At 57.3% G+C, this 57,671-nt stretch carries 46 protein-coding genes and 1 riboswitch (2 of these 47 running past the window's edge); of the genes, 14 read left to right on the top strand and 32 right to left on the bottom strand.

Going from position 1 to position 57,671, the window contains the following annotated elements; all coding sequences use genetic code 11:
• The 8 genes from ACZRJQ_RS02940 to ACZRJQ_RS02905 form a co-directional block, all read right to left on the bottom strand.
• Positions 1-50 carry the start of a thiolase family protein gene (locus ACZRJQ_RS02940; RefSeq protein WP_463976900.1) on the bottom strand. 1,162 nt of this gene lie to the left of the window's left edge, so 50 of the gene's 1,212 nt are visible here — the first part of the coding sequence; it begins with the start codon at positions 48-50; its stop codon lies beyond the left edge, outside the window.
• Positions 51-120: 70 nt separating this feature from the next.
• Positions 121-1,806, bottom strand: coding sequence for a DUF1302 domain-containing protein (locus ACZRJQ_RS02935; RefSeq protein WP_463976899.1), 1,686 nt, complete (start codon positions 1,804-1,806; stop codon positions 121-123).
• A gap of 80 nt (positions 1,807-1,886) precedes the next feature.
• Entirely contained in the window at positions 1,887-2,972 is a 1,086-nt protein-coding gene (locus ACZRJQ_RS02930) for an MBL fold metallo-hydrolase (RefSeq protein ID WP_463976898.1), read from the bottom strand.
• The gene (locus ACZRJQ_RS02925) at positions 2,965-4,827 is read right to left on the bottom strand and encodes a long-chain-acyl-CoA synthetase (RefSeq protein ID WP_463976897.1); all 1,863 of its coding nucleotides are present in this window, start codon (positions 4,825-4,827) and stop codon (positions 2,965-2,967) included. The genes ACZRJQ_RS02930 and ACZRJQ_RS02925 overlap by 8 nt, the downstream gene beginning before the upstream one ends.
• Positions 4,824-5,897 carry an alkene reductase gene (locus ACZRJQ_RS02920; RefSeq protein WP_463976896.1) on the bottom strand — a complete coding sequence of 358 codons (1,074 nt, stop codon included), beginning with the start codon at positions 5,895-5,897 and terminating at the stop codon, positions 4,824-4,826. The genes ACZRJQ_RS02925 and ACZRJQ_RS02920 overlap by 4 nt, the downstream gene beginning before the upstream one ends.
• 9 nt (positions 5,898-5,906) lie before the next feature.
• Complete coding sequence (locus ACZRJQ_RS02915; protein ID WP_463976895.1) at positions 5,907-6,536, bottom strand: nuclear transport factor 2 family protein; 630 nt, start codon at positions 6,534-6,536, stop codon at positions 5,907-5,909.
• Positions 6,537-6,613: 77 nt separating this feature from the next.
• Complete coding sequence (locus tag ACZRJQ_RS02910; RefSeq protein ID WP_463976894.1) at positions 6,614-7,387, bottom strand: SDR family NAD(P)-dependent oxidoreductase; 774 nt, start codon at positions 7,385-7,387, stop codon at positions 6,614-6,616.
• A 30-nt stretch (positions 7,388-7,417) separates the two neighbouring features.
• Positions 7,418-8,152, bottom strand: a complete 735-nt coding sequence (locus ACZRJQ_RS02905; RefSeq protein WP_463976992.1) for an SDR family NAD(P)-dependent oxidoreductase — start codon at positions 8,150-8,152, stop codon at positions 7,418-7,420.
• Between the two features lie 270 nt (positions 8,153-8,422).
• Here ACZRJQ_RS02905 and ACZRJQ_RS02900 point away from each other — a divergent pair, with 270 nt between their 5' ends.
• From ACZRJQ_RS02900 to ACZRJQ_RS02890, 3 genes are all read left to right on the top strand, one after another.
• On the top strand, positions 8,423-9,754 hold the full coding sequence (locus tag ACZRJQ_RS02900) for a spinster family MFS transporter (RefSeq protein WP_463976893.1): 1,332 nt from the start codon (positions 8,423-8,425) through the stop codon (positions 9,752-9,754).
• A gap of 17 nt (positions 9,755-9,771) precedes the next feature.
• A complete protein-coding gene (locus ACZRJQ_RS02895) occupies positions 9,772-10,602 on the top strand; it encodes an alpha/beta fold hydrolase (RefSeq protein WP_463976892.1) in 831 nt (276 codons plus the stop codon).
• Positions 10,603-10,686: 84 nt separating this feature from the next.
• On the top strand, positions 10,687-12,816 hold the full coding sequence (locus tag ACZRJQ_RS02890; protein WP_463976891.1) for an oxidoreductase: 2,130 nt from the start codon (positions 10,687-10,689) through the stop codon (positions 12,814-12,816).
• A 195-nt stretch (positions 12,817-13,011) separates the two neighbouring features.
• Here the strand turns inward: ACZRJQ_RS02890 and ACZRJQ_RS02885 are convergent, their stop codons facing one another.
• The 10 genes from ACZRJQ_RS02885 to ACZRJQ_RS02840 all read right to left on the bottom strand — a co-directional run bounded on the left by ACZRJQ_RS02885 (position 13,012) and on the right by ACZRJQ_RS02840 (position 24,533).
• Entirely contained in the window at positions 13,012-14,394 is a 1,383-nt protein-coding gene (locus ACZRJQ_RS02885) for a DUF1329 domain-containing protein (protein ID WP_463976890.1), read from the bottom strand.
• A gap of 210 nt (positions 14,395-14,604) precedes the next feature.
• A complete protein-coding gene (locus ACZRJQ_RS02880; protein ID WP_463976991.1) occupies positions 14,605-16,290 on the bottom strand; it encodes a class I adenylate-forming enzyme family protein in 1,686 nt (561 codons plus the stop codon).
• 37 nt (positions 16,291-16,327) lie between these two features.
• The gene (locus ACZRJQ_RS02875) at positions 16,328-17,482 is read right to left on the bottom strand and encodes an acyl-CoA dehydrogenase family protein (RefSeq protein WP_463976889.1); all 1,155 of its coding nucleotides are present in this window, start codon (positions 17,480-17,482) and stop codon (positions 16,328-16,330) included.
• Between the two features lie 11 nt (positions 17,483-17,493).
• A complete protein-coding gene (locus ACZRJQ_RS02870) occupies positions 17,494-18,684 on the bottom strand; it encodes an acyl-CoA dehydrogenase family protein (protein WP_463976888.1) in 1,191 nt (396 codons plus the stop codon).
• A 130-nt stretch (positions 18,685-18,814) separates the two neighbouring features.
• The gene (locus ACZRJQ_RS02865; protein ID WP_463976887.1) at positions 18,815-19,984 is read right to left on the bottom strand and encodes an acyl-CoA dehydrogenase family protein; all 1,170 of its coding nucleotides are present in this window, start codon (positions 19,982-19,984) and stop codon (positions 18,815-18,817) included.
• 9 nt (positions 19,985-19,993) lie between these two features.
• Positions 19,994-21,172, bottom strand: a complete 1,179-nt coding sequence (locus ACZRJQ_RS02860; protein WP_463976886.1) for a lipid-transfer protein — start codon at positions 21,170-21,172, stop codon at positions 19,994-19,996.
• Positions 21,173-21,190: 18 nt separating this feature from the next.
• Positions 21,191-21,610 (bottom strand): MaoC family dehydratase, encoded by a 420-nt coding sequence (locus tag ACZRJQ_RS02855; protein WP_463976885.1) that lies wholly within the window; start codon positions 21,608-21,610, stop codon positions 21,191-21,193.
• A complete protein-coding gene (locus tag ACZRJQ_RS02850) occupies positions 21,582-22,715 on the bottom strand; it encodes an acyl-CoA dehydrogenase family protein (RefSeq protein ID WP_463976884.1) in 1,134 nt (377 codons plus the stop codon). The genes ACZRJQ_RS02855 and ACZRJQ_RS02850 overlap by 29 nt, the downstream gene beginning before the upstream one ends.
• Before the next feature lie 9 nt (positions 22,716-22,724).
• Complete coding sequence (locus tag ACZRJQ_RS02845; protein WP_463976883.1) at positions 22,725-23,693, bottom strand: bifunctional MaoC family dehydratase N-terminal/OB-fold nucleic acid binding domain-containing protein; 969 nt, start codon at positions 23,691-23,693, stop codon at positions 22,725-22,727.
• Positions 23,694-23,747: 54 nt separating this feature from the next.
• Positions 23,748-24,533, bottom strand: a complete 786-nt coding sequence (locus tag ACZRJQ_RS02840; RefSeq protein WP_463976882.1) for an SDR family oxidoreductase — start codon at positions 24,531-24,533, stop codon at positions 23,748-23,750.
• Between the two features lie 142 nt (positions 24,534-24,675).
• Between ACZRJQ_RS02840 and ACZRJQ_RS02835 the strand changes: the two genes are divergently transcribed.
• Positions 24,676-25,461 (top strand): enoyl-CoA hydratase, encoded by a 786-nt coding sequence (locus tag ACZRJQ_RS02835; RefSeq protein WP_463976881.1) that lies wholly within the window; start codon positions 24,676-24,678, stop codon positions 25,459-25,461.
• Positions 25,462-26,222: 761 nt separating this feature from the next.
• Here the strand turns inward: ACZRJQ_RS02835 and ACZRJQ_RS02830 are convergent.
• From ACZRJQ_RS02830 to ACZRJQ_RS02795, 8 genes are all read right to left on the bottom strand, one after another.
• Positions 26,223-27,818 carry a FadD3 family acyl-CoA ligase gene (locus ACZRJQ_RS02830; protein WP_463976880.1) on the bottom strand — a complete coding sequence of 532 codons (1,596 nt, stop codon included), beginning with the start codon at positions 27,816-27,818 and terminating at the stop codon, positions 26,223-26,225.
• A 19-nt stretch (positions 27,819-27,837) separates the two neighbouring features.
• A complete protein-coding gene (locus ACZRJQ_RS02825) occupies positions 27,838-28,869 on the bottom strand; it encodes a 2Fe-2S iron-sulfur cluster-binding protein (protein ID WP_463976879.1) in 1,032 nt (343 codons plus the stop codon).
• 1 nt (position 28,870) lies between these two features.
• Positions 28,871-29,632 (bottom strand): SDR family oxidoreductase, encoded by a 762-nt coding sequence (locus ACZRJQ_RS02820; RefSeq protein ID WP_463976878.1) that lies wholly within the window; start codon positions 29,630-29,632, stop codon positions 28,871-28,873.
• Positions 29,633-29,643: 11 nt separating this feature from the next.
• Complete coding sequence (locus ACZRJQ_RS02815) at positions 29,644-31,338, bottom strand: FAD-binding protein (protein WP_463976877.1); 1,695 nt, start codon at positions 31,336-31,338, stop codon at positions 29,644-29,646.
• Positions 31,335-33,080, bottom strand: coding sequence for an FAD-binding protein (locus ACZRJQ_RS02810; RefSeq protein ID WP_463976876.1), 1,746 nt, complete (start codon positions 33,078-33,080; stop codon positions 31,335-31,337). Before ACZRJQ_RS02810 ends, ACZRJQ_RS02815 begins: the two co-directional genes overlap by 4 nt.
• A 103-nt stretch (positions 33,081-33,183) precedes the next feature.
• Positions 33,184-34,371: an acyl-CoA dehydrogenase family protein gene (locus tag ACZRJQ_RS02805; protein ID WP_463976875.1), complete on the bottom strand. Its 1,188-nt coding sequence runs from the start codon at positions 34,369-34,371 to the stop codon at positions 33,184-33,186.
• Between the two features lie 160 nt (positions 34,372-34,531).
• Positions 34,532-36,112 (bottom strand): amidase, encoded by a 1,581-nt coding sequence (locus ACZRJQ_RS02800; RefSeq protein ID WP_463976990.1) that lies wholly within the window; start codon positions 36,110-36,112, stop codon positions 34,532-34,534.
• Between the two features lie 78 nt (positions 36,113-36,190).
• Positions 36,191-37,627: a coniferyl aldehyde dehydrogenase gene (locus tag ACZRJQ_RS02795; RefSeq protein ID WP_463976874.1), complete on the bottom strand. Its 1,437-nt coding sequence runs from the start codon at positions 37,625-37,627 to the stop codon at positions 36,191-36,193.
• 190 nt (positions 37,628-37,817) lie between these two features.
• On the opposite strand from ACZRJQ_RS02795, the gene ACZRJQ_RS02790 reads away from it, so the two are divergent.
• The 6 genes from ACZRJQ_RS02790 (at position 37,818) to ACZRJQ_RS02765 (ending at position 43,826) form a co-directional block, all read left to right on the top strand.
• On the top strand, positions 37,818-38,798 hold the full coding sequence (locus tag ACZRJQ_RS02790) for a flavin reductase (protein WP_463976873.1): 981 nt from the start codon (positions 37,818-37,820) through the stop codon (positions 38,796-38,798).
• A 48-nt stretch (positions 38,799-38,846) separates the two neighbouring features.
• The gene (locus ACZRJQ_RS02785) at positions 38,847-39,620 is read left to right on the top strand and encodes a glucose 1-dehydrogenase (protein ID WP_463976872.1); all 774 of its coding nucleotides are present in this window, start codon (positions 38,847-38,849) and stop codon (positions 39,618-39,620) included.
• A gap of 25 nt (positions 39,621-39,645) precedes the next feature.
• The gene (locus ACZRJQ_RS02780; RefSeq protein ID WP_463976871.1) at positions 39,646-40,437 is read left to right on the top strand and encodes a fumarylacetoacetate hydrolase family protein; all 792 of its coding nucleotides are present in this window, start codon (positions 39,646-39,648) and stop codon (positions 40,435-40,437) included.
• Positions 40,438-40,473: 36 nt separating this feature from the next.
• Positions 40,474-41,403 (top strand): acetaldehyde dehydrogenase (acetylating), encoded by a 930-nt coding sequence (locus tag ACZRJQ_RS02775; RefSeq protein ID WP_463976870.1) that lies wholly within the window; start codon positions 40,474-40,476, stop codon positions 41,401-41,403.
• A gap of 10 nt (positions 41,404-41,413) precedes the next feature.
• Positions 41,414-42,436 carry a 4-hydroxy-2-oxovalerate aldolase gene (gene dmpG, locus ACZRJQ_RS02770; RefSeq protein WP_463976869.1) on the top strand — a complete coding sequence of 341 codons (1,023 nt, stop codon included), beginning with the start codon at positions 41,414-41,416 and terminating at the stop codon, positions 42,434-42,436.
• 76 nt (positions 42,437-42,512) lie between these two features.
• The gene (locus tag ACZRJQ_RS02765; protein WP_463976868.1) at positions 42,513-43,826 is read left to right on the top strand and encodes a spinster family MFS transporter; all 1,314 of its coding nucleotides are present in this window, start codon (positions 42,513-42,515) and stop codon (positions 43,824-43,826) included.
• A gap of 10 nt (positions 43,827-43,836) precedes the next feature.
• Here ACZRJQ_RS02765 and ACZRJQ_RS02760 read toward each other — a convergent pair whose 3' ends face one another.
• Positions 43,837-44,925 (bottom strand): NAD(P)H-dependent flavin oxidoreductase, encoded by a 1,089-nt coding sequence (locus tag ACZRJQ_RS02760; protein WP_463976867.1) that lies wholly within the window; start codon positions 44,923-44,925, stop codon positions 43,837-43,839.
• Between the two features lie 91 nt (positions 44,926-45,016).
• The gene (locus ACZRJQ_RS02755; protein WP_463976866.1) at positions 45,017-46,576 is read right to left on the bottom strand and encodes a L,D-transpeptidase family protein; all 1,560 of its coding nucleotides are present in this window, start codon (positions 46,574-46,576) and stop codon (positions 45,017-45,019) included.
• 144 nt (positions 46,577-46,720) lie between these two features.
• Here ACZRJQ_RS02755 and ACZRJQ_RS02750 point away from each other — a divergent pair, with 144 nt between their 5' ends.
• A complete protein-coding gene (locus ACZRJQ_RS02750) occupies positions 46,721-47,434 on the top strand; it encodes a murein L,D-transpeptidase catalytic domain family protein (protein ID WP_463976865.1) in 714 nt (237 codons plus the stop codon).
• A 122-nt stretch (positions 47,435-47,556) separates the two neighbouring features.
• Here the strand turns inward: ACZRJQ_RS02750 and ACZRJQ_RS02745 are convergent, their stop codons facing one another.
• Positions 47,557-53,046 (bottom strand): NEL-type E3 ubiquitin ligase domain-containing protein, encoded by a 5,490-nt coding sequence (locus tag ACZRJQ_RS02745; protein ID WP_463976989.1) that lies wholly within the window; start codon positions 53,044-53,046, stop codon positions 47,557-47,559.
• A gap of 261 nt (positions 53,047-53,307) precedes the next feature.
• Positions 53,308-53,476: riboswitch (yybP-ykoY riboswitch) on the top strand.
• Positions 53,477-53,480: 4 nt separating this feature from the next.
• Between ACZRJQ_RS02745 and mntP the strand changes: the two genes are divergently transcribed.
• Positions 53,481-54,047 carry a manganese efflux pump MntP gene (gene mntP, locus ACZRJQ_RS02740; RefSeq protein WP_463976864.1) on the top strand — a complete coding sequence of 189 codons (567 nt, stop codon included), beginning with the start codon at positions 53,481-53,483 and terminating at the stop codon, positions 54,045-54,047.
• Here the strand turns inward: mntP and ACZRJQ_RS02735 are convergent.
• Positions 54,036-54,518: an N-acetyltransferase family protein gene (locus tag ACZRJQ_RS02735; protein WP_463976863.1), complete on the bottom strand. Its 483-nt coding sequence runs from the start codon at positions 54,516-54,518 to the stop codon at positions 54,036-54,038. The genes mntP and ACZRJQ_RS02735 overlap by 12 nt on opposite strands.
• A 146-nt stretch (positions 54,519-54,664) precedes the next feature.
• Between ACZRJQ_RS02735 and ACZRJQ_RS02730 the strand changes: the two genes are divergently transcribed.
• Complete coding sequence (locus tag ACZRJQ_RS02730) at positions 54,665-54,826, top strand: DUF2986 domain-containing protein (RefSeq protein ID WP_463976862.1); 162 nt, start codon at positions 54,665-54,667, stop codon at positions 54,824-54,826.
• A gap of 377 nt (positions 54,827-55,203) precedes the next feature.
• Complete coding sequence (gene dusA / locus ACZRJQ_RS02725; protein WP_463976861.1) at positions 55,204-56,214, top strand: tRNA dihydrouridine(20/20a) synthase DusA; 1,011 nt, start codon at positions 55,204-55,206, stop codon at positions 56,212-56,214.
• Between the two features lie 61 nt (positions 56,215-56,275).
• On the opposite strand, the gene rssC is transcribed toward dusA, so the two are convergent.
• Positions 56,276-56,758 (bottom strand): anti-sigma factor antagonist RssC, encoded by a 483-nt coding sequence (rssC, locus tag ACZRJQ_RS02720; RefSeq protein WP_463976860.1) that lies wholly within the window; start codon positions 56,756-56,758, stop codon positions 56,276-56,278.
• Positions 56,755-57,671, bottom strand: the 3' portion of a protein-coding gene (gene rssB / locus ACZRJQ_RS02715) for a two-component system response regulator RssB (protein WP_463976859.1). It continues 268 nt past the right edge of the window; the window shows 917 of its 1,185 coding nt (coding positions 269-1,185); the start codon falls outside the window, past its right edge; its stop codon occupies positions 56,755-56,757. Before rssB ends, rssC begins: the two co-directional genes overlap by 4 nt.

The raw sequence follows: 57,671 nt of genomic DNA, 5'->3' as shown, positions 1-57,671 counted from the left end.
GGTTTGTATTGTGCGCTGCCCACAATGGCCGCATGACCTTTAAGACCCATAGGTTTCTCTCTTTTGCGGTTCAACACGCCCTGCAGGCACACGCTGGCGCCTGCAGGTGTTGGGGTGGATTTAGAACGAGTACTTCATTGAGAACGTGGCGTAATCACGATCGGCCAGTGGACGGTAGATCGGGTCAGGCTCGCCCAGATAAGCGATGTACTTGAAGGACATTTCCAGGTTGCTCAGGTATTTGAAGGTCGTGCCCGCACTCAAACGTCGATCTCCGGCAACACCGGCGATGCTCCCGGACATGGGCGCTGCACCGCTGAACACGTTGGAGAAGGTAAACGGCACTTCAAGGTCCCAGCCAGTGAACACGCCGGGATAGCTGAACGAAGCCCCCAGTGTGTAAGCGCTGGACGAACGCGTCCGCCACGCTGATGCGGTTTTATAGGCGTAATCATTTGAAGGTTTAACCGAAGGCGCCATCGGTGCAATCAGGTTGACGTCTGTCAGGTTGGGCGCCCCCGACACATCGTCCACATCGTCTACGCGCACGGTGATGATTTCACCCGTCAGCGTGGTCTGGCTGGCCCACGGTTGGTCACCCAGAATGCGCATGGCCGACAGTTGTAATTGCTGCCCTTTGCCGCGGGTGGGCACAGGGCCCAGGCCGGTGTTAACCATCACGGGCGCGCCATCACGGTACGACCATTCAGCCCCGACCTGAACCTCACCCAGCTTGGTGGTGGCGCTCACGCCGGTCAGCTTGATGTCATCAAAGTACTTGACCCGATAACCATTGGTTTTGTACATGAACTGACCATTGCCCAGCGCCACCGCGTCGTAACCGACTAAGCCTGTGGCCGGGTTTTTGTCGTGGTACACCACATGAAACAGCGACATTTCAAGGGACGAAATTGGGCGGAAGCGGACTTGTGCACCCCACTGCCCACTGTCGCGTGGTTCATCGGTGCCGCGATAAGGGATCATCCCGCTTGGCGTAACCGCACTGACCGGACTGTAGATAAAATCGCGCCCCGGCCCAATCACATCAGACGTCGACAGGTAGCTGCCTACAGGCGGCAATTCGGTGCCTTTCCATTCGTACTGCACGTAAGCGCCGAGTGTCACTTCTGGATTGATCCGGTAAGAGGCCGACACTTGTCCGACCGGCAGCAGCACTTCCTTTACCTCAACACCCGGTTGCGCGGCCTTGACCGCATCAGACGGGTTTTGCACACCGTTTACACCGGGGTAGTAAAGGCTCTCGCCCCACGACTCAATATGGCGCCCTGCCTTGACGTCGAGCATGGTGTCGTTTTCAAAACTCCAGCCACCAAACACATACGCATCGAGCAATCGCGTGCGCCCGCCGCTGTAATAGCGGGTGTCGCTGGTGAACTCGTCATTGCTCCCAAATTTGTTGACTGTCTTGGGTGAGTCGTTGTCATTGGAGCGGTGGTAAACATCGTCATAGAAGGTACTGGCCCGCACCACTGCGCCGTAGTTGTCTTTGCGCAAAATCATCTCGCCCAGCGCCCCCACTCGGTTAGTGGTGAGGCTATGGCGGTCGAAGTTGCGGTTGGCATCATCAACGTTCACCCCCATCAGCCGGTCACTGGCGTTACCCAAACGCATGCCAATCCCGTAACTGGTAGTCACTGACCAATCGATGGTTGCGCCGTTATCAAACTCGATGGTTTCCCCGGCCCATAGCGGGCTGGACACCAGCGCGACAGCGACGGCCAGGCCGGTGACCTGAACGCCATGCGGGCGCGACACAAGACATTTATTGTTATTTTTATTAATCACACTGCCTCTCCTGATTAGCGACTCGGTGGCCGCATCGATGGGTTCAAGCGTCATTGCGTTTTTCGGCGCTAGCGCCCCGCTCACAACAGCACGAGCGGGTCGAACTTCGAGACTCCTGTCGGTGCTCGTCGATAACGATGCAACCCTCCTTGCTCCTCGCGAACGAGTGTTCCCTCGGCCATCAGGTAGTTGGCGTGAGCCAAGGTCTCCCCAAGGGCCATCATTTCGTCAAAACGGCCTGAAAGCTTTTTGAACAACACCGCCATCAGTTCCAACGCCGTGCGGGGTTGATCGCATGCCTGCAACAGCAGCTGTAAATGGCCGTGATGGTGATCGCGCAACTGATCCAGTCGCTGATGCAAATTGAAAAACGGCCGCTCATGGGCCGGTAGCACCAGCACGTTGTCGGGGATTACCCGCAGCCGTTCAATGGAGTCCAGCCAGTCACGTAACGGATTGGCCTCAGGTTCGGTGACATGCACGCTGATGGTTGAGGTAATGCGCGGCAGTACCTGATCGCCAGAAATCAGCAAGCCGTCAGCCGCCGAATATAAACAGGCGTGTTCAGGCGAATGGCCGTTGCCCACCACCACCTGCCAGCGGCGATGACCCATCGTGATTTCGCTGCCGTGGCTTAGCCTGCGAAAGCCGGCCACTGTTTGCGGGCGAAAATGCGAACTCTGGATCATGGGCAAGACCGAGGCGGTTTGCTCCTGACTGAAACCGGCCTTTTGGTAAAAATCGATAAATGCCCAATCAGGCTCTGCTGCAACCGGTGGCCCGTGATGCAACGCATCAAATTCACCAAGGGTCATTAATACGGGGCAGCGGAAACGCTCAGACAACCACCCCACCACCCCGGTGTGGTCGCTGTGAAAATGGGTGCAAATCACTGCTTTAAGTGGCAAGCCCTGCAGCACCTCGACAAACACCTGCTCCCACACTGCGCGGCACTGCTCGCTGTTAAGGCCGGTATCAACCGCCACCCAACCGTCGCTATGGCGCAGTAAATACAGGTTGATGTGATCCAACCCAAACGGCAGCGGCATGCGCAGCCATAGCACCCCATCAGCAACAACCTGCACCTGCCCATTGGCAGGCGGTTTCGGCCACGGATACCGCAAGCCGTCACGCCACTCGTGACCCTGGGCGTCGAGTTCAGTCATGATCCGACACCACAAACGGTGGCAAACCCGCGCGGGCCAGCACCTGCAACGAATATGGCTGATAGGTGCGCGTACTTTCGTCACGTACATACAGCGGGTCGCTGAACAACTCAGCCCCATAGCCCTGGCGCTGCAAGTCGACCTTGCGCAGTTTGAAGGTACTGGTCAGATCGGCCGCTGCTGATACCCGCACAAAGATCGGCGCGGCGTAACGCGGCAAGCGTGCTTCGGTTAGTTCATACAGCGCCTGAGGGTCAAACGCGTGGCCGCTTTGCATCAATACCGCCGCCATTCCGGCCCGGCCTTCGTGCTCCGGCACCTGCACGCCATAGACATTGATCAACTCAAGGCCGGGCAAATCGCTCAGGGTGTCGGCCACTTCCAGAGTCGATACGTTTTCGCTTTTCCAGCGAAAGGTATCGCCAATCCGGTCAACGAAATAGAAGTAGCCATCCTCGTCGTATCGCAGCAAATCGCCGGAACTCCAATACGCATCGCCCGCTTCAAAAACGTTGCGGCGAATCTTGCTTTCTGTGGCTTCGAGGTTGGTGTAACCCTCAAATCGCCCGCCGCCAACCTCAGGGTGATTGACGATAAACCCCATCGCCTCGCCCACTTCGCCAGGCTGACAAAGCTGGTAAAAACCGTGCTCGTCACGGGGATGGCAGTCGCTTTCAACGTCGTAACGCACGAGCCGCAAGTTGGTGCGGCTCCAGTCCGGCACGCGACCGCACGAGCCCACATAGTTATCAACATTGATCAGGTTGGCATTGGCCTCGGTGGCGCCCCACCCTTCAAACACCTGAATCGGGCCGAAGCGCTCGATCCAGCGCTGCCAGGACTCCGGCGTCAACCCCGCCCCCAGCATGTAACGCAAACTGTGCTCGCGCTCACCCGCCACCACAGGTTGGTTGAGCAGGTAACGGCAAATTTCGCCGATGTATTGAAACACGCTGATGTTATTGCGTTGCACGTCCTGCCAGAACTCGCGCACGCTGAATTTACGCCGCACCACAATGCTCGCACCCACTCGCAAAGCCGTAGACGTCACAGAGGTGGCCGCAGCGCCGTGGTACAGCGGCAAGCAGCAGTAGAAAACATCTTCGCAAGTGGCGCCCAAAGTGACTTCCATCACATCGCCCGAAGACATCCAACGCATATGGCTGTAGCGGGCGGCTTTGGGCAAACCCGTGGTGCCCGAGGTAAAAATCAGCAGCGTAGTACTTTCGGCCGTGATCCCGGCCCTTGATTCGCGGGGGAACGCCGTGAGTGGCGCACGCGCTATTTGCTCGCTAACCGTTGAATCGACACAGGCCGGCAACACGCCCTGATAAGGCGTTTGCGGGTCTTCTATCAACCACCACGGCACATCGGGCAAGTCTTCGGTGGCCAACAAATTGGCTAAGCATTCCTCCCCCACTACCACCGCTTTAGCGCCTGTGGATTCCAGTGCATGCACCAGTGGCTTGCCGTTGACCTGAGTGTTGATAAACGCCACCACGGCGCCAAGTTTGACCAGCCCAAACCAACTGAAGAAAAATGCCGGGCGATTTTCCATCGCAATCGCGCACACATCGCCAGGGCGCAGGCCGTTGTCGTAAAACACGTGTGCCATGCGATTGGCTTGCGCATCGACCTGGGCATAGCTCAAACGCTGGTCGCCGTAGATCAACAAGGGGCGCTCACCAAAACGCTGCGCTTGAGCCTCCAGCCGATCAGCCAAGGTATAGAGGTCTTGCGGTTTGATCTGCGCGCTGGCCGCAGAACGCAAGTCCAGCAACGCTTGAGTCTGCTCCCGTGGTACAGGTTGCTGTTTAAGGGGCGTGGCGGCGCTGATGCGAGTCATATCGTTCATGGCGCCACCGAGTCGCACGGTGGGTAATCGCTGTAGCCTTCAGGCCCGGGCGAATACAGGGTTTTTCGGTCAAAGCGCGCCAATGGCAGGCCCTGGCGCAAACGCTCGACTAAATCCGGGTTGGCAATAAAGTGGCGGGCAAACGACACCGCCTCCCCCTGCCCGGCTTGCAGCGCTGCCTCTGCTGATGGCCCGTCAAAACCGTCGTTGAGAATCAGCCCACTGCTGCAGTAACGCTGAGCCAAGGCAAAGGCGTCCAGTTCAGCCAACGGCGAACGCATGATATGCACGTACGCCAACCCCAACGGCTCGGCCGCTTCGCACAAGGCTTGCGCGGTGGCCAGCGGGTCGTCGTCGCTGATGTCGTTGAACGGATTACCGGGGCACAAGCGCACCCCAACCCGGCCCGCACCAATGGCCGAAGCCATAGCGGCTAATACCTGTGCGGGAAAGCGCATACGGTTTTCAACACTGCCGCCGTAGGCGTCTTGGCGTAGATTGCTGCCCGATGCCATAAATTGCATCGGCAAATAGCCGCTGGTGCAATGCAACTCAACGCCGTCAAAACCGGCGTGGCGCGCATTCAACGCCGCTTGCCGATAGTCCTCAATTACGAGGCTGATGTCTTGTAGCGACAACGCCTGCGGCTCGTCTGTGTCCACCAACCCCATTTGGTCAGTGAACAACTGAGTGCGTGCACGCAGTGCCGAGGGCGCCACGGTCGCGGCTCCAGCAGGTTTGTTGTGCGAGCAAGCGGCGCGCCCTACGTGCATCAATTGCAGAACAATCAGCCCGCCTTCAGCATGTACGGCATCGGTCACAGCCTTCCAGGCGGCCATTTGCTCGGCGTTATAAATCGCAGGCGTGCGGCAATAGCCCAGCCCGTCGGCCGAAGGCGCTGTACCTTCGGCAACAATCAACCCGGCCGAGGCGCGCTGACGATAGTACTCAACCATCTCAGGGGTCGGGACGCCGTGCTCATCCGCGCGGCTGCGGGTCATGGGGGCCATCACGATGCGATTGGCCAACTGCAAATCGCCCAGACGCACGGGCTCAAACAAAATGCTCATAGAGGTTCCTCAACGCACGCGAATCTTGGGCGCGCCCGCACCGCGGCGCAGGGTGGCAAGAAAGTGCTCAACCGGCGCCGCAGCAGCCACTTGAGGGAGCTGGTCTTTATCAGGACGCGCAGCCCAAAATTCGGTCCAGGACGGAAACAAGTCGTGAAAGGTTCCCGCATAGGGTTCACGCCCCGGCCAACGCATCTTTTGCGTACCAATTGGCGGTTTATTCAGGTCACTGGCGTACCAGTAACAGGGCAAGCGTCGACGAAAATACCAACGCCCCTGCATGCGTTCGTAGTCATCCCAATAGAGCATTTGCATGGTCACCCACTCGGGGCCAGTCTCATGCTCGTTCTTGGAATACACCACGCCCACGGCATGGTCAGGGTCTGTGAACTCAATCAAGTGCTGACCCAAATGATGAGATGTGCCGTGGAACTGATCGCGCAGGGTGTCGTCAACCCAGGCTTTGAGGTGCGCACGCCCTACTTTCTCGCGCCCGACCCGAATGTCTTCGGCAAATAAATTGACGTGGGCATCGAGGTCACGCATGTCCAGCGACAATGAATATTTACCCGCCAACTGGCGAATTTCCTCAATCGACTCCAACCGATCGAGACGGGCAAGCAAGGCGTTCTGTTCCATAAGCGGTGTCCTTAAAACGATCTTTAACAGCCTGTTACCGAGCGGCCAACGCCTGCCCGGACGACGCCAAATCCGGCCTATTCCAAAACCGTGTACAACTCGCTGCTGCGCCCACCATCAACCGGCAAGCTGGCGCCAGTGATATAGGAGGCTTCGTCGCTGGCCAAAAATAGAATGGCGTTGGCCACCTCAACGGGCTGGCCCACACGCTTGAGCGGGATCAGTTTTTCGGTGTTGATGCGGGTTTTGTCATCGGCCAGCATGCCGCCGGTGGCAGGGGTTTCGACCACGCCGGGAATCACCACATTGCAGCGAATGTTATGGCTCGCCCCTTCACTGGCAGCAGCGCGGCTGAAGTTGATCACGGCTGCCTTGGCCGCTGAATAACCCGCCATCCAAGGCGTGCCGAACAAGCCGCAAATCGACGCAATATTGATGATCGATCCGCTGCCCTGAGCACGCATCAGCCCCATAGCCGTACGGGTGCCCCAGAACGTGCCATCCACTGTGGTTGCGAAGTTCGAGTGCCAGTCTGCGGTTGATGTGCTGTCAATCGCACCCCAGCTGTAAGCCATCGCGTTGTTGACCAAAATATCCAGCCTGCCATTGCGCTCAGCGGCGGCGGTAATGGCTGCAACATAAGCGGCTTCAACACTGACATCGGCCACTGCACATTCGGCGCGACCACCGACGTCGCGGATTTTCGAGGCCACGGCCTCCAGTGGTTCAATGCGTCGACCGCACAACACTACCAAGGCCCCTTCTTCGGCAAAACGCAGCGCGGTGGCTGCACCAATGCCAGAGCCTGCACCCGTGATAAAAGCTACTTTGCCCTGCAAACGTGTACCCATGACTTGCTCCCCCACTTCAATGCCCATCGCTTAGATAAACGCCATGCCGCCGTTGACGGCGAGGTTTTGGCCGGTGATAAAGCTGGCGTCATCACTGGCCAAAAAGGCGGCGACACGAGCGATCTCATCGGTTTTACCCATACGGCCCAGTGGGATGGCCTGGAGCATGGCCTGCATCCAGTCTTCTGGAATGTCGGCCATCATCGGGGTGTTGGTGGGGCCAGGAACGATGGTGTTGACGCGGATACCTTGACTCGCCAGCTCGCGGGCCATGCTGCGGGTCAGCCCCATAACACCGGCCTTGGCTGCGCAATAATGGCTCGGGCCTTCGCCCGTCATCGCAGCTGTACTGGAAATATTGATCACCACGCCGGGCGTGGCTTTCTCAAGCATCAACTTCACGGCTTCACGGCTGCAAAAGAAGGTGCCTGTCAGGTTGACGCCTATCACCCGCTGCCAGTTTTCGTCAGGCGTTTGAGTGAAGGCATCAATGGAGCCGATGCCGGCGTTGTTCACCAGAATGTCGAGCTGCCCAAAACGCGCAACCACTGCCGCCATCGCCGTGGCGACCGAGTCGCTGTCAGCCACGTTGCAGCTCACAGCCATCGCCTTGTCGCCCAGTCCAGCAACGGTTTTTTGCGCGGCATCCAGATTGATATCTGCGGCCACTACCACAGCGCCTTGCTCTGCAAAATGTTGAACAATCGCCTGGCCCATGCCTTGGCCCGCACCTGTCACAAACGCAACTTTGTTGAGTAACTTCATTGCAGCCTCCCACTCGCCAACAGCCAGCCCGACCACAGCGTGATTGGCTGAGGGCGGAATATGGGAGCAATCATTGACTGCGCAAAAAAGCACAACATCGTCCGATGAGACTAAGTGCCGATCGCGCACGTGTTGCAAACCTTCAGCAGTCATGAGCAAGCTCGCGCCCGCCAAGGACGCACGATGAGCAAGTGGTCTAAATGGACGATGTAGTCCATACCCGGCCTATGGAAGATCTGGCCCACTAGAACAAAATCGGGAGCACCCGTTGTGAACTCATCCTTGCGACCCACTTGGCGAACCCACTACGCGTTAGGCGTATTGGCAGCTATCTATGTTTTTAACTACATCGATCGATTGCTGATGGCGATTCTGATCGAGCCGGTCAAAGCCGAATTCGGCATTTCCGATACGGGCATTGGCCTGCTGTCGGGCGTGACCTTTGCCGTGTTCTACACCGTGTTCGGCTTTCCTTTGGGGCGTTTGTCTGACCGTATCGGGCGCAAGCCGGTCATTGCACTGAGCTGCATTGCTTGGAGCGTAATGACCATGTTCTGCGGTTTAGCGGCCAGCTTTACGATGCTGGTGGTAGCCCGAATCGGGGTGGCCATTGGTGAGGCGGGAGGCACGGCCCCGTCAATGGCGATGGTGTCTGACCTATACCCGCCAGAACGCCGTTCAACCGCTTTGTCGGTGCTAATGCTCGGTTCCAGCTTGGGCGCCATTTTCGGTTTGGGGCTGGGCGGCTGGATTGCTCAGCATTACGGTTGGCGTGCTGCATTTTTGATCATTGGAGCGCCGGGTATTTTCCTCGGGTTGCTGCTGATGTTCACCGTACGGGCGCCCAAGCCTGCGCAATTGGTCAAGTCCACCCAAGTGACCCAAGACCATTGGGCTGTGACGGTGCGTCAACTGTTCCAAACCCCTTCATTTTTGTGGATTGTGCTGACGGGCGGCTCGGCAGCTATAGCCGGTTACGCCATCGGCACCTGGAGCCCCAGTTTTCTGATTCGCTCCCACGGCTTGAGCCTGCAAGACGCCGGTTTACTGGCCGGTGTCGCAGGAGGCGCAGGTGCAACTTTGGGCACCCTGACGTGCGGCATATTGTGTGACCGCTTGGTGCGACGCGACAAAGGCTGGCAAATCGGGGTACCGCTGCTGGGCACACTGATCAGCATTCCATTTGCTTTGGCTTACTTCCTTTGGCCAACCGGCACTGCGTTCTTTGTGGGTAGCACGCCTGTACCTACAGCGTTCCTGTTTTACGCCGTGTTCAGCTTCTTCGGCACGTGGTGGGCAACGCCCTGCCTGAGTGCGATCTCGCATTTATTTCCGGCCACGCGGCTGGCGCAAGCCACCGCTATTTTCGTGATGTCGATGACCTTGCTTGGCGTGGGTGTGGGCCCGCTGTTAATCGGCATGCTCAGTGATGCGTTCGCTCACAGTCTTGGTGCAGAAGGCCTGCGCTACGCCCTGGCCTCTTGCGTTTCGCTGTTGGTGGTGGCCGCCGTGTTTTTGGCCCTGGCCTTGCCGCGCTACCGCAACTACCTGACCCATCCGACCCGCACCACCGCCCCTGCTGCTAACGCAGTGACAGCCTGACTTTTGGAGATGATGTGATGACTGAACAAGACCTGCCGTTGCCCATTGGCCATTTCGTAACACTGGACAACGGCTTGCGCCTGCACTTTCTCGACGAGGGCAGCGGCCCAGTGGTGTTGTGGCTGCATGGCAGTGGGCCCGGGGCCAGCGGTTACAGTAATTTCAAAGGCAACTACCCGCAGTTCGCCGCCGCTGGCTTTCGCAATCTGGTGGTTGACTTACCGGGTTTTGGCCGCTCCGACAAACCTGAAGATGCCCAGTACAATCTGGATTTTTTCGTTAACGCCGCGTCGGGTTTTCTCAAAGCATTGGGGATCAAACGCGCTACGTTGCTGGGCAACTCACTGGGTGGTGCTATTGCTCTGGGCCTGGCGCTGGCCGAACCTGAACGGGTCGAAAAACTGATTCTGATGGCGCCAGGCGGCGTTGAAGAGCGTGAAACCTACTTCAAGATGATCGGCATCCAACGCATGGTCGAGCTCTACAACGCAGGCCCGCTGGGCATCGAGCAAATGCGTCGAATCATGAGCCTGCAGCTGTTCGACAGCTCGCAACTGGACGATAACTTGCTGGCAGAACGGGTGGCCGTGGCGGTGCATCAACCGCGCAACCTGTTCACAACCATGCTGGTGCCAAACATGACCGAACGCCTTGAAGAAATTCAGGCTCCCATCCTCGGGTTCTGGGGTACAAACGACAACTTCAACCCGGCCAGCGGCGCACTGAAAGTGCTCAACCACGCGCCCAACGCCCGTTTCATCATGCTTAACCGTTGCGGCCATTGGGTGCAGGTGGAGCACCGTGAGCTGTTTAATAAAGCGTGTCTGGAGTTCCTTCGCAACGCATAACTAACCTCGCAGAAGCTGGCCTCACCCGCTTCTGCGTTGATGTTGTCTAGACCCTTCTCAAATCCCGCTCGGGCTGAAATAACAATGACAAAATTCCCTCAGTTACTGGCACCTGGTCGCATTGGCTCTATCGAACTGCGCAACCGCATCATCATGGCGCCTATGGGCTCCAACTTCGCCGAAGCCGATGGCCATTGTGGTGAACGGATTCAAGCCTATTACGAAGCTCGCGCCCGAGGCGGCGCAGGGCTGCTGATCATGGGCGTGTGCTCGGTAGCCTTTCCGGCGGGCACCGCCGAACCCTTTCAGGTGGGCGTGTCGAGCGATGACTTCCTGCCGGGGTTGAGCCGTCTTGCTGAGCGTGTGCATCAGCACGGCGCCAAAATTGCCATGCAGTTGCAACACGCGGGCAAAACCTCAGTACGCGACATGGCCGAAGGGCGTCAATTATGGGTGCCCTCAGTCCCCCCGGTTTTACAAAGCGACATGATGACCGCCCTGACACCCGAAGAACTGGCCAACTTTGTCAGCTCAATGCAGCGTCGCGCTGAAGGATCACCCATCCGGGTAATGGACAGCGCCGACATCGCACAAATGATCGAGTGGTTTGCCAGTGCCGCTGAGCGCGCCAAACGCGCAGGCTTTGACGGTGTAGAACTGCACGCGGCCCACGGTTACATCATCGCCGGTTTTTTGTCGTCCTATTACAACCAGCGTGAAGATGGGTACGGCGGCTCACTGCAAAACCGTGCACGGTTGCTGCTGGAAATCATCGCTGCCGTGCGCGCTAAAGTCGGCCACGAATTTGCCGTGTGGCTTCGGCTGGACGCCGAAGAACTGCACACTCCCGGCGGCATCAGTCTGGAAGATGCCAAGACCGTAGCGCGCATGGCCCAAGAGGCAGGCGTGGACGCTGTCAGCGTATCGGCCAGCGCCCGCATTACCAGCGGCGAAGTGTTTACCGAGGCGCCATTGGTGCATAAGCCCAACGGGTTTCTGGAATGGACCGCAGCCCTCAAACGTAGCGTGCAAGTGCCCGTGATTGCCGTCGGCCGCATTGAACCTGAGGCCGGGGAAGCAGCACTAAAACGTGGCGACTGCGATTTCATCGCTATGGCCCGCAAACTGTTAGCCGATCCCGAGCTGCCCAACAAATTGCTCAATGGCCAAGAACAGGCCATTCGCCCGTGCATTTACTGCTACGTGTGTGTCAGCCAGATCTTCATCAACGAGCGGGTCAAGTGTGCGGTCAACCCCATGACCGGGCACGAGTTCGAATACGTCATCAGCCCGGCTATTACGCCCAAGCATCTGGTTATTGTCGGTGCAGGCCCAGCGGGGATGGAGGCGGCCCGAGTCGCTGCCCTGCGCGGCCATCGCGTCACCTTGCTCGAACGCAGCGACCGCCTGGGCGGCACCTTGTTTTTTGCCGGCTTGGCCTACCCCGAAAACGCACGACTGCTTGAAAACCTGCGTTTTCAAGTGCAGCAATCCTCAATTGATATCCGCTTCAATACCCAGGCCAGCCCTGCCCTGCTTCGTGATTTAGGCGCCGATCAGGTGCTGGTGGCTGTGGGTGCCGAACGTGCAGCGCCAGCCATCCCCGGAGCTGATCAAGACTATGTCTGGAGCGGCGACGAACTGCGCCGCCTGATGACGGGCGACCGCGCAGATGAAATTGCCAAGCGTAAACTGTCGTTCACCCAGCGCTCGCTGATGAAAGCCGGGAGCTTGGCGGGAGTCACCGACAGCACAGAAGCGATGCAAAAACTGTCTCGGGTGTGGATGCCGCTGGGCAAGCGCGTGACCATTATCGGTGGTGGGTTGGTGGGGCTGGAACTGGCGGAGTTTCTGATCGCTCGTGGCCGTCAAGTGACGGTGCTCGAAAGCGGCACCCACTTGGGACGAGAACTGGCCATCGTCAGGCGTTGGCGCGTGTTGTTTGAGATCCGCGTACATGGGGGGGCATTGATTACCGGGGCCAGTGTCACGGCTATTGATGGTAACTGTGTGCGTTATCAATTAGCGGATGGCCAGCAGGCTGAAAGCCTGGCGGACTCAGTGGTATTGGCTATTGGCGCACAGCCTGATACGCGCTTGCTGGACAGCCTGGTTGATGCCGGGTTAAACGCCAGCAGCATTGGCGACTGTCAGAGCATTGGTTATATCGAAGGTGCGATCAGCGCGGGGCATAAGGCCGGGCGCGAGGCTTGATGAGTCGTATCCATTGAGTTGATGCGATGGTTGTGTTGGAGCTGCCGCAAGCTGCGTTCTTTTGATCTTTAAAAGATCGCAGCCTGCGGCAGCTCCAACGCATCATCATCTGGCTTTACACCGGCTAAACGCTTAACCCCCCAAAACCAAAAAGCCCTGTCGTTACCGACAGGGCTTAGGGTCAAACGCTAAGGCTTAGCGCCCCATCGCACGCGCCGCATCAGCGGTGTATTGATCAGGCTTAAACTTGCCCTCGTTTAGAATCGGCCCCTTCTTGGCCTCGTTAGTCATGCCGTAGCCCGTGTATTGCCCCGAGTTCAAGTCCATGAAGAACTGTGAACCGGCTTGCCAACCGCTCATGTCCGGGTGGTAGTAATAGTTGATCATCGCGTGCTTCCACAACTGCCCACGGGCGTCGTAGTTGTCGGCCATGACCGAGTTCCAGGTGTCTTCATCAACAAACAGCACCCGCTTACCATACACATGGCGGTAGCCTTCTTTAAGGTCGGCTTCTACCACCCAGACGCGACGCAGCTCATAACGCATCAGGTCAGGATTGGGGTGGTTGGGCGTTAGCATGTCGGCATATTTAACCGTGCCCGCGTTGGCTTTGAAGGCGTTGGCCGGGCTGTAGATTTCACGCTTGCCAATCAGCTTCCAAGTAAAACGCTCTGGCGAACCGTTAAACAAACGGTCTTCGTCTACTGTCATGGTTCCGTTGGTACCAATCATCGGCTGGTCATAGCCATAACCCGGCAACAGACGCACACGTCGGGTCGAAGGGCTGTAGCTCCAGGCCTGACGAGGGTTTGTCAGGAAGTTGTAGGGTTCGTGAGAGATGCTAATGACGCCATTGTCACGCGCAGGCTTGAGCGTGGTGTTGTTGCCCATCGCCTGAATTTTGTCTTCCGTGCGCGGTTCAACCGTCGGCGAGTTGGCTTGTGACATGCTGCGAGCATAAGCACGCCCCCATCCGATGCTGCCATTGGGCAGTACAGACGCCAGGTCGCTGGTTTTTTCTTCGGTATAGGCGCGAGCCGGAAGCTGGTGGTTCCACAGCACTTCCATGCCGTTTTTGGGGATCGGAAACGGTACCTGGCCAAGACCCTCGACGCCCATGCCATCATCGACCAGTTTGGCGTTCAAGGCGTTACTCATGGCGCGTCGGCACACGTAGTCCGGGTAACGAAAATCACGATGCCCCGGATAGATATTCATTTTGTAAGTGGTCGGATAGCGCTTGAGTAACGCCTTCTGGCCATCCGTCAGTTTGTCTTCGTACTGACTCATATTTTGCGCGGTGATGACCAAAATCGGCTTTTCATCGGCGTAAGGGTCGATCGGTTGATCGCCTGAGTATTTGACATGGTTCCAACCGGGTACTTCGCCCAGGTATTTGCCGGTGTACGGTGGGATGGTGCCCGCCGCATTCCCGGCTTTTTCAGCACCCACACAGGTTAGCTCATTACCCAACTTGGCCGCCTCTGCGGGGGACACTTGAGCAGAAGCCGTTCCAGTGACGAGCACATTGGCTGTCATGGCGGCTGCGAGCATTACGCCTGTTCTTGTTATTTTCATGTATTGCCTCCTACGCGAATAAGGCTTGCTGTGGGTGTGCATCCATTCTTCGCCATCTACAGGCGAGTACATCGTCCAGAAAGACTAAGCAGGGCACGAAATGGGTTTGCGCTCGGTCATGGGGTTTTGAAAACCGGCTTGCAAGGCACATTGGCAACACGTAAACCGCGCGAGCTCACCCGGCATGACCTTCGCTCGAAAACCGTTCGTTCAGACGGTTACCCATTGCTCTTTGAGCAAGCCCTTAAGCATCTTGCCCGAGGCATTGCGTTCAAATGGGGTGTGCTGAACATGGATCTGGGCCGGGACTTTGAACCCCGCCAGACGCTGAGCAATGAAGTTGCGCACTGCGTCACTGTCCGGGGCATGCAACGATTCTGTGCGCACCACCAGATACACCACTTCGCCCAACACGTCATCGGGGACAGCAAAGGCTGCAGCCTCAATAACACCGGGTATTTCACAGGCACAGGACTCAACTTCTGCCGCCGCAATTTTTTCGCCGCCACGGTTGATCAGGTCTTTGGCACGGTCGGTGATGTACAAAAAGCCTTCGTCATCCAGCAGCCCGATATCGCCAGTGTCGAGCCAACCATCACGAAGGGTTTGTGCGCTGGCTTCGGGCAGGTTCCAGTAGGCACTCATCAAGGTCGGCGAACGTAACCAGATCAACCCGCTGACGCCGTTAGGCAAGGGACAATCGGGGCTGTCACCGATGCGCACGTCAACAATCGGTAACGGCCACCCTGCCGCAGCCGGTTTGTAAACAAACTGATCTCCACCGATCGCCGCGCCGATGCCATTGCTTTCGGTCAGCCCGTAGCCACTGCCGCCCACGGCTTCAGGCTTGCGTTGAGTCAGGTGCGCCAACAAGCTGCTCGAAGGCGCAGCCCCCCCTAAACCCAGACCAAACAAACTGGCGGTGTCGGCAGTGCCAAAGCGCGGTGATGTGAGCAGTTGCTGCATCATCACCGGGGCACCGTTGAACTGCGTACAGTGCTCATCGCGGATCAGGTCGAAGGCTTTTTCAACGTCCCATTTGTACATCAGCAACAAGCGGCGACCGCTGCGCAACGCGAGCAAAAACTGAGCATGCAAGCCACTGACATGAAACAGCGGCACCGCCATCAAGGTGGTCGGTGCATAGCCACTGTTGATCACCACGCTGATGCGCTCGGGCGAACTCATCGCGCAGAACGCGCCCTGAAACTCCAGCGCTACCAACGCCTGACACACCGCACGGTGGGTCGAAAGCACGCCTTTGGCCAAGCTGGTAGTGCCAGAGGTGTAGAGAATCAGCGCCGGGTCATCGGCGTGTACTTTCAGTTCCGGTGCCGTCAGCGGCTCCGCAATCAACAGGTCTTCTAGCCGCTGGCAGTGTTCTTCCAACGGTTGTGCTTGCATCCCGACCACGATGCTGGCCAGCCCTTGTTTGCGCAGATCGGCTTCAAGCAGTTGCAAGCGTGGTTCGTCACACAGTAATAACTGCGCACCGCTGTCTTTTAGCCCGTGAAACAGCTCATCACGCAGGCCCCAGCTGTTGAGCGGCACACACACTGCGCCGCAACGCTGGATTGCCGCAAACGCCACCAGCCAGGCAGGTTGATTGCGCATGGCAATCGCGACTCGATCCCCCTGACGCACACCGAAGCGGCGGCTCAATTGCCCGGCCAACCGATCCACTTGATCAAAAAATTGGCTAAACGTCAGGCGTTGCTGCTCCCAGACCAAAAATTCCCGGTCGCCATGTACCCGGCCGCTGTCAATGGCAGCCCAAACTGTGTCAGCGCTATGACGAAAAAACTTCGCCCCGCTCTCGGGTGCACTCTGCACTTCATAAGGCGAGCCGGCACCAATCAATTGCTGCCAAGCGCTCTGCCATTGCTCAAGCTTCATCTTGTTATTCTCCTGACCCGAATCATTGGCAACAGGCTTAAACGTGCGCGCACTCAAGCGTTGCGTAGCGCTCACAGTGATAATCGGCATCACCAAGGCAGGCCTGCGCCACCCGAATGCGCTTGAGGAACAACCCAACATCCAGCTCGTCGGTGACACCAATGCCGCCGTGCATTTGCACCGCTTCATTAGCAACATTGATCGCGGTTTCACCGGCTTTCCATTTCGCCAGACTGGCCAGACGCTGACGTTCAACCTCGCTCAAGCTGGCATCGTCCAATGCCGACAAGCCCGCCATCACCGCGCTACGCGCCAGTGACAACTCGACGTATAACTTGGCCGCCCGGTGTTGTAGCGACTGAAAGCTGCCGATGGCCACGTCAAACTGAACCCGGGTTTTGAGGTAGTCGAGGGTCATTTCAAACAGCTTTTCCGCCATGCCCAGCAGTTCAGCCGCCAAACACACACGGCCTCGATCAAGCGCGGTATTCAACGCGGGCCATGCGCAGCCCAGTTCACCCAGCAATGCGTCAGGCCCAACCTGCACCTGCTCCAGATGCAACTGCGCATGGTTACGCGAGTCGATCAGGCGCAAAGGGCTGACAGTCAGCCCCACAGCATCAGCCGGCACCAAAAACAGGCTGATGCCCTGCTCCGCACCTGATGTTTGCGCGGTGCGCGCAGCCACCAAATACGCATCCGCCGCCAGCCCATCAATGACGAAGTATTTATGCCCGCTCAGGCTAAAACCGTTGGCGTTGGGCACGGCTTGCAAAGCCACGTGCGCCGGGCTGTGGCGAGGGCGCTCGTCCAGAGCCAACGCCAGACGGCGCTCACCACTGATGGTGCTCGATAACCAGCAGTCTTGTTGTTGCGCATTGCCTTGCAGGTGCAACAACGAGCCGCTGAGCACAACGCTCGATAACAAGGGCGAAGCGGCCAGATTGTTACCGGCAGACTCAAAAATCGGGCCCAGCCCCATGCAGCCAAAATCCAGCCCTCCAAGGTTTTCCGGGAAAGGAATCGCGCTCCAACCCAGCGCCACAGCGTCTTGCCACAGGCGTGCATCAAATCCGTTGGGGCGTTGTTCATCACGCAACGCACGTTGCAACGACACCGGGCTGCGCGCCGCCAGGAACTCTCGGGCGCTGTCAGCCAACAGCCGTTGTTCTTCGCTATAAAGCAGGGTCATGGTGAGGTTCCTTACTTCGCATCAGGCAGGCCGAGGACCCGCTTGGCGATTACATTGAGCTGGATTTCCGACGCGCCGCCAGAAATCGTCAGGGCAAAACTGTTTAACCAGCCGCGGGTGATGGCCTGTTCCTGAGCACTGAAAGCCTCTTTGTCCCAGCCCAATGCGTGATAGCCCATCACGTCCAGCAGCACTTCGAACTTGTCGCGCTCCTGCTCGGTGTGCACCAGTTTCATGATCGACATCAGCCCACTGACGTCCTGACCAGCACGGGCTTGTTCGCCCATGCGTTGCACCGTCAGGTTGTACGCCTGCTCGTTCATTGCGCAGCTGACTGCGCGCGCCACCAGTGCGTGTTCGCTTTGCCCTGTGGGTTCAGGCAAGTACTCGTCCACAAGCGGCAACAGATGAAAATGCGTCGGCAAACTGAACTCGCCGAACTTGGACATGGCTTTGCGCTCGTGCTGCAACAGCCGTTTAGCCAAGTTCCAGCCCCCATTGATCGGGCCGATCAATTGGCTTTTCGGCACTTTGACGCCATCGAAAAACACCTGACAAAACGCCGATTTACCACTGATCAAATCAATTGGTGCAACGCTGACGCCGGGGCTGTTCATGTCCAGCACAATCAGGCTAATACCTGTGTGCTTCGGGGCTTTAGGATCGGTGCGTACCAGTGCGTACATCCAATCGGATTTGTCGCCATAAGAAGTCCAGATCTTGCTGCCATCGACAACAAAATGATCGCCTTCGTCCCGCGCCGAGGTTTTCAAGCTGGCCAGGTCTGAACCAGCATTAGGCTCGGAAAACCCCTGACACCAGCGCACTTGACCGCGAGTCATGGGGGTCAAGAGGGTCTTTTTCTGCTCCTCGGTGCCGAACTCCAGCAACACCGGGCCGAGCATCCAAATACCGAGGTTGATTTGCGGCGGGCGGCACTTAAGGCGGCGCAGCTCGCTTTCCAGCACCGCGGTGTACTCGGGGCTCAGCCCACCGCCGCCGTATTCCACTGGCCAGTCCGGGCAAAACCAGCTTTTGTCACGCATGCGGTCAAACCAAAGGCGGGCGTCTTCGTCGGGAAACTCCACCTCGCGCCCGCCCCAGACCAACTCCCCTTCAGGAATCGTCTTGCGTTGCGAAAGCGGGCAATTGGCTTCAAGCCATTGGCGGGTTTGTTCTCTGAACTGATCAATCGTCGTCATGCTTTTTTACCTTTCGGGTAACTGAATCCTGTTGCCGTGCCCAAGGTACGAAGGTTGCGAATATTGGGCCCTTAACGGCTCGCAGCCTTCGTGCCTCGACAACGACTACAGATCAACCAGCGGCCAAGACTCAACGCTGGGTACGAGGCATGCCCAAACCGAACTGGGCAATCAGTTCACGCTGAATCTCGTTGGTGCCACCGCCAAACGTCAGCGTGACCGAGGCTCGCACTTCGTACTCCAGATCACCTTGCAGCAACGATGCTGCCGAACCGCCACGCACCAGCCCATTGGCGCCCACAATGGCGCTCAATATGCGCAGAATTTCGATCGCAGATTCCGAGCCATAAACCTTAGTGGTCGAGGCCAGCGACACGTCCATACGCTCACGTTCAAGGTCAGCCGCAATACGCAGGTTGATCAGGCGCATGGCTTCGAGCCGGGCGTAACATTGGGCCAAGCCTGCCCGCACCCAGGCTTTGTCGGCGGCGCGTATACCGTTGTCATCTGGCTGGCGTGCCCATAGGTACACCCGGCGAAACAGCCCAACCACCTTGTCTGACCAGGCTCCAAGCCCCAAACGCTCATGGTTCAATTGCGCCGTAATCAGCTTCCAGCCGCCGTGCAACTCACCCACCAGCATGTCTTTTGGCACCCGTACATTGTCGTAATAGGTGGCTGCTGTCGGGTTGCTGGTGGTTGGAATCACCGTGGTCGAAAAGCCTTGGGCCTGAGTGTCGAGAATCAGGATCGACACGCCTTTGTGCCGCGGACGTTCTGGGTCTGTGCGCGCGGCAAGCCAGATGTAGTCGGCTGACTCGGCCCCGGAGGTCCAGAGCTTATTGCCATTGACCACAAACTCATCGCCTTGTAGCCGTGCAGTGGTTTTGAGCACCGCTAAATCACTGCCCGCATCGGGTTCTGAATAGCCAATGGCGAAGATGATTTCCCCGGCCGCAATGCCCGGCAAAAACTTGGCTTTTTGCAACTCGGTGCCGTGGGCCATCAATGCGGGGCCCACCGTACTGATGGTCACAAACGGCAGTGGCGCGCCGGCAATGTTGGCCTCTTCAAAAAAGATGAATTGCTCAGTCGGGCCATAGCCCTGACCACCATGTTCCTTGGGCCAACCCACGGCCAGCCAACCGTCGCGGCCCATTTTGCGAATGGTCTCGCGGTACAGCTCGCCGCCCTCTTTGCCACGCAATTGCTCACGCAGCGCCGGGGTCATCAGGTTTTGGAAATAGTCCCGCACCTTGTGGCGCAGGGCGTGTTGCTCGGGTGTGAGGTCGACGAACATGCAAACTCCTTAGGCGGTGCCAAGAATCAAGCCGCTGGTAGGTACACCAGTGCCCGCGGTGACCAATACGTTTTCGACGTTATCAACCTGGTTAACCGCACTGCCGCGTACTTGCCGCACGGCCTCGGCCACGCCGTTCATGCCGTGGATATACGCCTCGCCCAATTGACCGCCGTGGGTGTTGATCGGGAACTTACCGCCCCGAGCGTGATGCCCGGCACGAATAAACTCCTTGGCTTCACCACGCTCGGCCAAGCCAAATTCTTCAAGTTGCGGCAATACAAACGGGGTGAAGTGGTCGTAGATGATTGCGGTTTGCAACGCATCAGGGCCCAACCCCGACTGGCGATACAACTCTTTGGCAACCACGCCCATTTCCGGCAACCCGGTAATGTCGTCGCGGTAAAAGGAGGTCATGATTTGCTGGCCCGAGGTAATGCCTTGGGAGCCAGCTTTGATCATCACGGGTTTTTGCTTTAAGTCCTTGGCCCGCTCAGCCGAGGTGATGACCATCGCCACCGCGCCATCAGACTCTTGGCAGCAATCGAGCAAGTGCAACGGCTCGCAAATCCAGCGCGACGCCTGATGCTCTTCCAGCGTGATCGGCTTGCCATAGAAAAACGCGGCTGGGTTGGTCGCGGCAAAATCACGCACGGCAACAGCAACACGGCCAAAATCTTCGGAGGTGGCGCCATAGGTGTGCATGTAGCGCTGAGCAAACATGCCCACCCAGGACGCCGGGGTATGCAGGCCGTGTGGCATGTACCAGCCGTAGTTCACGTTCTCGAAGATCGGTGTGGACGCAAAGCCATAACTGCCACTGCCGAAGCGATACCACGAACGCTCATTCATGGCGCGATACACCACCACAACCTTGGCCACCCCCGTGGCGACCGCCATCGCGGCGTGCATGATCGGGGCGCAGGCTGCGCCACCACCGTGGGGCACTTGCGAAAAGAACTTAACGTCCTTGCAGCCCAACAAACGGGCGATTTCGTACTCGGGCACTTTATCGACCGAGTAAGAGCTGAAGCCTTCAACCTCAGACGGATCAATACCTGCGTCCTTGAGTGCGCTCAAGGTCGCCTCGAGGGCCAGACGCAGTTCGGTGCGGCCAGAGTTTTTGGAAAATTCGGTAGCGCCCAAGCCAACAATGGCGGCACGGCCGGAAATCGACGATTGCGTCATGCGTGTTGTCTCCCGCTATCAGGGCAGAACCAGCGCGACCGTACCGGTCACGTGGTTGCCCATCGAATTTTTGCCGCTGAGGGTTATTTCTACCGTGCGGGTGGCCGCGTCCTGATGGCTAACCGCGCCATTGAACGTCATGCAGTCACCGGGGTAATTCGGCGCGCCGAGCTTGATTTTCAATGAAGCGAAACGCGCCTGAGGGCCAGCCCACTCTTCGACATAACGCTGCACCAGCCCATTGGTGGTGAGAATGTTCATGAAGATGTGCGGTGAGCCCAGCTCCTGCGCAGCGTGCAAGTCATGGTGACCGGGGAAGTAATCACGCGTGGCAATCGCGCCACCCATGACCAATGCCACCGTAATCGGGATTGCCAGCTCCGGCAGTGCTTCGCCGCAACGCACGTCATCAAAGCGCTTGGTGTTCTTGGAGGTCATATTTCCATCCCAGCTTGTCGTTGTGGCTCAGCCAATCGCCGAGGCGTTCAAGGCTTGCAGCCGACCCACCCAGGGCACAGCCCAAGGCGCGGCTCCAATAAAGAAAGCGATGCATCGGGTACGTCAGGTCGACGCCAATGCCGCCGTGTACGTGCTGTGCGTTGTGGCCAATCAAATGCCCGGCCTCACAGGCCTGCCACGCGGTGGCCAACGCTTCGGACGGTGCAGGCAAGCCCGCGTCCAGCCGGTAACACAATTGCCACAGGCTGCTACGCAACGCTTCAAGGGCGATATGCGCGTTGGCCATGCTCATTTGCACCGCCTGAAAACTGCCGATGCTGCGTTCAAACTGGCGTCGCTCGGTGACGTACTCCACGGTGCGGCGAATTTGCTCGGCGCTGACGCCCAGTTGCAGCGAAGCCAGAGCGGCGGTGGTGCGTGGTTCCAGCCACTCCAGCGCGGCAACGGGCAGCAGGTGTTCATGGCCAATGTGCAGCGACTCAATGTGCAAGTCGGCAATGCCCTCGCCATGGGTCAAACGGCCCGGCACATGCTTGATAGCCTTGGACGCCAGCTCTACCAGCGCCAGCCGCGGTTGCCCCTCAAGGCTGACCAACAACAATGCAGCCTGCGATTGCTCCGCCAACGCCACCGCGCAAACGCGACCAGTGAGGCACCAGCCCTGGTCACTTGGATGAGCCTGCAACGCGATGCCCTGCGCACTGTTCAAGGCGCCGATGTCCAACGTTAACAAGGCCCGGCCGGCGGCCGCTTCAGTGACCCAAGCATGCAACGCAGGCGCGGCACAATGAGCCAACGTCGCCGCAGCCAACTGGTGACGCCACAGCGGCACCTGCCCCAGCGCTTGGCCTTGAGCTTGCAGTACCAGCATCAGCTCGGTCATGCCCAAGCCACTGCCGCCTTGAGCTTCGGGGATGGCCAGCGCTTGCAGGCCGGTTTCTACACACAGTTGCCACAACGGGGCCATAAAGGCCTGATCGCCCACATCAAACTGGCGTAAACGATCATCCGTGCAATAGTCGGCAAACACGTTGCCCGCCATTTCGGCAATAGCGCCTTGATCTTCAGAAAAATCGAAATCCATGCTGCCCCCTTACTCGACCACTGGCCGGAACAGCGGCAAGGTCAACTCACCGTCAAAGGTCTGAAATTCGAGTTGCAAAGGCTGGCCAATTTTCAGGTCTTCGCGCTGCACACCAACCAGCCCTGCCACCAAGCGCACGCCCTCCTCCAGCTCAATCAACCCAATCGGGTTGGGATGATCGAAGGGTGCAACTTCGGGGTAGTGCATGATCACAAACGAATACAAGTTGGCGCGGCCACTGGCTGCAACGCTGTCCCAATCAAACGAATGGCATTCGATGCACACCGGCGCTGGTGGGTGGCGCAAGGTTTGGCATTGGGTGCAGCGCTGAATCAGCAACTTGCCCGCCTCGCACCCTTCCCAAAAGAATCGGGTGTCATCGCTCATCCCCGGTTTGGGGCGCTTGGCTTCAACCTTGGCGGCAGGAGCAGCCTCAACTTTGTGGTTATTGGCCGGGCGAAATTTGAAAACCCGAAACAACAATTCGCCCACTGCTTCGTCGCCATTTTTGTGCTCGACGAAATAGCTCATCACCAGCGTGACAAAAAAACCCGTGCCCAACCCGGTGGTTTTTTCATCACCGACTGACTCCAGTCGCGTGGTGTAGTACAGCTTTTCGCCCAAGCGCAGATTGCGATTGAAGGTCAGCTCAGAGTTGACAGCCACCACCGACGCGTACCCGTAAGACTCAATCAGCTTAAGCACTTCATACGGGTTCTCGGTGGTGGAGCCGGGCGCGTAGTTATTCGCGTGCAGCCCTTCCATGCACCACACTTGCAACATGCCAGCGGGAGCGACCAGCCCATCCTGCACACTGTTGGCGGCATACGTTGAGTCGGTGTACTGCGGATTTTCGACGCCCATAACCTCGCACCACTGGCGGATCATCGGGGCATTGACCTCGTCCCAAGCGTACACGCGACCATATTCGCGCCCTACCAGAGCGCGCACCTCGGACAGCAATTGTGAGTCAGCCAAGTTCGTCTCCTGCGTATTAAGAGCAGCGACCCACTGGTCGCCGCTGAAGGTCGATCAGTGAGCAGCGCTCTGCGCCGCGCCAAGAAAAGCCGGGCGCTCGCCCCCGCCATGCAATAACAAGTTGCATCCGCTGGCATAACCGGCCATTGGCGAGGCAATAAAAAGGCAGGCATTACCGATATCTTCAGGCACTGCCATCCGCCCGGCAGGTATCCCCGCACTCACGGCTGCAACCCCTTGTTCATTGCCGTAATGCAGATGCGATTGCTCGGTCAGGACCAACCCCGGGCTGACCGCGACCACTCGCACCTTGGGTGCCCACTCCACCGCCAACGACTGCACCAGCGCCAACACCCCCGCCTTGGCTGCGCCATACGCCGCCGTACCGGGAGAAGCGCGCAACGCGCTGATACTGCCGATAAACACGATGCAGCCGCCGTCTGCCTGTTGCTGCATGAGCACGTTGGCTTGCTGAGCGACATTCAAAGGGGCGATGAGGTTGAGGCGAATAATGCCTTCATGAAAACGTGGCGATACCGTTGCTGCGTCCGCTGCGGGGCTGCCACCGGCATTGTTGATCACCACATCCAGGCGCCCAAAATCAGCCTGAATGCCTTCAAACAAAGCCTTGAGCGAATCCACATCACGCACATCGGCGGCCCTGTAAATCGCCTGCGCCGAACCCGCCCGAGGCAATGCTTCAGGGGCTGTTCGACCACACACAATCACCTGCGCCCCAGCCTCCAGAAAACTGCGGGCAATACCTGCGCCGATGCCTTTAGTGCCGCCGGTGACGAGCACTACCTTACCGCTGTAGTCCAGCCCTGAGAGTTGGCCCATGACGCGCTCCTTTTGTACTGATGGAGCCACTCTAGGGGCAATCGGCAGGGTGCTCGTCGTCTGAACGGACGATGAAGCGCAACCGCTGCAAAGCAACAATCCAGCGCACGCTGTGCGACAACACCTGTCAATGAGGAACCCCATGCCAGACCTATCGAGCGCCCCGGTATTACTTGAATTCCCGGCCTCAGGCGTTGCCCTGCTACGCCTTAACCGCCCGCAAGCTACCAACGCCTTGAGCCTTGAACTGCAAGCGTTGTTGTCGCGTTACTTCAGTGAACTGGCTATCAACCCTGAGGTGCGGTGCATCCTGCTGACCGGGGGTGACAAAGTATTCGCGGCCGGGGGTGACATCAACAGCATGGCCGGGGTTGGCCCGATTGATATTTACCAGCGTCACACCGAACGGGTCTGGGCGCCGATCCAGCACTGTCCCAAACCGGTGATCGCGGCGGTGTGCGGTTATGCCTACGGGGGCGGTTGTGAACTGGCGATGCTGGCCGACATCATCGTGGCCGGGCGCAGTGCCAAGTTTTGTCAGCCGGAGATACGCATCGGCATCATGCCGGGCATCGGCGGTACCCAGCGGCTGGTACGGGCCGTGGGCAAAGTTAAAGCTATGCGCATGGCATTGACTGGCCAACCGATCACCGCAGAAGAAGCCTGGATTTCGGGGTTGGTGAGTGAGGTGGTGGATGATGAACAGGTGCTGGATCATGCTTTGGCGATGGCTACATTGATCGCGGCCATGCCGCCGCTGGCTGCTGAGCAAATTAAAGAAGTGATTTTGGCGGGGGTGGATGCGCCGTTGGAAACTGGGCTGGCGCTGGAGCGCAAGGCCAATGCGTTGTTGTTCGCTTCGAGGGATCAGAAGGAAGGGATGCAGGCGTTTATTGAAAAACGTTCGGCGAAGTTTGAGGGGTATTAGGATTACATGTTGTGTGGGCGCGGCGCGCTCCTGCGCGGTTTCATTGTGCTAAACCGTATTTTTATCGGAGCTACCGAGGGTTTTGATCTTTACTGCGTATATATCCATTTGATATGCAACGTTTTTCTACGGGTTGCGCCCTTACGGCGCGTCACTTTTGACAGACGCCTCAAAAGTAACCAAAAAGTCTTGCCCCTCCATTGGCCTTCGCTGCGCGAAGGTTCCCTCATTCCATCGCCGCTACGTGGGTCGCGCCGTACGGGCATCCATGCCCTACAGCGCTAACCCGGCTCCTGCCGGGTTACCCTCTGCGCAACGATTACATTCGGCCGGCTGGCAAGGGGCTTTTGAGTCGTCTGGATTATTGGGTGGCAGCAGTTGGTTTTTTAGATCAAACCCGTAATTGTTTTTTGTTTTTTGTTTCTTGTTTTTTCGCTTTTGATTTTGATCTACAGGCCCCTTCGGAAGGCCGAGTGTAGGTTCTGTGCAGTGGGTCTCCCGGCAGGAAGCCGGGAGAGCCGTGTTGGGCCAAGGATGGCCCGTCACGGCGTGCCCACGGAGCGGGGCCGTAGCGAGGGAACTTGAGCGCAGCGAAAGCCGCACGCTGGGGCAAGGCCTTTTTGGTTACTTTTGCGGCTGTTTGGCAAAAGTGACGCGCCGTAAGGGCGCAACCCGTAAAGCGCCATAGCGCATCAAATGGATATGCCCTCAAGAGTGATCAGAAGATCTCAGCCTGCAGCAGCTTCAGAGGTACACAGTCACTATCTAAACCCCGCCCGCAATTCATTCTTGGCCACCTTGTTCGACGCATTCACTGGCAACGCCTCAAAAAACCGCACCATTCTTGGCACTTTATAGTTAGCCATGTGCTCACGAGCCCACTGAATCAGCCCCGCTTCATCCAGCACCTGATCATGACGCAACACCACGCACGCACACCCCACCTCCCCCATGCGTTCGTCTGGTACGCCGATAACGGCTACTTGCGCAATCGCTGGATGCTCAATCAAGCCGGCTTCAATCTCCGCCGGGTAGCAGTTAAAACCGCCCACGATGAACATGTCTTTAAGACGATCTGTAATGCGCAAGTTCCCGGCCTGGTCGAGCACGCCAATATCTCCCGTGTGCAACCAACCTTCGCTGTCGATGGTTTGTGCCGTGGCTTGCGGGTCTTCGAAGTAGCCCTGCATGACGTGAAAACCACGCAGGCAGATTTCCCCCGGCTGGTCTGCTGCTAACGCCTGGTTGTGAGGGTCACGAATGCTGACCTCCGTCCCCGGAATCGCCCGCCCGCTGGTACCAGCAATGGTGGCGGCGGCATCGGTCGGGTCACAAATGGTGGCCAGCCCGCCGCACTCGGTCAGCCCGTAAGCGGTGGTAACCACTGAAAAGCCCAGCTCGCGACGCATGCGTTCAATCAGTATCGGTGGGATAGTCGCGGCACCGGTTACCGCAATGCGCAAGCTCGACAAGTCGGTTTCGGCCAGTTTGGGATGGGCCAGCATCGACAGGTATAAAGTCGGCGGGCCCGGTAGCACGCTGATGCGCTCTGCGGCTATGCGTTGAAACACCGCTTCGGCATCGAATACCGGGTGCGGCAAAATCGTCGCGCCCGCCAGTAAACAGGTCAGCCAGCCCGCTTTGTAACCAAAGGCATGAAAGAACGGGTTGATCACTAAATAGCGGTCGCCCGCTTGCAAGCCGATGATGTGGACGTATTCACTAAACGCTCTAAGGTTTTGCCCGTGGGCGCTCATCACGCCTTTGGGTTTGCCCGTTGTGCCAGAGGTGAACAGCAAATCACTCAGGTCAGTGGCTTCAAGGCTTAAGGCGCGCGCTTGAGCACGGGACTCGCTGATGGTGGCACCCATGGTCAAAAATTCATCCCAGCCCATGTCCTTCTCGCTGAGCACACAGGTCTCACCCAGTAACACCAAACACTCAAGGCCCTCCGGGCGATACGGTGCCAGCAGTGCAAGGTAGTCCACACCCAGAAAACTCGGTTGGATAAACAGCAGGCGAGCGCCACTGCGGTGCAGGATGTCGGCAGATTCACTGCCTTTCATGCGGGTATTGATCGGCACCATGACCGCCCCTGCGCAATGAATGCCCAGCGCGGCGATGATCCAGTCCCGACCATTGGGCGCCCAAATTGCCACTCGATCACCCTTGCGGATGCCCTGCGCCATCAGACTGCGTGTCACGGCCAGTGCCAGACGCGGCAGGTCGCGATAGTCCGTGGTCTGGCCATTTTCTTCGATGGCCGTGCGCCCTGCGTGGTGTCTAGCGGCACTTAGCAGCAGCTCAGGGATGGTGCTCGGTGCGCGGTGCGTCAGGGTGTTCAGGCTTGCAGTCATGGTTCACTCGTCTGGCGGGTTATTCGGGAAAGCACACACGCAGGTGTTCACTGTTGGGCACTGACTGACACGCCAATACCCAGCCATCGTTGAGTTCTTGTTGATCGAGGGCATCGTTGCGCAGCATCTCGACGCTACCGCGCTCCACGGTACACATGCAGGTGGCGCAAGAGCCCACCAAGCATGAGCTGGGCGGGCTCAACCCCGCCCGTTGCATGGCGCTGAGTAAGGTTTCACCCTCGGCGCACGGCACTTCGAATTCTTCACCATCCAGGCGAACCGACAGTTGGCTGCCAATCACATCGGTATTGACCGGCGCGGGTGCGGCCACGCTGCCTTCTTCGGGCAACGAGACAAAACGCTCGACGTGTATGCGCCCGTGCGCCATGCCAATGTTCTGCAAAGCGCTGACCGCCGCGTCCATAAACGGCCCCGGCCCGCAGATAAAGGCTTGGGCATGAGCAAACGGGCGGGCCAATTGCGCCAACTGCGCAACCGCTGGAATACCCTGCACTGAGTCCAGCCAGTGAATCACTTGTAAACGCTGCGGGTAGGCGCTGGCCAGAGCCTTGAGCTCAGCAGCGAAGATCACCGAGGCTTCGTCGCGGTTGGCGTAGATCAGCAAAATACGTCCACTGCCCGCAATCAATGCCGAGCGCAGAATCGACAACACTGGGGTAACCCCGCTGCCACCACCAAACAGCACAAAGTCATCGTCAAAATGCCGGGGCACAAACACTCCGGCCGGGGGCAGGACTTCAAGCTGATCACCTTCGCGTAACTGCTGGCACAACCAGTTAGAGGCGCGGCCATCACGCACTTGTTTGATGGTGACACGCAGCGGCTCGTCTTCCAGTGGGGTACTTGATAACGAGTAGCAACGCGGCAACCACCCGCCCTCAAACGGCACCCGCAGGGTCAAGAATTGACCGGATTTGTAGCGAAACTGTTCGCGCAACGATGCCGGCACGTCGAACACCAACGAGCGGGAATCGGCGGTTTCCGTGACGATTTGCGCCACGCGCAGAGCAATGTAAGCAGGTGAGTTCATATCAAATACTCATCACAAACTGGCCGCTGTCGATCCTCAGCTCAATACCACTGATGGCCCGTGACTCATCACTGGCTAAAAACAATACGCTGGCCGCTACGTCTTCGGGCAAACACATGCGAAACATCGGGTCGGCGTCAATGGTCAGACTCAAAGGGTCAAGCCCGGCTGGAAAGGACTCGACCGTCATGGGCGTGAGAATGCCGTCCGGGTGTAATGAGTTGCAGCGGATGCGATATTTGCGGCGGCGGCACAGCACCGCCACCGAGCGTGAAAGTGCGGCCACTGCGCCTTTGGACGCACTGTAAGCGGCGTAATCGTCGCGCCCGGCCACGCCTGCGATGGACGACATATTGATGATCGAGCCGCCCGCCCCCTCTTTCATCAAACCAATGGCAGCGCGACACCCCAGAAACACGCTGTCAGAGTTAACCCGCTGCACCTGCTGCCAGTCGGCGTAATCGGTGTTCTCAATGTCGCCCTTGAGCAATATCCCAGCGTTGTTGAACAACACATCCAGGCGCCCAAAACGCTGGCGGATGTCGTCGATTACCCGCCCCCAATCTGCCTCGCTGGCCGCATCGTGGGCCATGAACAGCGCTTGCGGGCCGATTTCTTCGGCCAGCGCCAAGCCTGCTGGGACGTCGATATCGCTGATGATCACGGTTGCGCCTTCTCGCGCTAACAACTGTGCGCTGGCCCGACCGACGCCACTGGCGCCCCCGGTAATTAAAGCCACCTTGCCTTCAACGCGTGCGCTCATGCTGTTCTCCTTCATAGGGGCTCAAGGGCCAGACTGTCAGCCTGTGGCTCAACCGCAGCGCTGATCGCACGTCCGGCGCGACGCCCGGAAAACACGCAATCGGCCAGTGATAAGCCGCTGATGTAGAGGTGTGAGGCGACACCAATGGCGGTGCGCCCGGCACTAAACAACCCCGCAATCGGCTGACCGTTGTCATCGAGAACGGCGCCATTGTGTTCGTCAACCTTAAGCCCGCCCAAGGTCAGTGCTCCCAGCGGGAACACCGGATTGCCAACACTGATGTCACACGCGTAAAACGGCCCTTGGTCGAGTACCTGACGACTGGCTTGAGACTTGCCAAAGGCATCTGGCGCGGTGCCTCGGGCAGCCGCGTTATAAGCCTGCAGCGCGCCATTGAGTTGGTCGGCCTGCATGCCGCACGCGCTCGCCAGTTGGTCGGGGGTATGGCCCTTGCGCACCCGCAGCAGCATCAGTGCCAGTGCAGGCAAACTCTGGAACCACCAATAGCCACCAAACAAAGCTTGGCTAATGGCCTGTTTACGCAAGCGCTTGTCCAGCACCAACCAGGCATTGCCACCCTGCTCTTCGCACAGCGGCTGGCCGAGGGTGGCGCCGTAAACTTCCTCGTTACAAAAGCGCTGGCCCTGGGTGTTAACCACAATTCCCTTGGGCCAGCAAAACGGTGGGTTGATAAAACGCCAGGCCGAAACCCGGCTTAAACGGTCGCTTTGGGCGCCAACTGACTGGCCCAAACGCAAACCACTGCCATCACATCCGGTGGCGCCGACTTTGAAATTGCGACGAAATTTGGGCGCGTGCTCGCGAATCAAATCGCGGTTGAAGATAAAACCGCCGGTGCTGAGGATGACCCCGCGATGGGCTCGCACCAAGATCGGCTGCGCATGATCGTGTTCCAACTGGCTAACGCGTTGGCGTAAGCGATCGCAATACCCCGGCGCGAAGTTTTGCAGGCGTTCAGCCCGTGCGGCCAGCCGCGCATGGAGCTGCGCCTGGCGGGTGCCCGCTGGCATTCGCGAAAGTTGCGCACCAATCACCCGCCCGCTGTCGTCGATGACCAGACGACGCGCCGCAGCTTGCAACAGCGGTTGTACCCCGGCACGTAAGCAAGCGTCTTTCAAATGCCCATATAACACCTCTCCGCACTGGCCTTTGCCCACTGTGCGATGGCCGCGTGGTGCGGGGGGTTGCTCACCGGCATAGGCAGGCACCAGCTCATTGCCGCTGTAATACAGAAAGTAGCCGTCGGACGGATAAGAGGTTTTGCCACCCGGCGGCAGGCTGTGGGCATAGCGTGCGCCATGCCCTTCGAGCCAGTTGAGGTTACTGACACTCTCGGCGCAAAATTTTCGCAAGGTCTCATCGCTGACCACGCCCTGGGTTTCATGCTTGAGGTAGTCGAACATGGCCTGCGGACTGTCATTGAAACCGGCGTCCTGCTGTTGCCGAGTACCGCCTCCGGCATACACCACGCCCCCGCTTTTAGCGCTGGCCCCGCCACCGGTAAAACGATCGGCGACGATCACCTTCGCCCCGCAGGCCTGAGCTTCAAGCGCGGCGCAAGCCCCAGCCGCCCCCCAACCGATCACCAGCACATCGCAGGTGTCGTGCCACTGCTGCTGAGCCGGATCGGTTACCCGCAATGGCGCAAGGATGTCTGTGTTACTGCTGGTGCTGGTCCGGCTCATAGCGCGGCCTCACACGTTGTAGTAGCTGTGGTTTGAGCGTGACGGGCGATGTGATTGGCCGCGATGTAACCAAAGGTCATGGCAGGCCCCAATGTGCCGCCAGCACCGGGGTAACTGGTGCCCATCACCGACGCTGAACAGTTACCAATGGCATACAAGCCCGCAATCGGTTGGCCGTCTTCGCGTACCACTTGTCCATGTTGATTGGTCAGCAGGCCACCCTTGGTGCCGATATCGCCTGCATCCAGGCGCATGGCGTAATACGGCCCTTTGCGCAGCGGTGCCAGGCATGGATTGGGTTTGATGTTGCTATCACCGTAGTAGCGGTCGAACACATTGCCCCCGCGCCCAAAATCCAGATCGACACCGGTTTGCGCATAGCCGTTGATCTTTTGCACGGTGCTGTTGAGCCCGGCGGGTTCAACGCCAATTTGCATAGCCAGTGCATCCAGGCTGTCGGCCTTCCAGTACACGGTATTGAGCCATTCTTTACGCAACCGGCTGTCAGGCACGACTTGCCCTGGCATCAGCGGCCCCATCGCATACGTGAAACGAAAGTGAGCATCGAAGATCACCCACGATGGCACCGAACGACCGCCGGTTTTCTGGTTGTCGGTGTACATGGCGTCGACAAATTCCAGATACGGCGCCGCTTCGTTAACAAAGCGCTGCCCTAGGCTGTTGACCACAATGGCGCCCGGAAACGCCCGCTCGGCAAATACACCACGGGGTTTTTCTTCGCCGGGCACGGCAATGGTCGGCGCCCACCAGGCCCAGCCCATCAGGGCTGTGGCCGCGCCGATATTGATGCCCGCTTCCAACGCCGCGCCGGTGTTGTTGCCCGGCGGTGTGGCGCTCCAACTGGCGCGGGTGGGCTGTGGCAAGAATTTCTCGCGCAGGGTTTGATTCTGCTCAAACCCCCCTGAACCGAAGATCACGGCACGCGAGGCCTTAAGTTCAAGCACCTTGCCACCGGCGTTGACCTTAATCCCGCTCACGCGGCCCTCTTCGATCAGCACGTCTTGAAAATCGGTGTTAAGCCATACCGGCACTTTGCGGTCCATCAAGGAGCGTCGCAACGAGGCCACCAGCGAGCTGCCAAGGGCAGCGCGGCGGTCGTATTTGCTTTTTCGCCGCCATTTGAAGTCCAGTTTGTAGCGCGCCATCAGTTTGAAAATCAGCCATTGCCAACCAAAGCTGCGGGCCATTGCCTTATGCGCATCGCGGGCTGTCCAGGCGATGCGCCCCATCAGCAAGGTAGACGGCGAAGGTTTGCGCAGGTTAGGCAGCTCCTCATCTAGCAGACTGGTGTCAAACAGTTCAGGGTCCAACGTGCGCCCACCGGCTAAAGCGCCCGGCAAGTGCGGGTAATAATCCGGGTATTTTTCGGCCACGGCATAACGTACACGGCTGTTGGCCGTGAGCTGTTTGATCATGGGCGCTGCGTTGTCCAGATACGCCTGCAACCGCGCTTGATCGCCATGTTCGCCTGTCGCTGCCTTCAGGTATTGCATCGACAACTCAGCGCTGTCCTGCCCGCCAATGGCCGCGAAGTAATGGTTGTTGGGAATCCAGATACCGCCACCGGAGATCGCCGACGTGCCGCCATATTTGTCGCTTTTCTCGACGATCAATACGGACAACCCTTGATCGGCCGCAAACACAGCCGAGGTCATGGCGCCAGCACCGGAGCCGACAATGATTACGTCATAGCTAAATTGAGACTGAACTTGAGCCGTCATTATTGTTATGCCATCCGCTGAGGTCAGAAATTCATGGTGACGGGGCCAGCGGCGTTCACACCGCTGGCCCCGTCAATCAACGCCGTTGGAGCAACAGCGCGAATCAGACAAAAGGATCGGGGTTTGGCAAGCCCAGTTGCACAGTGCCGTAACTGCGACGGTAGGCCGCCTCGTTATTGGCAATGTGGCCGCGGGCCTGATGCAAGTCGCGGAAATAACGCGCAACCGGGTTGGTGTTGTACAACCCCGACCCCGCCATTGAGCGCAACAGGTCGCTGGCGCGATCGGCGCACACGTTGGTGACGTGCGACGACTGGTAGCGATACAGCAAACGGGTTTCGACATCCGGGTATTCGCCCGCTTCCGCTAACGCCAGCAAATGGCTGTAGTTACGCAGCAGCACCAGCTTGAGCGAGTCCACCGTGATAATCGCTTCGGCCACAGCCGCTTGAGCTGCTGGGTCTTCCGCCGTTTTGGCGCCGTGTTTGCCAATGTGTTTGGCTGCGTTGTCACAGAATTCGTTGATTGCGCCTTGCAAGGCACCAATGGCCGAGGTAGACACCGCACGTACAAACACTTGAGCGAATGGAATCGAATACATGGGGTTGGTGTTGATCAAACGACCCGGTGTGGCTTCAACGCTGTAGTTGTTGGTGCGCTGCACACGGTGTGCTGGCACAAACACGTCTTCAACCACGATGTCGTGGCTACCACTGCCACGCAGGCCCACCACGTCCCAGTTTTGCTCAATGCGGTAATCGCTGGCCGGGATCAGGAAGGTGCCGTGCTCGGTAGGCCCCATTTCATCTTGCGGAACAATGCCACCCAACAAACACCATTGCGCGTGCTGGCTGCCGCTAGAAAACCCCCAGCGACCGCTGACTTGATAACCGCCCTTGACCGGTGTGACTTTGGCCACCGGCATGTAGGTCGAAGCCACCAGAGTGCTGCTGTCTTCGCCCCACACATCCCGCTGCGCCTCAAGGGGGTAGCGCGCCAACTGCCAAGGGTGAACGCCCACTACGCCATACACCCACGCGGTGGACATGCAGCCTTCGGCCAATGTCATTTGGATTTCAAAGAAGGTGCGCAGGTCGACTTCATGGCCACCCCACATTTTTGGCTGCAAGGCACGCAGCAAGCCCGCTTCCTGCAAGTCACGAATGGTTTCGTTGGGTAGTTTGCAGTCTTTGTCGGCCTGCGCCGAGCGGCTTTTTAGCGCCGGTATCAGTGCGCGCGCACGTTCAAGCAGCTCAAGCTCTATCGGACTTTTCTCTCGTGTGTGATCCATCCGTCTGTTCTCCGTCAGTCTCTCGCTGCGCGAATGCGCGGGCGGTGTAGGACGAATAATCCGACTTGGCGCAAGCGTGATCATCGTCAAAGCGGACTAGGCAGCTTAGCCGGGCAGGCGGTTAATCACGATCAAGGTTCAGCCCACCCCCGCCATTGCCTCAAACAGTGGGCAGCTTGGCCCACGCACGATCCTGTTCAAGCTGTGCGGCCAGTCGCAACAGCACGTTTTCGCCTCCTATAGGCCCGGTAAACATCATGCCGATGGGCAAGCCGTTGTCACTCATGCCCACGGGCAACGAAATCGCCGGTTGCCCACTGACATTGGCCAGCACGGTAAATGCCGCACTGCCCATAGCTTTGTGGGCGTAACTGTCCCAAGACTGGTTCAACGTCAGCAGGCCCAGTTCAGGCGTGAGGTTGGCGGTTACGGGCGAGAGGAGGATGTCGTAGGTCTGGAACTGCTGCGCCATGTAATCGCCAATGGTTTCAAACGACTGGCGTGCCCGGTACAGCCCTTCTCCGGTGACTTTTTGCGCGCGATCTAGCACCACTTGGGTAATGATTTCAAAATCTTGTGCCGTGGCTGCACGGCCCATGACTTTTTCACGATCATGCACCATTGTCAGCAACGCATCGCCAATCACCGCGCCATGTGCGCCGAACAGTTGTTGGGGATCAATCTGCAAGCGTAGCTCTTCAACGTTATGCCCCAACGCCGACAAGCGTTTGGCGGTGTCATCGAGCACCTTGGCAATGGCGGGGTCCAGCGGCGAGCCTGTCAGCGAGTCGCGCACCAGAGCGACGCGCAAGCGCCCCGGTGCAATGCCGATCTCTTCGATATACGGGCGATCCAGCGGCTGCGTCCAATAAGGGCTACCGGCTTCATGCCCTTGCCCCACATCCAGAAACAACGCCATATCGCGCACATTGCGTGACACCACATTACCCACGCTGGCCCCAAACCAGCCTTCAAATTTCCCCGGCCCGCTGGGGGTGCGGTAGCGGCCAGGTTTAAGGCCGACCAACCCACAATAAGACGCCGGAATACGAATCGAGCCGCCGCCATCCGTGGCATGGGCCACAGGCACAATACCCGCGGCGACAGCCGAGGCTGCGCCCCCAGATGACCCGCCTGCGCTCATGGCCAGATTCCACGGGTTGCGGGTTTGCCCCCACAACAGGGATTCAGTGGTGGTGGTTAACCCAAACTCCGGGCAGGTGGTTTTGCCAAAGGGTACCGCTCCAGCCGCCTGATAACGGGCGATCAACGTACTGGTATGCGGCGCAGCAGGCGCCTCTTTGAACAGGCGACAACCGTTACTGGTGGGTGTGCCTTCCAGGTAGGTATTGAGATCTTTGATCAGAATCGGCACCCCGGCCAAGGCGCCCGAGGCGGCTGTGCCCGCAGTCCGCCGAGCACTCAACAACGCTTGGGCATAGTCGTCGTGGCGCATATTGACCGCCTTGACCTTGGGGTTAACCTCATCACACCGCGCCATCGCAGCGGCCAGCAGTTCTTCGGGGCGTAGCTCACCGGCACGCACTGCGCGGGCCATGTCCCAGGCGTCCATCGCGCCATAGTCTTGAGCACTAACCGCCACGCCACTGGCGGCACTGGCAAACCGCCCAAGCACGCCCGCACCCACAGCCAATGCCCCGGCTTTGAGCACATGACGGCGCGGCCAACCGCTTGAGGCCTGAGGGTGATCGGATGGGACTTGTGGGGTAACTGCCGACAACGAAACTGGGGTATCCAAGGCACATCTCCGATTCGATTTTTTATTGTTTTAAATAGCGGATAACCGCAAGCGCCCACTTCAATCTGCGGTGACCATCGATTGCATGGTCGGCTGGAAGTGCTCGCCATAGGGTGGCAACAGGCCCCACTCACGGCGCGGATCATGGGCCGGTGCCTTGAACACAGTGCGCATATGGCTGAATTCTAAAAACCCCTCGCGGCCGTGATAATGCCCCATGCCTGAGGCCCCCACACCGCCAAATGGCGCATCGTGCAAGGCCGCGTGCATCATCACGTCATTAATGGTCACGCCGCCTGAAATCGTGTGTTGCAACACGTACTGCTGCTCTTCGGGGCTATGCCCAAAGTAATACAGGGCCAGTGGTCGCTCGCGCCCGTTGATATCAGATAACACTTGGTCAAGCTGGTCATAGGGCAGCAACACCAGTGCTGGGCCAAAAATCTCTTCATGCAGGATCTGGCTATCGCTCGGCGGGTCGATGACCACTTGTAAAGGCCGTCGACGTTGCTCGGCATTGGCAGCCAAGGTTTGCGGGAAGCTCTCGACTCGAGCACCCCGCGCACGCGCATCTTCGACATAACCCTCAATGCGCTGCAAATGCCGAGCGTTGATTACTGCCACAACATCTGGGTTAGCATCGATCTGCGGGAACAGCTCGCCATAGGCCGCGCCCAGCACACCGATAAAGTCTTCCAGTTGCTCGCGAGGGACGTACACCAGATCTGGGTTGATGCAAATTTGCCCACCATTGTTGGCCTTGGCCACTGCAATGCTGAAAGCCGCTTTGGCCAAATCAGCCGTGCGCGAAATGATCACCGGTGATTTGCCGCCCAACTCCAGCGTCAACGGCACAAGGTTTTCAGCCGCGTTACGCATCACACTGCGTGCAACCGCCGTACTGCCGGTAAAAACCAGGTGATCGAAAGGTTGCGCAGTAAACACTTGGGCCAACTGCTCATCCCCCGTCACAACCGCAACGTCCAGCGGGTCGAACATGTCTGCAAAGGCCTGCGCCAATACGTGGGCGGTACGCGGCACCACTTCCGAAGGTTTGAGAATCGCCCGGTTGCCCGCTGCCAGTACGCACGCCAGTGGGCTGAGTACAGTGAACAAAGGTGCGTTCCACGTGCCAATAATCCCGACCGTACCTTTGGGTTGGTGCATGACCCAAGCCTTTGCGCCCATCTGATCGTAGGGCGGGAACACTTCGCGCGGCTCATCCTCCATCCAGTGCGCAAGGTGATCTCGGGCGTATTTGAGAGAGGCCAGCGAACCGAGCACGTCGTTCATTAGCGAAAAGCCTTGAGGCCGCCCCCCAAAATCAGCGTCCATTGCTTCAACCAACGGCTGCTGATAACGCACCAGCAGCTCAATGACCCGCTGGATGCGCGCCTGACGTTGGGCCGCCGTCACCGGGCCTGCGGCGATAAAAGCGGCTTTCTGTGCGGCCAATACGCTCGACAAGTGTTCGGCAGTTGTTTGGGTACAAGGCATTCAAGAGTCCTCTAAAGGGCAGTGCGCTAATGACCGTTTAGTCGATAGGCCGACGCTAGTCACTTTCCCCTCTAAAAGCCTCGTCCAATCGGACGATAATCAGCCGGATTCGTTAGTCCGTTAAGACGATGTAGCACCCTGTTCAGAAGCCAATACTGCCAGCACGAAAATTCAATCCATGAGGTTCATCATGGCAGTGCAAAGCAGTTTCGACCCGCAGGCATTCCGCACCGCGTTGGGCACCTTTACCACGGGCGTGACCATCATCACGACTCAGGCACAAGACGGCTCGCCCATCGGAATTACCGCGAACAGTTTTAACTCGGTGTCTTTAAACCCACCTCTGGTGCTGTGGAGTCTGGCCAAGTCTGCTCGCAGCCTGCCGGTATTCACCTCGGGCAAGCACTGGAACGTGCATGTGCTGTCGACCGAGCAAGAGCCGCTGTCCGGGCGCTTTGCAATGCAGGGCGAGGACAAGTTTGCCGAAATCGACCTCGACAACGGCATCAGTGAAGCGCCGCTGTTGCAAGACTGCACAGCACGCTTTCAGTGCCGCACCGCTTTTCAATACGAAGGCGGCGACCATGTGATTTTTGTTGGCGAGGTGCTGGCCTTTGATCACAGCGACCGAGCGCCGCTAGCCTTTCAAAGCGGGCAATACGCGCTGGCAACCCGCAAGCCCCGCAGCGAGTTGCGACTGGCAACCACCCCGCCACCGCCAGAATGCAGCTACACCGAAGACCTGCTCGGTTATCTACTGGGGCGCGGCCACTATCAATTACTGGATGCCCTGCACCGTTTACTGAGCAATCAGCAACTGGACGAGCACGCGTTTTTTATCCTGTCCGTGCTGTGCATTCGCGACAACCTGAGCCTGACCGAGATCAACACCTTCGTCAGTTACACCGGGCACGTGGTCACGGCCGCGAGCATGCGCTTCCTTGAACGGCAAAATCTGGTTGCCGTTGAAGGCAGCGCCCAAGAACCACGTTATGTGCTGACGGCCAATGGTCGAGAAACGTCGTTGCAGCAGCTCGCGCTGGCCAAAGCAGTTGAAGAGAGCATCTCAGCCAAACTTGGCCCCGGTGACGCTCAAGCGCTTAAGGTGTTGCTCAAGCGCTTGATTGCGGCCAGCGATCCTGGCTTGCCTGATTTGTGGGCGCCGCGTTAAGCCTTGACTATGACGAGGGTTCTGAATCACTAAGGAATAGGTTTATTTATGAACATTATTGAGCGTTTCACCCTGACTGACTCTGTGGCGGTCATCACGGGCGGCGGGCGCGGAATTGGCCGCGCGATTGCCCTAGCTTATGCCCACGCGGGGGCTGATGTGGTGCTCGCGGCACGCACCCTGAACGACGTAGAAGCCGTTGCTGAAGAAGTTCGCAGCCTAGGCCGCCGCGCCCTGGCCATCAGTTGCGACGTCACTAACACCGAGCAGCGCACCGCGTTGATCATTCAAGCCCGCGAACAGATGGGCCGCATCACCCACCTGGTGAACAACGCAGGCGGGGCCGGCCCTAATGATCCGCTGACGCTAAGCGTTGAGCGCTTTGAAGAAATCATGCGTTTTAACGTGTCCTCGGCCTATCACCTGAGCCAACTGTGCGTCCCGCACATGCGCGACGCCGGAATCGGCAACATCATCAACATCACCTCGGGCGCGGCGCGCTACGCCCAAACCCAGTTCAGCGCCTATGGCACGGCCAAGGCAGCGTTGAGTCACATGACCCGCTTGCTGGCACAGGACTTCGCTCCATTAGTGCGGGTAAACGGCATCGCCCCCGGCCCGATCCTGACCGATGCCTTGAACCGCGTGCTGCCCGTGGCAATGCGTGAAGGCATGATCAAAGCCACGCCCCTGCAAAGTCTTGGCGAAACCGAAGACATAGCAGCGGCGGCGCTGTATCTGGCTTGCCCGGCATCACGTTGGGTGACAGGCAAGATCCTGGAAGTGGACGGTGGCGCCGAGTCGAGTGTGTGGCCGGGTTGATTCAAGACTTTTAGAGTGAGCACGTATGGACACACAGTTGATTGAAGCATTGGGCGATGAGCTGTTTCACGCCTTGCGTGAGCGGCGCAGTGTGCAGCCACTGACCCAGCGTTACCCAGACTTGACGCTGGAAACGGCTTACCGGATTTCGCTGCGCTTTTTGCAGCGTCGGGAAGCCTTGGGCGAGCTGGTGGTGGGCAAAAAGATTGGCGTGACCAGTCGCGCCGTGCAAGAAATGCTCGATGTGCATCAGCCTGACTTTGGCTTTTTGACCAATCGCATGCAGGTAACCGATGACAGCGATGTGAGCTTCAACGCTCACTGTTTGGTACAGCCCCGAGCCGAGGGCGAAATTGCCTTTATTTTGGGTGAAGACCTGCATGGCACCGCCATTACCGCTGACGACGTGATGGCTGCCAGTCAATGGGTGGTGCCGTGTTTTGAGATTGTCGATTCGCGTATTGCCGATTGGAAAATCCGGATTCAGGACACCGTGGCCGATAACGCTTCGTGTGGCGTGTTTGCCCTTGGCGAGCAACGTATCGACCCGCGCGAGGTGGACCTGGCCAAGGTCGAGTTGCACCTGCTCAAAAATGGCCAACCCGCCGGCCACGGCTTTGGTTCAGCAGTACAAGGCCATCCTTGTGAGGCCGTGGCGTGGCTGGCCAATACGCTGGGCAAGTTCGACATACCGTTTCGCAAGGGCGAAATCATCCTTTCCGGGGCCTTGGCACCACTGGTGCCGGTGCAACCCGGAGATGAAGTCAGCCTGACCCTCAGCGGTCTGGGCTCTGCCCGTCTGCGCTTTGTGCCCTGACAGCGGCTTCCTATCCTCCCGTTCGAGAGCCTTCCCATGAGTAAAAAAATAAAATGCGCCCTGATCGGACCGGGCAATATCGGCACTGATCTGCTGTACAAATTACTGCGCAGTGATGTGTTGGAACCGGTGTGGATGGTGGGTATCGACGCCACCTCCGAAGGCCTGAGCCGTGCCCGCGAGATGGGCCTCAAAACCACTAGCGACGGAGTCGACGGGCTGTTACCACATGTGCTGGAAGACAACATTCAGATTGCCTTCGATGCCACTTCGGCCTATGTCCACGCTGAAAACAGCCGCAAGCTCAACGAACTGGGGGTGCTGATGATTGACCTGACCCCGGCCGCTATCGGCCCGTATTGCGTGCCTCCAGTGAATCTGAAAGCCAATCTCAAGCGCGGCGCCATGAACGTCAACATGGTGACCTGCGGCGGTCAAGCAACCATTCCGCTGGTGGCGGCAGTGTCCAGCGTACAACCGGTGAGTTATGCCGAAATCGTCGCCACGGCGGCGTCCAAATCGGTTGGCCCCGGCACCCGCAAAAACATTGATGAATTCACTCGTACCACCGCCAGTGCCATTGAGCAGGTGGGCGGTGCCAAAAAAGGCAAGGCGATCATCATCGTCAATCCGGCGGAGCCGCCGTTGATTATGCGTGACACCGTGCATTGCCTGACCGAAACCGAGCCGGACCAAGCCGCGATCAGCCTAGCGATTGCCAACATGATCGAGCAAGTTCAACAGTACGTGCCGGGGTACAAGCTGGTGAACGGCCCTGTGTTCGACGGTAACCGAGTGTCGATTTTCATGGAAGTCGAAGGCTTGGGCGACTACCTGCCCAAATACGCGGGCAACCTGGACATCATGACCGCCGCTGCCGCCCGTACGGCTGAAATGTTTGCTGAGGAGATCCTCAAGGGCGAACTGCAACTCAAAGCCTCATCCCCGCAACCTGCCCTCGTATAAGGAGTTGATCATGGATCTTCGCGGCAAAAAAATTACCGTGCATGACATGTGCCTGCGCGACGGCATGCACCCCAAGCGTCATCAGATCAGCCTGCAACAAATGAAAGACATCGCCTGCGGGCTTGATGCGGCGGGTGTGCCCCTGATTGAAGTGACCCACGGCGACGGATTGGGCGGCAGTTCAGTGAACTACGGTTTCCCGGCACATACCGATGAGCAATACCTGTCGGCCGTGATCCCGATGATGAAGCAAGCCAAGGTGTCGGCCCTGTTGCTACCGGGTATCGGCACCGTCGATCACCTGCAAATGGCCTATGAGCTGGGGGTTAATACCATCCGTGTGGCCACCCATTGCACCGAAGCGGATGTGTCGGAGCAGCACATCGCTTACGCGCGCAAGCTGGGCATGGATACCGTGGGCTTTTTAATGATGGCGCATATGAACAGCCCCGAGGGCTTGGTCAAGCAAGGCAAGCTGATGGAGAGCTTCGGCGCCAACTGCATTTACCTGACCGACTCTGCGGGTTACATGCTGCCCCACGACATCAAGGCCCGAGTGGCCGCCATGCGCGCAGCGCTGCACCCAGACACTGAAATCGGCTTTCACGGCCATCACAACCTGTCGATGGGCGTTTCAAACTCCATCGCTGCGATTGAAGCTGGCGCCACCCGGATTGACGCAGCAGCCGCAGGCTTGGGGGCTGGGGCGGGTAACACTCCCATGGAAATTCTGGTGGCTGTATGTGATCGCATGGGCATCGAAACCGGGGTTAGCGTGTTTGGCATTCAAGACGTGGCCGAGGATCTGGTGGTGCCGATTATGGACTTCCCTATCCGCAGTGACCGCGATGCGCTGACGATGGGGTATGCCGGGGTGTACGGCTCGTTCCTGTTATTCGCCAAACGCGCCGAGAAAAAGTACGGCGTACCGGCCCGGGAGATTCTCGTGGAAATGGGACGCCGCGGCATGGTCGGAGGTCAGGAAGACATGATCGAAGACACTGCCATGACCCTGGCCCGCCAACGGGCGTAAGCCACGTGACTAGCCAAGGCGCTGGCGCATTGCGCGTCAGCGCCTTTGTCGTTTTTAGGTGATTGGGAAGCTCATTATGTCCACTACTCAGGTCGGCTGGCGCAGCCACGGGTTGCTGTTATTGCTGGCCGTTGTGTTTGCCGACAACTTTGTTGGGCGCCAGATTCTGGCGGTCATGATTGAGCCCATCAAAAACGAATTCGGGGTCAGCGATACCGCGATGGGGCTGATTTCCGGGCTGGCCTTTGCCGGTGTCTACGCGCTGCTAGGGTTGCCAGCCGGGCGCTTGGCTGATCGCATGTCGCGCACCCGCTTGCTGGCGATGTCCTGTCTTTTATGGGCTGTGGCAACAATGGCGTGTGGTCTGGCAGGCAGCTTTTTGGTATTGGCGCTGGCGCGCATGGCCGTTGCTGTGAGTGAGGCCCCTACCACCTCGGCTTCGATGTCGATTATTGCCGACTTGTACCCGCCCCACCGACGCTCATTTGCCATTAGCTGCTTCACCGCAGCACCGACCTTTTCGGCCGTTATTGGCCTGAGCCTTGGCGCTTGGGTGGTCGAGCAGTATGGCTGGCGCACAGCGTTTATCGTGATTGGCTTGCCCGCGTTGTTGTTTTCAAGCTTGCTGGGTTTTGTGGTCAAAGACCCCGCCCGAGGCCGCTGGGACCTGGCCAATGCTCATGCAGAGCATCCGTTGCAAAGCATGAGCCATGAAGCGCGCAAGCTCTGGGCATTACCGGCTTTCCGCTGCCTGATCATGGCCGGTGGTTTGACCACACTCAGCTCGTATGCCATCGGCATGTGGAACACCAGCTTTCTGGTGCGCTCCCATGGCTTATCACTGCAACACGCCGGTTTGTTGGCGGGAGTTGTGGGCGGTGGTTTTGCCGGGGTGGGCGGGTTATTCAGCGGTTGGCTGAGCGATCACCTGACACCGCGCAACCCGCATTGGCAAGTGGGCATTCCAATCATTGGGCATTTGGCCGCAACCCTAGCCCTGTTCGCCTACCTGCTGTGGCCCAACACGGTCTGGACACACTGGGCAGGGGTTCCCATTCCCAGTTCGATGCTCTGGTGTGCGCTTTATAGCTTTTTCGTGGTGTGGTGGGTGGCCCCGTCTTATAACTTGGTCACCCAATTAGTCCCAGCCAACCGTCGAGGCACGGCAATGGCCTTGCAGACCATTATTTCAACGCTGCTGGGTATCGGCGTCGGCCCTTTGCTGGCCGGGTTGTTCAGTGATGCGCTGCAACCGTTGTTTGGCGTTGAATCGTTGCGTTATGGGTTGCTGCTGGTGTGTTTGCCTGTGGTTGGCGCCATTGTGTTGCTAATTCGCGCCTCAACCCACGCCAGCCACATTGGCTACCTTCACGCAGCCCCGAGCACCTAATGAAGCTTGCTCAGCGCGGGTCGTTGGAGCGAGCAAAAAAATCGTCAATAAACCATTGGGTCAGCGCATTGGATGACAGTTCGGCACGACGCCCGGGGCTCAGTGCAAAGCTCTGCCCTGCCCATAAGTTGATGAAGTCGCCACTGCCTGTTGGCTCAGATTTGGCCTTGAGTGGCAACAACACCCCGCCCGCCAAAGGAAACGCAGGGGCCAAAGGGTTGATCGGCCCCAGTTCACGCATCACGCGGTTAACGATGCCGCGTGCAGGCCGCCCAGTAAACAGGTTGGTCAGCGCGGTATCACTCGAACCGGCCTCGCGCAGGGCGCGGTAATGGGGCTGAGCCAGTTTGGCCTGCGGGCAAAACAGGTAAGCAGTACCGATTTGCACGGCACTTGCACCCAAGGCAAATGCCGCCGCTATCCCACGCGCATCGGCGATGCCGCCCGCTGCAATCACCGGCACTGATACCGCATCAACAATCTGCGGGACTAAAGCCAATGTTCCTAGCTGAGTGTTCAACTCACTGCTTAAAAACATGCTCCGGTGACCGCCGGCTTCAAGGCCCATCGCAATAATGGCATCGCAGCCATTGCGCTCCAGCCACTGAGCCTCTTCAACCGTGGTGGCGGAGCTGAGGATTTTCGCGCCGCTGTTTTTTACGCGAGCAACCCATTCAGGCGACGGCAGGCCAAAGTGAAAGCTGACCACTTGCGGGCGTAACTCTTCCACCAACAAACAAGTCGCTTCATCAAAGGGCGCGCGGCTCGATACCGGGGTTGGGGCATCAAAATCCACCCCCAGCTGCGTGTAATAGGGCTTAAACAGTGCCTTCCACTGCTGAGCGCGGGCCTCGTCATATTGCGGGGCTGGATGACAAAAGAAGTTCAGGTTCAGCGGCTGGTCGCAGGCATCTCGAAAGGTCTGAACCTCAGCGCGAATGGCCTCCAGACTCAGCGTGGCGCACGCCAAAGAGCCCAGCCCACCCGCCTTGGCAACGCCAATCATCATCTGTGCGCCAGCACCTAGCATAGGCGCCTGAATAATTGGCGCGCTGATACCCACCAGCTCGATAAAACGTGAATCTGGCCAGCTGTCCATACGCATCACTCCACGGTCAATAATCGGGCGTTGCATAGTAGAGGCAGGTTTGACCGGACGACAAGCGCCCGCCCGCTTCTGCGCTTATGGGTTAGCGCGTGTTGGCCAGTGCAGCAATCAAGGCGCGATCTCTGTCGTAAATATCGGGGGCAAACACAACTTTGCCGTTTTCGTCCGCTTGCGCAGTCCAGTACGTCATCAGAATGGGAACCGGTGTACCCAGCCGAAACTCATGGGTCAGGCCGGTGCTCAGCAACTGTTCGGTGCGCACTTTTTCGGCTGGGCTGACCAGCCAATCACGCAGTTCAAAAACCGACTCAACCCGCACGCAACCCGAACTGAAAGCTCTTGGGCCTTTACTGAACAGCGCTTGACTGGGCGTGTCGTGCAAATACACAGCAAACGGATTAGGGAAGCGAATCACTATTTTCCCCAATGGATTTCGTGGGCCAGCGCCCTGACGCAGAAGAATGTTGCCCGGGCGATCCCAATCAACATTGTGCGCCGCGATAGGTTGCCCGCGGCTGTCGAGCACCTGCAAGTCGTGCCTGCTCAGAAACGATTGATCACGACGAATTTGCGGCAGTTTGTCTTCACGAAAAATGGTCGGAGGGATGGTCCAGGTTGGGTTCAGGGTCAGGCGTGTCACCCTGGATTTGAGCAAAGGCGTTTGGCGATCGGCACGCCCAACTTGGGTGCGGGTTTGCCAAACGGGCATACCGTTTTGATAAACAGTCAAATGGGCGGCGGGCACATTGACCAGCAAACTGGTGGGCTCAAAATCCTGAGCCATCCAGCGAAAACGTTCCAGATTAATGCGCATCTGCTCACGCCGTACTGAGGGGCTGACGTTCATCTCTTTCAGCGTGCCCTCACCGATCACACCATCGGCTTGCAGCGAATGGCTGAGCTGAAAACTTTTTACCGCCGCCGCCAGTTCATCAGTGTAGGTATTGGCACTCAATACAGGTTGATGATTCAAGTAGCCCTCACTCAGCAACCGTTGGGCCAACGCCGGAACCCGCGCATCTTGCATACCTGGACGCAGCAAAGGGCCGCTTGGCAGGGGTTGCCATTGCGCCAAGGGTAGCTGTCGTTGCTGGGCATAAACCCGGCGCAGGTTTTTATAAAGTTCAAGAGTAGGCCGCGCCTGCTCGAAAGCCTGTGCCACGTTGTGCAGGCCCGGTTCAGCGATGGCCAGAATCTCGGCTTGCCGATCACGGGGCACTTCTGTGGCATGCCATACCGGCTCCAAACGCGACTGGTTCAAACGGCCGTAATGCAAATCCTGTAAAGCTTGCAAATAACGCTGGCTGATTTCTATATCAGCACACAGCCCATTGGCCTTAGGCAATGAATAGTGGCGCGGGTCCAGGCCATCATCCGCCAGTGTCGGTAAGGCCGACTGCAGATCGATCAAACGCCCATCGACAGACCATATCTGCTGATAGTTCTGTGCTTGATAAAACGCCTGCAACAACTGCTGTGTCGGCGCGTCCACATGCGCTGCCAAACTCGGGCACGCCTGCGGTAATTGAGTAAGCGCCAATTGGAGTGGGTTAGCGGTATCAATGGGCAACGGCTCTGCCATCGCGACCAGTGGCACAGCGAGCAAGGCGATGCTGAAGTAATATGCGTGTTTTTTGAACAACTGCTTAACTCCAGTCCATGAGTATCAGGTTGAAAGTCAACCGCATGCGCAGTCGCAAAACACCGTAAGGCTAGCATCTTAAACAAGGTTGCCACGGTACCGATGCGATTACAGACGCTCTATCAACAGGGGGATTTTCATCACATGCTGACCTTTTTTCGCCGGCTTTGTCTGGCAGTTACAGCCTTGGGCGCCATCTGCAGCCCGGCGTACGCCGCTAATGCTTCTAGCCCTTTACTGCTCAACAGCCTGTCCCAGGCGGCTCCAGAACTCAATCCCCAAGCATTAAAAAGTGCCTTAAGCGCCATGCAGTGCGCCGTCAATAATGGCGCCCAACAGGCACAGCACCTAGCTGTTATTGATTACTCGCAACCCTCCACAGCACGCCGTTTGTGGATTTTCGATTTGACGAAAAAGAAGCTGGTACTGCGTGATCTAGTCGCTCACGGGCAAAAGTCCGGCGAAAATTTTGCCACTCAATTCTCAAACAGCGAAGGCAGCTTCCAGTCCAGCCTTGGTTTGTTCCGCACCCAAGAAAGCTACAACGGCAGCCACGGTTATTCGTTACGCATGGACGGTCTGGAGCCCGGTATTAATGACCGCGCCCGTGAACGGGCCATCGTTATTCACGCTGCTGACTATGTAAATCCGCTATGGAGTGAACGTCAGGGGCGCATCGGCCGCAGCCTGGGCTGCCCGGCTGTGCGACCACAAGTGGCGCGTCAGGTGGTCGATAAACTCAAGGACGGTCAATTCATGTTTGCCTGGTATCCAGACCAACGCTGGCTAAAATCCTCGACCTACCTCAACTGCCAACCACGTTTGGTGGCCAGCAGGGTTACGACCAAAGGCAGATGAGTTGAACACTGGGCCTTACGTTACCCCTCGCTCAACCTTAGGCTTTATATGCTCAAACGCCCGCCCTGCATAGCAGTGCCGGCGTTTGAGCCTTACGGCGCCACAAGCACCGGTAAAACGAATCAGCCGTTGTACTTCATACCCTCCCGATAAGTCAGTTGTTCCATCAATTGCGCCTCACGGCTTTTTTGCTCGGCGGCAAGGGCTTCGATCCGCGCAAAATACGCGCCTTCAAGCTCTGGAAAATCGTCCTCAACCCGTGCCCTTTCGCTCTGAAAGGTGGCATTGAGTTCAGCAAACTCTGAGGCGTACGCCTCGTGTAACCACGCGATCCAAGAATCCCGGCTCACCATGTTGGCCAAAAACGTAGGGCTGTCCTGACTGGCCAGCACTAAGCCTTCAACATTCAGCAGCTCGTCCTCTGTCACCGCGGCCGCTGTGCGATAAAGCATGCGTGCGGGGGGCAACGGTAGATCCAGGCGCTCGGCCAACCTCAAGCGATACGCTAAACGAACTTCAGCCTGATCCCTGCCGCCGGCATTGATCCGAGCGAGACGATCGACTTCATCCAAACGAAAGAACCTGCGCATCAGACGGTACAAGTTTGGCCCCCGCTCCAGCGCTGGAATGTCACGCAGCGTATCGATGGCAAATACTTGAACCTCCATCTGATTGAACTCCAAGCGCACACCGTCCCCACAGGTTCGGCTGGCAATCGCCTCTTGCGCCATCGTATTGAGCAGTTGGCGCAACTGCGGATCTTTTGCAGCAGCCCCCAGCACATGCCATACCCGTTGGCCCAATGCAGCCCGGCCTCTCAGGTAGTCAGCGGTTTCGCGCAAACGCCCAATCAAGGCCAAGAGCTGTGATGCATCACCGGCCGACTCCACCTGCCCCCACACGGCCTGTTGCTCAAGGCGCTCCTGCGCGGTCCCTTCAAGCCACTGATCGACGCTTGCTGGAGTCGCAAACTCGGCTCCAGTAGCCCCGTGGCTGTGATGACTGGATTCGGAATCATATTCAATGTTCGATCCTTGCTCCCCCTCTGACTCTCCCGAGGACCATGCACGTTCGGGAGGCATTGCGCGAATATCGGCGGGCAAGTCCATATAAAAGCCAAAGGATCGAAAATTGTCACGTTCACTGGTATGGGCACGGATCATTGTGTCGCGCGACAGAGGGTTACCGCCCAGCGAGATTTCGGTATGCGCGGCTTCATTACGTCGATTTCTGACGATGTCTTCGGGCAGTTCCGTCAGTTGATTTCCTTCAAGCGACAGCACATCAATACTGCCCGGCAAAAGAGAGTCAAGCCAATGAGGCCAAGCACTGATGCCTACGTTATCCAACGTCAAGGTTTCCCAATGACGGTCAAGAGCTGGCGAGAAGGTGATTTCACCTAACGTGTTGTCGCTTAAATCCAAGTTCCTGACTTGCCTCAGGCTGCTTAGAGACTCCATTGAGGTTTGGTCAATCAGCATGCCTTGATCAATCAGGGCCAGCGTATTGAGATTTTCCAGTTCGCCCAACACCTGAGGAGGCGCGGTCATAGGCAAACTATGCCCCACCATCGTCAGGTTTTTGAGTTCTGAAAATCTGGACAAAAAAACATTTAACTGCTGGTTATCGGTCACTACATTTCGCAGGAACAGACCACTGGTGTTGCGATAGAACGTCTCGGGTAAATGTTGAGGAAACTCTGCAAGCACGACCGAATCAATAAGAATCGCGCGTGAAGCACGACCTGCCACACTGCCGCGCCAGTGCTCAAGCAACGCCACGCCAAGCGCTTGCCGCTCGCTGATAGCTGCAGCACTCAACGGTTGGCGCGAGGTTGAGGCGTGAGCCCATTCATCGAGCACTGTTTCTATTTCAGCTTGCTCACGCAATAAAAGATCAATGCGCGAGTGAAGCTCGGCGGGTGCGCCTGGATCAATCCTGACAGCACGATGTGATGACGCTCCATACAGACTCGCTTCAATCATCTCCGTACGTGACAGTCGATTACCTTGCAGCCTGATTAGCGAAGTTGGCCCTGATTGAACATCAGTACGCATCAATTCACTCGGCAAGTTAGCAATCTGATTGTCGACTAATGACACTTCACCAATGTGATTGGGTAGCAACTCGGTGAGCCAGTCTGGCCAATGAACCAGCCCGATACGATCAAGTCCAAGTCGCCTCAAACTCAGATGAATAGGCCCCCTTACAGGGCCCAACATGCTTGAGTTCCCACTCAGATCAAGGGTTTCGAGGTACTGCATCTGACCAAAACGGTTCAGCGTTTGGGCATTAATACTCACGTTCTGATTGATCAGGCTCAGCTCCCTTAAACGAGGAAGTTGAGTACAAACCTCTCGGGGCAGGTTATGCCCCCAACTGAAGCTGGAGCGCAGCTCTGATGACACCGGATTGCTGACTTCCAATGCCGTGATGTGCGAGAAACGGCCCAAAAACCTCCCAAGCACCTCTGACTCCAGGAGTGTGCCTCCCAGCCAAGAACCTGGCTCGCCAGGATGGGCAACTACATTAGAGAGTTGCAAGCGCTCAACCCTCGAATAAAAAAACTCAGGAAGTTGCCCGGGAAAATCACCCAATTGCACGTCCTCCAGGCGCAAGGCCACACCAGAAGGCGCACCGGGAAAATTGATAGCTTGCCAATGTTGAAGAATGGCCTCACCGATTCGTGACCAACTTTGCATCCTGTTATCCGTTGGATTTAACAGTTCACTGGATGTCAGGGACCATTGGTCGAGGCTGATACGCAGTGCCCGACGCTCATCGTAAAGCACATCGAGCCGAGCCCTGATATCTGCATTGGACATCCCTTCGCGACGAAAGCCCGCCAGTACGTCCTGTGCCAAACCGGCGTTCAGTTCAAGCAAGCTGATGCGGTCCAAAAAGTAATCGTCACTGACAAACTCAGGCAATTGCCCCCTACCGCTCAAGAAATAGCCCAATCGGCCTTGTTTCATCCGCTCAGGCAGGTTGAACTTGAGCCGGGTGGTGCGCATGCCAAGAAGGCGCGATGCCTGCTCGCGATCCGTCATGGCTAGTTTTGCCAACGCGGCGTTCAGTTCGGGGCCTTGCCCGACGTGTGGAAAACCCAAGGCCCTGCGTGATGGATCAGGCAGGGCGTGAAGGATTGAATCGCATAGGTTATTCCCCACTTTGTGGATGCCATTAAGCTCATTACCCAAGGCATCTAATGCCTGGTAACGACCATTGGATTTGACCAGGATTTTAAAATCAGTCGCAAATGGATTGCCGATGCTGTCCAGCAACGCACCTCGCGGTGAACCTTGGCGCACGTCAAGCCGTACATGCCCACTCCAGCCGGGGAGTTTCTCCAGCAGGCGCAGGCTGAGGGTTTCGGTGTCAGCGTTGATCACAGAGTCCAAATAAAAGCCCTCAAATGCGCGATTCAGCCGAGTTTGGCGTTGCTGCCATACAGCCGCTTCGCTGATATGCATCGGAATACGGTCTGCGCCGAGAAAATCAGGCATTTCCTCTGGGGTTAAGCTGGCCACTAAGTCTTCTGCAACAGCTGTTGGCAGAGTAGGAAACTGGCGTTGTATTAACTGAACTTGTGGATCGTCCGATACTTCACTGGCAGCGTATTGCTGCTCGAAAAGCTCGGCGCGCGTGTTGCCAGATCGCTCAATGGGAGTATTTTCAAGACGCGCATCCAGCTGAAAACGCTTGACCGTGTCGTGCAGTTGCCCCGGCGGGATGGCGCTGTGTTCGTGAACCTGACGCAACAGCACTTCATCAACATCAACGACGCTTAATATCTGTTCTGCAGCGGTGTCCGACAAGCCCGACACCGAATGACCAAGGCGTTTGAACAACTTTTCCTTCGCCCACTCTTGAGGCGACTCCCCCGCGTGACGGAAAGCCCCTACGCCATTGTGCTCAAGCGTGGGAGCAAACGAAGCATCTGGATAAGGATGTTTGATCTGCCATTTATTCAAAGTCTTGTTAAGCGTGACTTCGTACTGGCGCGAATCAATGCTCAGGTACTTTTTCCCATTCTGCTCAAACACGCCGCTGAGGTCGGTGCGGGCGTCACTGGGCACTTCAATGTTCGATTGAAACGGTTCAAGGTCAGGCTTCCACAGGCGTACCCGGCCATTGCCAAGCGTGATAGGCACCACCTGCCCTACAAAGTTGTTGCTGGTGATGGGCGGTGGTTCGGGAGGTATGGCGCCGTGAGCAGCCGTGGCAAGAGCGGCCATGAACGCAATGTTCGCTCCGGCGCTGAGTAGATGATCAAAACCTTCTTCAAAGTCGCCATCAGAAATATCCTCAAGGCCGTGATACACCTCGCCCACTAATTCAACCGTGGCGTACACCATCATTATCTGGCCAAGCACTGGCACCAAAAACGAAGCGACATTGGCGATATTCATGCCAATAGAGAACCAGGCCTGTAAACGCTCCTGACGGCTTTTGGCGTCTTCGTCCTCCGTCGGCACCGCCACAAATCTCGCATTGTCCTTGATCAAATCAATCTGCTGCCTATAAAACCTTGGGAGCAGTTCCTCGTCTATCGGCCAGGTTTCTAAACGCAGATCGGCATTATGATCGGGCGCGTGGTGCCATAAGCCCTTGGTGAACCAATCACCGTCCGTGGGAACCAGCTTAAGCAAGTGCCGGTTTAACTGACTGAAAAACTGCGCCCTGACCCGCTCCCCCATAAGCCGGGCAAAAAATACCTTATAGGATTTGCTCATCAAGCGACTGCGCAGGTCATCCTCAAGTTCAGTCCGGGTGGCGAACTCTTTAAAGGGTGTACGTGGGTCTTGGGCAACATAGAGCACCAGTGGAACTTGAGTGAGTGTCCAGGTCGCTCGTGGTTTGATAATGACAACACGCGGAATTTCGACTCCAAACAGTTGTATGTATTCGAACGCGACCGGCAAATCATTGAACATCGCGTTAGAACCACGCTTAATCACATCCAGCACCGCCGCCAGGGCTGATGCACTGATATCTTTGCGTAAACACGCGGCCCGGGCATACAGCTCCATATCTGCTTGGTCGTTAGCAGTGATGATTTTTTGGACACTGTGTCGCGGGCCAGCCGGCGAATCTCCCGGCGGTAAGGCTGGCTGCAGCACATCGTGTAGGTGATCCTGATATTTCCTGCCGATATTCAAGTGTCGGCAAAGGTCAGCGAAGTCTTCGGGCCGAATGCTTTTGGGGTGTTTCCCCGCAGCACCTTTATTGATCGAGGCAACGTTCGGAAACCCGCCACTACTAGACTCTGCACGTTCAAAGTTATGCAGAGCGGCTTCCAGCAAGGTCAACCGCGTAGCAGGCCCAGTAGCACCGCTGGGCCTGGTCGTGGGATGAAACAACGTGTCGGTGTCAGGCTCTAATCCTGGCCCAAAGCGGGCGTCCAACGCTTGTTGCAACAGAGGTCTGGCGAAATCGGACAGGCCTTTAAGAGGTTTGAGCCGCTGTTTCAGCTCGGCCCTTGCGCGTCTACTGGCCCGTAACGCACGCCTGTAGCCCTCGAGGTCTTCGGCCGAAGCCTGGCTGAAAGCATTGGGCAAATTCTTTTGAATGACACGCAGCCCCGGGTCTGTCTCAAACTGTTGCTGCAATTGTTGGAGTTTGGACGATTCAGCAAGTGCTGTGATGTGTGACTCATCTGATGTAACGATCATGGGCAATATCCTTATTGCTGGTGAATAAGGAGCGACGTTACACCGACTGCACTGGGAAAAAGCGTATATAGATATGACCTTTATTACTCTGCGCGAACCGCTGGCCCCTCATTACTACCAGCCTTCAACACGCCAGTTCATCAAGCCAATCCAAAAAAAATTAATGTTTTTTCACATTTACGTGGCTATAGTGGCCGCCCTTGTTGGGGAGTAGCCTGCTCTTGACCACGGTTAAAGAGCGTTCGCATCAACATTCTCGGCTGCAAGCCGTGGTGCGAACACCTTCTGGTTGGCGAGACCAACGATGCATCCATGCCTAAAGTCGGGCGCGTGGCTGTGTCGTTGACTCATAGCCCGACTGGACGTTAACCGTGAACCCGATCTCCCTCATCTTCCTCGCTCTGGCCATGTCGACGGACGCTTTCGCAGCGGCCATTGGTAAGGGCGCGAGCCTGCACAAACCGCGTTTTATCGAAGCCCTGCGTACCGGCCTGATCTTTGGGGTGATTGAAACCATCACCCCAATTGTGGGCTGGGGGATTGGCCAAGTCGCCACCCAATACGTTGAGGCATGGGATCACTGGATTGCGTTCACGCTGCTTTTAGTGCTGGGTTTGCACATGATCCATAACGGTATGAAGCCCGAAGAGGCAGAAGAAGATAAACCCAACCAGCATTCCTTTCTCATACTGGCTGTCACCGCCTTTGCCACAAGTATTGATGCGCTGGCCGTAGGTGTCGGGCTCGCGTTTGTGAACGTAAACATCTTGGTTGCCGCTGCAGCTATTGGCTTGGCCACGACCGTTATGGTCACTATTGGTGTGATGTTGGGCCGTGTACTCGGCACCGTAGTAGGTAAGCGCGCAGAGGTCATCGGCGGCGTTGTCTTGATGATCGTCGGTGCCACAATTCTTTATGAGCATCTGTCAGCAGTGTGACCAACACATTGTCTGCACCATGATATGGGGATGACTCATTAATGGCTCCCATTCATCCATAAAGACAAAACCTTGCTTTAGGTAAAAGCTGGCGGCTCTTGCATTCTCCGGGGATACATCTAGGTAGACGTGCTTATGCCCCAGCTGCAACGCGCGAGACTTAAGCGCATCAACCAAACGCGCTGCTGCGCCAGAGCCCCTTGATTGGGGCTCGATCCACATACCTATCAGGTTGTAGCGGTTCATTTCACTCACCCCGGCGCCGACCATCCCTATAGGCTCACCACACTTAATGGCTAACCAAAACTGCGTCCTAGTTTCTGGCGAGGCACGCTCCCTCCATTGCTCGTCAGTGTAATCAACCGCCGTGTGATGACTCACGCCAAATGCTGTCGGTGTGTCTAAAAGCGCTGCAAGCCGAACCTGTTTTAATAGCATCCAGTCTTCTGTTTGTGCCAATCGAATGTCCATGCCTGTCCTTAGCGAGAATGCCACTTGCGTTGAGTGCAAAAAAACTACCCTTTCCTGTTAAGACGCATATTGGCGGGCGCCCTAGGGATCTGGTTGAAGACTTTAAGCTGATATCATTCGCGAAATCAAAATCCCGAGTACAACCTATGAACCGTCAGAAAAAAATAAAGCAGTTACTAAAAGCTCATGCAAAAAAGGCCAGTGCTAAATTGGCACCGCGCCGCAAGTCTACGTACGTCAGTAAAGCTGACCGTTTGAAATTGGCTACCGATACCAGCCCTGAGCCGATCATCACCCCTGAGAACTGATCTTTAAAGCTCAAACTCTCGCAGAACTCACAAACCTGTTTGGGCTTGATAGTACGTGAGACTCAGTACATGACCGCCTATCTGAGATCGCACTCCCTATTGCTCTCTTCGACGGCTAGGGACTAAACCCATTCGCTCGGCTTCGCATCGGTTAAGCAGTGCCTTACTCTGATACTTGCGGTCGAAGCTCGGACTTTGCTGATAAACTCCGTCCCATTGCGCCGTAACAGATTGGAATCGCTTGCTACTCGCCATCTTTTGTTCTCGGATCGATCGTTCCCAAGACATGCTTCATTGCTAGCTTTAGAGCTGAGGCTTGGAACATCGTTTAAAACAGCTGAATACCGTCCAAATCGCGCCCACCATCGACCGAAAAAATGAACCCCAAAACTGCTGAAACACCAGTTATAGAACGCTCAGAGCCCTCCAGAAAATTTAGCATTGCCCCTATGATGGACTGGACAGATCGCCACTGTCGCTACTTCCTGCGTTTGCTTTCCGAGCATGCGTTGCTTTACACCGAGATGGTCACGACTGGCGCTTTGTTGAACGGTGATGCTGAGCGTTTCCTACGACACGATGAGACAGAGCATCCTCTCGCGTTACAGCTAGGTGGGAGTACGCCTGCAGATTTAGCGGCTTGCGCCCGAATGGCACAAGATGCCGGCTATGACGAAGTCAATTTGAATGTCGGCTGCCCAAGTGATCGGGTGCAGAACAATATGATTGGCGCGTGCCTTATGGCGCATCCAGTACTGGTAGCAGACTGTGTGAAGGCAATGCGGGATGCCGTTTCCATTCCCGTTACAGTCAAGCACCGTATTGGTATTAACGGGCGCGATAGTTATGAGCAGTTGTGTGATTTTGTAGGTACGGTGCGTGATGCGGGCTGCCAGAGTTTCACAGTGCATGCGCGCATTGCCATTCTGGAAGGGCTTTCTCCCAAAGAAAATCGAGATATTCCGCCTCTACGCTATGACGTTGCAGCTCAGTTGAAAGCTGATTTTCCCGAGCTGGAAATCATCCTCAATGGTGGCATCAAGACCCTGGAACAATGCAAAGCACATTTGCAGGTGTTCGATGGTGTGATGCTCGGTCGTGAGGCCTACCATAACCCCTACATCCTGGCCGAAGTCGATCAACAGCTGTTTGGCTCTGCTGCCCCTGTGATTTCTCGCGCACAAGCCTTGGCGCAACTTCGCCCTTATATTGCAGCGCATATTGCTTCAGGCGGCGCCATGCATCACATCACACGGCATATTTTGGGCCTGGGTCAAGGTTTCCCTGGCGCACGCCGCTTCCGTCAGTTGCTTTCAGTTGATATTCATAAAGCTAAAGACCCCTTGGCTTTATTGGATCAAGCTGCAGAATTGCTTGAAGGACGTTAAGAACCGCGAAAACTAAAAGGGGCCGTTCATGGATGATGACGGCCCCTTTTACAGCGGTATTTTAATGACGCTCAAGCGCATTCACCAAGTCATGAAAGGCTTCGCGATTAGAGTCGTTAAGGCCCATCAAGATTTTGTGAGCCTCAAGCACTTTCACCCTGACAACTTCCTCGGACTGGTCTTGAGAAGGTAGGTCTGTCAGGCATTCGGGGCATGGAATCGGTTTGCCAATGATGTTAAACACCTGATCGAAACCCATCGACTGTAAAAGCCGGGTGATGTCTTCATGGGTGGTGACGACAGTTGGCAATAAACCCACTTTTTGTCTAGACAAAATCGACAGCTTCGCCAGCAACCCGAGAGTGGTGCTGTCAATGCTGCGGGTTTCGGTCAGGTCGATCACGATGGCTGAGAAGTTCAGCGCCGTGAAAATCCTCTCGATTGTCGCATCCAGTGCTGAACACAAGGTTAGGCGCACTTCACCTACAAACTTCAAAATGAAAGTGCCATCTTGCTCGGCAAACTGAATTCTACCGGTACTCATTTAAGATTCCTGCTCAACACCAACAGGGCGATATCATCCGGCATCTCCCCGAGCGTAGCTAATCCGAAAATCTGACGCAGACCATCCAGGCTGCCGCCTGCTGCCTTTACCAATTGAGGTAAAGCAGCTTCTTTCTCTTTGAGCGTCTGCTCAGTCAAAAGATCCAAAATCCCATCCGACATCAGCGTAAGGCTAAAGGCTGGTGGTAACGGCAGAATATGATCTTCGTAAGTTGCTTCATTAAACAGCCCGACCGGCAGCCCTCTCCCTTCAAGATAGCTCACGCTGTCAGGTGTATACAGCACCGGCAATGGAAGGTGCCCGCCAACGCTGTAGGTCAACATGCCTGTTTCTTCATCAATAACACCGCCCACCATAGTGACGTGCTTGCCCAGCTTACAATTGATCAGGCCGCGATTGATGTGCCCTAGCACCTCTGAGGGCTTGAACTCGGGCAAAGTGCCATTGCGCTTTGACTCGAATAACAGGCGGGTCGTCATAAATTTAAGCAGCACAGTCACGAACGCCGAGGAGGCGCCATGCCCGGAAACATCGGCAAGATAGAACGCAACGCGCCGCTCATCGACCCTGAAATAGTCCACAAAATCACCGGACAGATACAGAGAGGGAATGATCTGGTGCGCGAAGTTGAACTCGTCAATTGACCAAGGACTGACCGGCAGCATGTTCATCTGTACCTGACGGCCTGCATTCTGATCCTCCTGCAATAAATGCAAGCTGGCTTCGAGCTCCCGATTGGTAGATTCGAGCTTGTCTCGGTAGCGTTGGTTCTCAAGCAGTAAACGTGAGCGATCCAAAGTCCGGTGGACTGAATGCTCCAGTACGGCAAGGTCCTCAAGCGGCTTGATCAAGTAATCTGCGGCACCAAGGCGTAACGCCTCAACCACGTCGC

The sequence above is a fragment of the Pseudomonas sp. E315 genome (assembly GCF_055406205.1).
This window is presented reverse-complemented; position numbering and strand designations above follow the sequence as displayed.

Bases quoted from the DNA above. Each gene is read 5' to 3' on its own strand.
- ACZRJQ_RS02810 (WP_463976876.1), bottom strand. From the start codon at position 33,080: ATGACGGCTCAAGTTCAGTCTCAATTTAGCTATGACGTAATCATTGTC.
- ACZRJQ_RS02785 (WP_463976872.1), top strand. From the start codon at position 38,847: ATGAACATTATTGAGCGTTTCACCCTGACTGACTCTGTGGCGGTCATC.
- ACZRJQ_RS02915 (WP_463976895.1), bottom strand. From the start codon at position 6,536: ATGGAACAGAACGCCTTGCTTGCCCGTCTCGATCGGTTGGAGTCGATT.
- dusA (WP_463976861.1), top strand. From the start codon at position 55,204: ATGAACCCCAAAACTGCTGAAACACCAGTTATAGAACGCTCAGAGCCC.
- ACZRJQ_RS02910 (WP_463976894.1), bottom strand. From the start codon at position 7,387: ATGGGTACACGTTTGCAGGGCAAAGTAGCTTTTATCACGGGTGCAGGC.
- ACZRJQ_RS02890 (WP_463976891.1), top strand. From the start codon at position 10,687: ATGACAAAATTCCCTCAGTTACTGGCACCTGGTCGCATTGGCTCTATC.
- ACZRJQ_RS02870 (WP_463976888.1), bottom strand. From the start codon at position 18,684: ATGACGACGATTGATCAGTTCAGAGAACAAACCCGCCAATGGCTTGAA.
- ACZRJQ_RS02860 (WP_463976886.1), bottom strand. From the start codon at position 21,172: ATGACGCAATCGTCGATTTCCGGCCGTGCCGCCATTGTTGGCTTGGGC.
- ACZRJQ_RS02825 (WP_463976879.1), bottom strand. From the start codon at position 28,869: ATGAACTCACCTGCTTACATTGCTCTGCGCGTGGCGCAAATCGTCACG.
- ACZRJQ_RS02880 (WP_463976991.1), bottom strand. From the start codon at position 16,290: ATGAAGCTTGAGCAATGGCAGAGCGCTTGGCAGCAATTGATTGGTGCC.
- ACZRJQ_RS02805 (WP_463976875.1), bottom strand. From the start codon at position 34,371: ATGGATCACACACGAGAGAAAAGTCCGATAGAGCTTGAGCTGCTTGAA.
- ACZRJQ_RS02925 (WP_463976897.1), bottom strand. From the start codon at position 4,827: ATGAACGATATGACTCGCATCAGCGCCGCCACGCCCCTTAAACAGCAA.
- ACZRJQ_RS02895 (WP_463976892.1), top strand. From the start codon at position 9,772: ATGACTGAACAAGACCTGCCGTTGCCCATTGGCCATTTCGTAACACTG.
- ACZRJQ_RS02875 (WP_463976889.1), bottom strand. From the start codon at position 17,482: ATGACCCTGCTTTATAGCGAAGAACAACGGCTGTTGGCTGACAGCGCC.
- ACZRJQ_RS02790 (WP_463976873.1), top strand. From the start codon at position 37,818: ATGGCAGTGCAAAGCAGTTTCGACCCGCAGGCATTCCGCACCGCGTTG.
- ACZRJQ_RS02885 (WP_463976890.1), bottom strand. From the start codon at position 14,394: ATGAAAATAACAAGAACAGGCGTAATGCTCGCAGCCGCCATGACAGCC.
- ACZRJQ_RS02775 (WP_463976870.1), top strand. From the start codon at position 40,474: ATGAGTAAAAAAATAAAATGCGCCCTGATCGGACCGGGCAATATCGGC.
- ACZRJQ_RS02905 (WP_463976992.1), bottom strand. From the start codon at position 8,152: ATGAAGTTACTCAACAAAGTTGCGTTTGTGACAGGTGCGGGCCAAGGC.
- ACZRJQ_RS02840 (WP_463976882.1), bottom strand. From the start codon at position 24,533: ATGGGCCAACTCTCAGGGCTGGACTACAGCGGTAAGGTAGTGCTCGTC.
- ACZRJQ_RS02750 (WP_463976865.1), top strand. From the start codon at position 46,721: ATGCTGACCTTTTTTCGCCGGCTTTGTCTGGCAGTTACAGCCTTGGGC.
- ACZRJQ_RS02815 (WP_463976877.1), bottom strand. From the start codon at position 31,338: ATGAGCCGGACCAGCACCAGCAGTAACACAGACATCCTTGCGCCATTG.
- ACZRJQ_RS02855 (WP_463976885.1), bottom strand. From the start codon at position 21,610: ATGACCTCCAAGAACACCAAGCGCTTTGATGACGTGCGTTGCGGCGAA.
- ACZRJQ_RS02760 (WP_463976867.1), bottom strand. From the start codon at position 44,925: ATGGACAGCTGGCCAGATTCACGTTTTATCGAGCTGGTGGGTATCAGC.
- ACZRJQ_RS02780 (WP_463976871.1), top strand. From the start codon at position 39,646: ATGGACACACAGTTGATTGAAGCATTGGGCGATGAGCTGTTTCACGCC.
- ACZRJQ_RS02830 (WP_463976880.1), bottom strand. From the start codon at position 27,818: ATGACTGCAAGCCTGAACACCCTGACGCACCGCGCACCGAGCACCATC.
- ACZRJQ_RS02865 (WP_463976887.1), bottom strand. From the start codon at position 19,984: ATGTTCGTCGACCTCACACCCGAGCAACACGCCCTGCGCCACAAGGTG.
- dmpG (WP_463976869.1), top strand. From the start codon at position 41,414: ATGGATCTTCGCGGCAAAAAAATTACCGTGCATGACATGTGCCTGCGC.
- ACZRJQ_RS02835 (WP_463976881.1), top strand. From the start codon at position 24,676: ATGCCAGACCTATCGAGCGCCCCGGTATTACTTGAATTCCCGGCCTCA.
- ACZRJQ_RS02735 (WP_463976863.1), bottom strand. From the start codon at position 54,518: ATGGACATTCGATTGGCACAAACAGAAGACTGGATGCTATTAAAACAG.
- ACZRJQ_RS02730 (WP_463976862.1), top strand. From the start codon at position 54,665: ATGAACCGTCAGAAAAAAATAAAGCAGTTACTAAAAGCTCATGCAAAA.
- ACZRJQ_RS02930 (WP_463976898.1), bottom strand. From the start codon at position 2,972: ATGACTGAACTCGACGCCCAGGGTCACGAGTGGCGTGACGGCTTGCGG.
- ACZRJQ_RS02850 (WP_463976884.1), bottom strand. From the start codon at position 22,715: ATGGATTTCGATTTTTCTGAAGATCAAGGCGCTATTGCCGAAATGGCG.
- ACZRJQ_RS02795 (WP_463976874.1), bottom strand. From the start codon at position 37,627: ATGCCTTGTACCCAAACAACTGCCGAACACTTGTCGAGCGTATTGGCC.
- ACZRJQ_RS02920 (WP_463976896.1), bottom strand. From the start codon at position 5,897: ATGAGCATTTTGTTTGAGCCCGTGCGTCTGGGCGATTTGCAGTTGGCC.
- rssC (WP_463976860.1), bottom strand. From the start codon at position 56,758: ATGAGTACCGGTAGAATTCAGTTTGCCGAGCAAGATGGCACTTTCATT.
- ACZRJQ_RS02820 (WP_463976878.1), bottom strand. From the start codon at position 29,632: ATGAGCGCACGCGTTGAAGGCAAGGTGGCTTTAATTACCGGGGGCGCC.
- ACZRJQ_RS02765 (WP_463976868.1), top strand. From the start codon at position 42,513: ATGTCCACTACTCAGGTCGGCTGGCGCAGCCACGGGTTGCTGTTATTG.